At 36.9% G+C, this 47,552-nt stretch carries 48 protein-coding genes and 1 riboswitch; of the genes, 16 read left to right on the forward strand and 32 right to left on the reverse strand.

All coding sequences use genetic code 11. The annotated features are described in order from the left end of the window. Positions 1 to 105 precede the first annotated feature (105 nt). Complete coding sequence (locus AC1UFB_RS04745; RefSeq protein ID WP_062686910.1) at positions 106 to 1,347, forward strand: erythromycin esterase family protein; 1,242 nt, start codon at positions 106 to 108, stop codon at positions 1,345 to 1,347. A 156-nt stretch (positions 1,348 to 1,503) separates the two neighbouring features. Here AC1UFB_RS04745 and AC1UFB_RS04750 read toward each other — a convergent pair whose 3' ends face one another. From AC1UFB_RS04750 to AC1UFB_RS04775, 6 genes are all read right to left on the reverse strand, one after another. After that, positions 1,504 to 3,909 (reverse strand): heavy metal translocating P-type ATPase, encoded by a 2,406-nt coding sequence (locus tag AC1UFB_RS04750; RefSeq protein WP_482588641.1) that lies wholly within the window; start codon positions 3,907 to 3,909, stop codon positions 1,504 to 1,506. Between the two features lie 76 nt (positions 3,910 to 3,985). Continuing rightward, positions 3,986 to 4,192 (reverse strand): copper chaperone CopZ, encoded by a 207-nt coding sequence (gene copZ / locus AC1UFB_RS04755; RefSeq protein WP_025910863.1) that lies wholly within the window; start codon positions 4,190 to 4,192, stop codon positions 3,986 to 3,988. 17 nt (positions 4,193 to 4,209) lie between these two features. Continuing rightward, positions 4,210 to 4,539, reverse strand: coding sequence for a metal-sensitive transcriptional regulator (locus AC1UFB_RS04760; protein WP_061785821.1), 330 nt, complete (start codon positions 4,537 to 4,539; stop codon positions 4,210 to 4,212). Between the two features lie 291 nt (positions 4,540 to 4,830). After that, positions 4,831 to 6,126, reverse strand: a complete 1,296-nt coding sequence (locus AC1UFB_RS04765) for an ABC transporter substrate-binding protein (RefSeq protein ID WP_025910861.1) — start codon at positions 6,124 to 6,126, stop codon at positions 4,831 to 4,833. A 68-nt stretch (positions 6,127 to 6,194) separates the two neighbouring features. Further along, positions 6,195 to 7,022 (reverse strand): carbohydrate ABC transporter permease, encoded by an 828-nt coding sequence (locus AC1UFB_RS04770; protein WP_061785822.1) that lies wholly within the window; start codon positions 7,020 to 7,022, stop codon positions 6,195 to 6,197. Next, a complete protein-coding gene (locus tag AC1UFB_RS04775) occupies positions 7,022 to 7,984 on the reverse strand; it encodes a carbohydrate ABC transporter permease (protein ID WP_062686912.1) in 963 nt (320 codons plus the stop codon). Before AC1UFB_RS04775 ends, AC1UFB_RS04770 begins: the two co-directional genes overlap by 1 nt. Before the next feature lie 248 nt (positions 7,985 to 8,232). On the opposite strand from AC1UFB_RS04775, the gene AC1UFB_RS04780 reads away from it, so the two are divergent. Then, positions 8,233 to 8,421, forward strand: coding sequence for a hypothetical protein (locus AC1UFB_RS04780; protein ID WP_025910858.1), 189 nt, complete (start codon positions 8,233 to 8,235; stop codon positions 8,419 to 8,421). Positions 8,422 to 8,482: 61 nt separating this feature from the next. On the opposite strand, the gene AC1UFB_RS04785 is transcribed toward AC1UFB_RS04780, so the two are convergent. Continuing rightward, positions 8,483 to 10,111: a family 14 glycosylhydrolase gene (locus tag AC1UFB_RS04785; protein WP_328101528.1), complete on the reverse strand. Its 1,629-nt coding sequence runs from the start codon at positions 10,109 to 10,111 to the stop codon at positions 8,483 to 8,485. 251 nt (positions 10,112 to 10,362) lie between these two features. On the opposite strand from AC1UFB_RS04785, the gene AC1UFB_RS04790 reads away from it, so the two are divergent. The 6 genes from AC1UFB_RS04790 (at position 10,363) to AC1UFB_RS04815 (ending at position 16,804) form a co-directional block, all read left to right on the forward strand. Continuing rightward, positions 10,363 to 11,103 carry a Cof-type HAD-IIB family hydrolase gene (locus AC1UFB_RS04790; protein ID WP_100347097.1) on the forward strand — a complete coding sequence of 247 codons (741 nt, stop codon included), beginning with the start codon at positions 10,363 to 10,365 and terminating at the stop codon, positions 11,101 to 11,103. 139 nt (positions 11,104 to 11,242) lie between these two features. Then, positions 11,243 to 11,413 (forward strand): hypothetical protein, encoded by a 171-nt coding sequence (locus AC1UFB_RS04795; protein ID WP_482588645.1) that lies wholly within the window; start codon positions 11,243 to 11,245, stop codon positions 11,411 to 11,413. Positions 11,414 to 11,545: 132 nt separating this feature from the next. Beyond that, entirely contained in the window at positions 11,546 to 12,643 is a 1,098-nt protein-coding gene (locus AC1UFB_RS04800; protein WP_198511873.1) for a GerAB/ArcD/ProY family transporter, read from the forward strand. A gap of 81 nt (positions 12,644 to 12,724) precedes the next feature. After that, positions 12,725 to 13,285 carry a maltose O-acetyltransferase gene (gene maa, locus AC1UFB_RS04805; protein WP_198511872.1) on the forward strand — a complete coding sequence of 187 codons (561 nt, stop codon included), beginning with the start codon at positions 12,725 to 12,727 and terminating at the stop codon, positions 13,283 to 13,285. A gap of 299 nt (positions 13,286 to 13,584) precedes the next feature. After that, entirely contained in the window at positions 13,585 to 14,754 is a 1,170-nt protein-coding gene (locus AC1UFB_RS04810; protein ID WP_100347096.1) for a S8 family peptidase, read from the forward strand. 241 nt (positions 14,755 to 14,995) lie between these two features. Continuing rightward, positions 14,996 to 16,804, forward strand: coding sequence for an acyltransferase family protein (locus AC1UFB_RS04815; protein ID WP_482588647.1), 1,809 nt, complete (start codon positions 14,996 to 14,998; stop codon positions 16,802 to 16,804). A gap of 70 nt (positions 16,805 to 16,874) precedes the next feature. Here AC1UFB_RS04815 and AC1UFB_RS04820 read toward each other — a convergent pair whose 3' ends face one another. Continuing rightward, the gene (locus AC1UFB_RS04820; protein ID WP_076512781.1) at positions 16,875 to 17,582 is read right to left on the reverse strand and encodes a TerC family protein; all 708 of its coding nucleotides are present in this window, start codon (positions 17,580 to 17,582) and stop codon (positions 16,875 to 16,877) included. Between the two features lie 153 nt (positions 17,583 to 17,735). Continuing rightward, positions 17,736 to 18,287 (reverse strand): hypothetical protein, encoded by a 552-nt coding sequence (locus tag AC1UFB_RS04825; protein WP_062687133.1) that lies wholly within the window; start codon positions 18,285 to 18,287, stop codon positions 17,736 to 17,738. Positions 18,288 to 18,406: 119 nt separating this feature from the next. Here AC1UFB_RS04825 and AC1UFB_RS04830 point away from each other — a divergent pair, with 119 nt between their 5' ends. After that, a complete protein-coding gene (locus AC1UFB_RS04830) occupies positions 18,407 to 19,006 on the forward strand; it encodes a TetR/AcrR family transcriptional regulator (protein WP_482588650.1) in 600 nt (199 codons plus the stop codon). Here the strand turns inward: AC1UFB_RS04830 and AC1UFB_RS04835 are convergent. Then, positions 19,003 to 19,608 carry a poly-gamma-glutamate hydrolase family protein gene (locus tag AC1UFB_RS04835; protein ID WP_025910845.1) on the reverse strand — a complete coding sequence of 202 codons (606 nt, stop codon included), beginning with the start codon at positions 19,606 to 19,608 and terminating at the stop codon, positions 19,003 to 19,005. The genes AC1UFB_RS04830 and AC1UFB_RS04835 overlap by 4 nt on opposite strands. 195 nt (positions 19,609 to 19,803) lie before the next feature. Between AC1UFB_RS04835 and AC1UFB_RS04840 the strand changes: the two genes are divergently transcribed. Together AC1UFB_RS04840 and AC1UFB_RS04845 are read left to right on the forward strand one after the other, a co-directional pair. Beyond that, positions 19,804 to 20,433 (forward strand): TVP38/TMEM64 family protein, encoded by a 630-nt coding sequence (locus tag AC1UFB_RS04840; protein ID WP_062687128.1) that lies wholly within the window; start codon positions 19,804 to 19,806, stop codon positions 20,431 to 20,433. A gap of 113 nt (positions 20,434 to 20,546) precedes the next feature. Further along, the gene (locus tag AC1UFB_RS04845) at positions 20,547 to 21,992 is read left to right on the forward strand and encodes an MDR family MFS transporter (protein ID WP_025910843.1); all 1,446 of its coding nucleotides are present in this window, start codon (positions 20,547 to 20,549) and stop codon (positions 21,990 to 21,992) included. Between the two features lie 143 nt (positions 21,993 to 22,135). On the opposite strand, the gene AC1UFB_RS04850 is transcribed toward AC1UFB_RS04845, so the two are convergent. The 4 genes from AC1UFB_RS04850 to AC1UFB_RS04865 form a co-directional block, all read right to left on the reverse strand. After that, positions 22,136 to 22,708 (reverse strand): GNAT family N-acetyltransferase, encoded by a 573-nt coding sequence (locus AC1UFB_RS04850; protein WP_482588652.1) that lies wholly within the window; start codon positions 22,706 to 22,708, stop codon positions 22,136 to 22,138. Between the two features lie 288 nt (positions 22,709 to 22,996). After that, the gene (locus tag AC1UFB_RS04855; RefSeq protein WP_328101785.1) at positions 22,997 to 23,302 is read right to left on the reverse strand and encodes an antibiotic biosynthesis monooxygenase family protein; all 306 of its coding nucleotides are present in this window, start codon (positions 23,300 to 23,302) and stop codon (positions 22,997 to 22,999) included. A 148-nt stretch (positions 23,303 to 23,450) separates the two neighbouring features. Continuing rightward, positions 23,451 to 23,870 (reverse strand): organic hydroperoxide resistance protein, encoded by a 420-nt coding sequence (locus AC1UFB_RS04860; RefSeq protein ID WP_328101786.1) that lies wholly within the window; start codon positions 23,868 to 23,870, stop codon positions 23,451 to 23,453. Between the two features lie 181 nt (positions 23,871 to 24,051). Continuing rightward, on the reverse strand, positions 24,052 to 25,527 hold the full coding sequence (locus tag AC1UFB_RS04865; RefSeq protein ID WP_100347090.1) for a glycoside hydrolase family 32 protein: 1,476 nt from the start codon (positions 25,525 to 25,527) through the stop codon (positions 24,052 to 24,054). A 334-nt stretch (positions 25,528 to 25,861) separates the two neighbouring features. Between AC1UFB_RS04865 and AC1UFB_RS04870 the strand changes: the two genes are divergently transcribed. Next, a complete protein-coding gene (locus AC1UFB_RS04870; RefSeq protein ID WP_025910835.1) occupies positions 25,862 to 26,326 on the forward strand; it encodes a YtxH domain-containing protein in 465 nt (154 codons plus the stop codon). Between the two features lie 38 nt (positions 26,327 to 26,364). Here the strand turns inward: AC1UFB_RS04870 and AC1UFB_RS04875 are convergent, their stop codons facing one another. The 11 genes from AC1UFB_RS04875 to AC1UFB_RS04925 all read right to left on the reverse strand — a co-directional run bounded on the left by AC1UFB_RS04875 (position 26,365) and on the right by AC1UFB_RS04925 (position 34,078). Continuing rightward, positions 26,365 to 26,547, reverse strand: a complete 183-nt coding sequence (locus AC1UFB_RS04875) for a hypothetical protein (protein ID WP_025910834.1) — start codon at positions 26,545 to 26,547, stop codon at positions 26,365 to 26,367. Between the two features lie 120 nt (positions 26,548 to 26,667). Further along, positions 26,668 to 27,198 carry a PCYCGC domain-containing protein gene (locus AC1UFB_RS04880; protein WP_225002302.1) on the reverse strand — a complete coding sequence of 177 codons (531 nt, stop codon included), beginning with the start codon at positions 27,196 to 27,198 and terminating at the stop codon, positions 26,668 to 26,670. Positions 27,199 to 27,340: 142 nt separating this feature from the next. Beyond that, positions 27,341 to 27,493 carry a hypothetical protein gene (locus AC1UFB_RS04885; RefSeq protein WP_482588656.1) on the reverse strand — a complete coding sequence of 51 codons (153 nt, stop codon included), beginning with the start codon at positions 27,491 to 27,493 and terminating at the stop codon, positions 27,341 to 27,343. Positions 27,494 to 27,624: 131 nt separating this feature from the next. Further along, the gene (locus AC1UFB_RS04890; protein WP_257788897.1) at positions 27,625 to 27,753 is read right to left on the reverse strand and encodes a hypothetical protein; all 129 of its coding nucleotides are present in this window, start codon (positions 27,751 to 27,753) and stop codon (positions 27,625 to 27,627) included. A 218-nt stretch (positions 27,754 to 27,971) separates the two neighbouring features. Continuing rightward, a complete protein-coding gene (locus AC1UFB_RS04895) occupies positions 27,972 to 28,364 on the reverse strand; it encodes a DoxX family protein (RefSeq protein ID WP_025910831.1) in 393 nt (130 codons plus the stop codon). 139 nt (positions 28,365 to 28,503) lie between these two features. Beyond that, positions 28,504 to 29,931, reverse strand: coding sequence for a glycosyltransferase (locus AC1UFB_RS04900; RefSeq protein ID WP_482588658.1), 1,428 nt, complete (start codon positions 29,929 to 29,931; stop codon positions 28,504 to 28,506). A gap of 15 nt (positions 29,932 to 29,946) precedes the next feature. Next, on the reverse strand, positions 29,947 to 31,176 hold the full coding sequence (locus AC1UFB_RS04905; protein WP_198511871.1) for a nucleotide sugar dehydrogenase: 1,230 nt from the start codon (positions 31,174 to 31,176) through the stop codon (positions 29,947 to 29,949). Beyond that, positions 31,163 to 32,692, reverse strand: coding sequence for a glycosyltransferase family 2 protein (locus tag AC1UFB_RS04910; protein WP_328101339.1), 1,530 nt, complete (start codon positions 32,690 to 32,692; stop codon positions 31,163 to 31,165). Before AC1UFB_RS04910 ends, AC1UFB_RS04905 begins: the two co-directional genes overlap by 14 nt. 1 nt (position 32,693) lies before the next feature. After that, the gene (locus tag AC1UFB_RS04915) at positions 32,694 to 32,894 is read right to left on the reverse strand and encodes a hypothetical protein (protein WP_100347084.1); all 201 of its coding nucleotides are present in this window, start codon (positions 32,892 to 32,894) and stop codon (positions 32,694 to 32,696) included. A 17-nt stretch (positions 32,895 to 32,911) separates the two neighbouring features. Further along, complete coding sequence (locus AC1UFB_RS04920) at positions 32,912 to 33,259, reverse strand: DUF2642 domain-containing protein (RefSeq protein ID WP_076512772.1); 348 nt, start codon at positions 33,257 to 33,259, stop codon at positions 32,912 to 32,914. Positions 33,260 to 33,673: 414 nt separating this feature from the next. After that, on the reverse strand, positions 33,674 to 34,078 hold the full coding sequence (locus AC1UFB_RS04925) for an NlpC/P60 family protein (RefSeq protein ID WP_100347083.1): 405 nt from the start codon (positions 34,076 to 34,078) through the stop codon (positions 33,674 to 33,676). Positions 34,079 to 34,328: 250 nt separating this feature from the next. Here AC1UFB_RS04925 and AC1UFB_RS04930 point away from each other — a divergent pair, with 250 nt between their 5' ends. Then, complete coding sequence (locus AC1UFB_RS04930) at positions 34,329 to 35,618, forward strand: globin-coupled sensor protein (protein WP_100347082.1); 1,290 nt, start codon at positions 34,329 to 34,331, stop codon at positions 35,616 to 35,618. A gap of 39 nt (positions 35,619 to 35,657) precedes the next feature. On the opposite strand, the gene AC1UFB_RS04935 is transcribed toward AC1UFB_RS04930, so the two are convergent. The 3 genes from AC1UFB_RS04935 to AC1UFB_RS04945 form a co-directional block, all read right to left on the reverse strand. Then, a complete protein-coding gene (locus AC1UFB_RS04935; RefSeq protein ID WP_025910817.1) occupies positions 35,658 to 36,779 on the reverse strand; it encodes a S8 family peptidase in 1,122 nt (373 codons plus the stop codon). Between the two features lie 937 nt (positions 36,780 to 37,716). Then, complete coding sequence (locus AC1UFB_RS04940) at positions 37,717 to 39,042, reverse strand: TrkH family potassium uptake protein (protein ID WP_025910813.1); 1,326 nt, start codon at positions 39,040 to 39,042, stop codon at positions 37,717 to 37,719. A gap of 3 nt (positions 39,043 to 39,045) precedes the next feature. Further along, entirely contained in the window at positions 39,046 to 39,705 is a 660-nt protein-coding gene (locus tag AC1UFB_RS04945; RefSeq protein WP_025910811.1) for a potassium channel family protein, read from the reverse strand. A gap of 131 nt (positions 39,706 to 39,836) precedes the next feature. Beyond that, positions 39,837 to 39,976: riboswitch (cyclic di-AMP (ydaO/yuaA leader) on the reverse strand. 191 nt (positions 39,977 to 40,167) lie between these two features. On the opposite strand from AC1UFB_RS04945, the gene AC1UFB_RS04950 reads away from it, so the two are divergent. After that, positions 40,168 to 40,623 (forward strand): Lrp/AsnC family transcriptional regulator, encoded by a 456-nt coding sequence (locus AC1UFB_RS04950; RefSeq protein ID WP_025910809.1) that lies wholly within the window; start codon positions 40,168 to 40,170, stop codon positions 40,621 to 40,623. A gap of 48 nt (positions 40,624 to 40,671) precedes the next feature. Here the strand turns inward: AC1UFB_RS04950 and AC1UFB_RS04955 are convergent, their stop codons facing one another. The 3 genes from AC1UFB_RS04955 to AC1UFB_RS04965 all read right to left on the reverse strand — a co-directional run bounded on the left by AC1UFB_RS04955 (position 40,672) and on the right by AC1UFB_RS04965 (position 42,912). Next, positions 40,672 to 40,896: a hypothetical protein gene (locus AC1UFB_RS04955; RefSeq protein WP_326046565.1), complete on the reverse strand. Its 225-nt coding sequence runs from the start codon at positions 40,894 to 40,896 to the stop codon at positions 40,672 to 40,674. Positions 40,897 to 41,386: 490 nt separating this feature from the next. Beyond that, complete coding sequence (locus AC1UFB_RS04960) at positions 41,387 to 41,695, reverse strand: hypothetical protein (protein WP_061786032.1); 309 nt, start codon at positions 41,693 to 41,695, stop codon at positions 41,387 to 41,389. Then, positions 41,692 to 42,912, reverse strand: coding sequence for a S1C family serine protease (locus tag AC1UFB_RS04965; protein ID WP_076512817.1), 1,221 nt, complete (start codon positions 42,910 to 42,912; stop codon positions 41,692 to 41,694). The genes AC1UFB_RS04960 and AC1UFB_RS04965 overlap by 4 nt, the downstream gene beginning before the upstream one ends. 272 nt (positions 42,913 to 43,184) lie before the next feature. Between AC1UFB_RS04965 and AC1UFB_RS04970 the strand changes: the two genes are divergently transcribed. Beyond that, positions 43,185 to 43,856: a response regulator transcription factor gene (locus AC1UFB_RS04970; protein WP_100347080.1), complete on the forward strand. Its 672-nt coding sequence runs from the start codon at positions 43,185 to 43,187 to the stop codon at positions 43,854 to 43,856. Then, the gene (locus AC1UFB_RS04975; protein ID WP_100347079.1) at positions 43,853 to 45,229 is read left to right on the forward strand and encodes a sensor histidine kinase; all 1,377 of its coding nucleotides are present in this window, start codon (positions 43,853 to 43,855) and stop codon (positions 45,227 to 45,229) included. The genes AC1UFB_RS04970 and AC1UFB_RS04975 overlap by 4 nt, the downstream gene beginning before the upstream one ends. Positions 45,230 to 45,252: 23 nt before the next feature. On the opposite strand, the gene AC1UFB_RS04980 is transcribed toward AC1UFB_RS04975, so the two are convergent. After that, positions 45,253 to 47,400, reverse strand: coding sequence for a SpoIID/LytB domain-containing protein (locus tag AC1UFB_RS04980; protein WP_100347078.1), 2,148 nt, complete (start codon positions 47,398 to 47,400; stop codon positions 45,253 to 45,255). Positions 47,401 to 47,552 lie beyond the last annotated feature (152 nt).

Raw genomic sequence — 47,552 nt, forward strand, 5'->3', positions numbered from 1 at the left:
TCGTTTTTCTTTATAAAAGGAAAAATAAGAAAACAGAAAATTCGGTTAAAATTTATGCGACGCTAGTGATACTAAATACGTAATTTATACAAAGGATGGTGTCTCATGTTTTTTAGTAAAGAGAGAGAAAAGGAAGTCATTAATTGGCTAGAAGCACATTCATATCGTCTAGCTGAGCCTATAGATTGTGCTTCTCAAGACTTTTCATTTTTAAAGTCAGTTATTCAAGATAAACGAATTGTCTGGCTTGGTGAAAATGGGCACTTCATTCGTGAACACACCATGTTAAAAGAAAAGATAATTTCATTCTTGCATAAAGAGATGGGTTTTAACGTATTGGCATTCGAAAGTGGCCTTGCTGAAGCATACGGAGCAAATGAATTGAAAGAAGCGTCAACACCAGAAGCTTTCATGAAAAATAGTATTTATTCTTTATGGGCAACAGAAGATACCGAGCCCCTTTTTCATCTATTAAAAAGACAAGATTTTCGTTTAGCTGGAATTGATATAAATCCTTCTTCAATCCCTGACACCTTTTTAAGATTTGTAGCAAAATTACAGCCATTCGTTACAGAAGAACAGCTACAAGCATTTGAATTTATTGAACGAGGTGCATATGAGTGGTACTACAAAATTGGTCAATATACAGCGGCACGAAAAAAAGTACCAAACGATGTGCTGCAGCTCTTTAAACATTTTAAAGAACAAGCAATCACAAAGGCTAACGATCTGATAAAATCAATTCAATTTCACCTTCTTAATGAACGAGAACAAGCTAAAGAAACTTATCTACACGTCATGCAGCGTTCGTTAGCTAACCGCTTATATTTTCTGAATCACCTGACAGAAGATCATCGCACTTATAAAAAAGTGCGTGAACAGCGACTTTGTGAAAATGTTGAATGGCTGTGCAATGAACTTTATCCAAATGAAAAAATCATCATTTGGGCTCATAACATGCATATTTTTAAAAATTTCCGTTCGTTCTTTTCAAAGTTTGAACCAATGGGCTCTAAGATATCAAAAACCCTTCAAAATGACTCTTACTATATGGGTCTGTTTATGTATGAAGGCGAAACTATAACAGATACGGGTCAAGCTTATAAACTAAGCAAGCCACCTAAAAAAAGTTTGGAAGACTACCTCTCTAAGGTGAATTCACCTACTACGTTTGTAGATTTTTCTCAACTACAAAAGCAACGGGAAAACGAATGGATATTCAAAAAAACAGTTTTCTTAGATAGCGGAACCATGCAAACATTAATTACGCCCCGCGAACAAATGGATGGAGCTCTTTTTGTGCAAAAAGTTTCACCTCCTCCATTCAAAAAAGAAGGTGAGAAATAACAAAACAAATGTTCAAAAAGACAAAATCTCTTTACGTTGTCTGAACTCGTTCCCAACATTGTTTTCACAATTAAAACAACCTGAACGATTAAAGTTCCTTCCTTTTAATCGTTCAGGTTTATCATTAGCTGAATTCCTTATGTTCCACCCTATCTTCTAAATCTTCATTTTCTGCAAACGCAGCGCATTTAACACAACGGATACAGAGCTGAACGCCATAGCTGCTCCGGCTAACCACGGTGCCAAAAATCCGATTGCGGCAATTGGAATTCCAATGGTATTGTAGCCGAATGCCCAAAAGAGATTTTGTTTAATGTTACGCATTGTTGCTTTACTCATTTGCAAAGCATGAACGATACTTGTAAGGTCACCTCTCATAAGCGTTAAGTCTGCTGCTTCAATCGCAACGTCCGTACCGGTTCCAATCGCCATTCCAACGTCAGCCACTGCTAGAGCCGGTGCATCATTTAAGCCGTCACCAACCATGGCCACTTTTGACCCTTGAGCCTGCAGCTTTTGAATTTCGGCTGCTTTTTCTTCTGGTAATACTTCAGCAAGCACATGATGAATTCCTACTTCATTAGCAATAGCATTTGCTGTTTGCTTATTATCACCTGTAATCATCACAACGTGAAGTCCCATTTCTTTTAGGTCCTTAATAGCTTTTGCTGACGTTTCTTTAACCGTATCAGCAACTGCTACAAACCCTGCATATTCACTGTTTAAAGCAACTAGCATAACCGTTTTCCCCTGAGACTCAATTTCTGAAATGAGTGATTCAACACCCGCAACTTCAATACCAGAATCAGACATAAGCTTTCTCGTACCAACTAAAATTTTCTCATCCTCTATAATCGCTTTTATACCATGCCCAGGTATTGCTTCAAAAGCTGAAATTTTTAGCAAACTAAGATTTTGTTCAAAAGCCTTTTTGACAATTGCGCGTGCTAATGGATGCTCAGACTGACTTTCAGCAGAGGCAACAAGCTGTAGAAGCTTTTCTTTATCTCCAGCATTTTCTGTCACAACATCCGTTACTTCTGGCTCACCTTTTGTCACGGTACCAGTTTTGTCTAACACGATGGTATCTACTTCATGAGCTGCTTCTAGATGCTCACCGCCTTTAAATAAAACACCTAGCTCGGCTGCTCGACCTGATCCTGCCATAATTGACGTTGGGGTAGCTAGACCTAATGCACAAGGGCAGGCAATTACAAGTACAGCAATCATTTTTTCAAGCGCTGAAGCAAAGTCACTAGGATCAAGCACCATATACCAAACAAAAAACGTAACGATTGCTATTGCTACAACAATGGGAACAAAAATACCTGAAATACGGTCAGCCACGCGTTGAATAGGGGCTTTAGAACCTTGTGCGCTTTCCACAACTCTTATAATTTGTGCAAGCGCTGTTTCTTTTCCCACTTTTGTTGCTTTTACTTTTAAAAAGCCATTTTTGTTCACTGTGGCTCCCGTCACATCATCACCAATCGATTTTTCAACCGGAATACTTTCTCCTGTTAGCATGGACTCATCAATTGCAGATTGTCCTTCTATTACCTCACCGTCTACTGGAATTTTTTCGCCTGGCTTCACATAAACAACGTCTCCATGCTTCACTTCTTCAATAGGGACTTCAACCTGTTGGCCTTTTCGCTCTACAACCGCTGTTTTTGCTTGTAAACTTAAAAGCGTTCGAATTGCCTCTGAAGAACGCCCTTTTGCTTTGGCTTCAAATAATTTCCCAAGTAAAATAAGCGTAATTAAGATTGCGCTTGTTTCATAATAAAGTTCAATCATATGGGCATTTGAACCAATGGACTGGATCGACAAATAAACGCTGTAAAAGTAAGCCGCACTCGTTCCTAAAGCCACAAGAACATCCATATTCGCACTTTTATTCCTTAGCGCTTTATAGGCTCCAACATAAAACTGTCCACCGATAAGAAATTGAACTGGCGTAGCAAGGGCCAGTTGAAACCATGGATTTAAAAACATTGGCGGTACAGGAATAAAGGCCGTAAAGGAAAAGTGACTAACCATCGCCCAAAGCAGCGGTATGCTTAATATTGCTGCAATTAAAAATTTGAGTTCTTGCTGATTGGTTACTTTTTCACGGATATTTTCGTTTTTTTCAGCCTTTAAAGACGCACCGTATCCTAATTTTTCAATTCTATTAATGATGGTAGATAGATCAATTTGTTCTTCATTATATTTTAGAGTTGCCGTTTCTAATGCAAGATTCACGTTTACGTGAGCAATTCCCTGTTGCTTTCCTAATACCTTTTCGATTCTGCTTGAACAAGCTGCACAGGTCATCCCGGTTATGTCTAGTTCTTCTGTTTCATAAATGACATCATATCCTAGATTCTGCACTTTTTCTTCAAAAACGCGTGGCTGAACTACTTCAGGTGTATAGCGAATTGTTGCTTTTTCTAATGCAAGGTTAACAGCTGCATCTTCAACTCCATCTATTTTCTTTAAACTTTTTTCAATTCGGCTTGCACAGGCTGAGCACGTCATACCCTCTATACGTAACGTAATGTCTTTTTGGCTTTTCATAGAACCCCTCCTCATATACCCTGTGTAGGTATATTACTTTTTAAAAGAGAACGTGCGAAGTTATTCGCACGCGATTTTACGCTACGTCATAGCCTTGATCATCAATTGATTCTTTAATCGTTTCAAGGCTGACTTTACTTTCATCATATTCAACTTCAACCGTTGCTGATTCTAAATTAACCTTTACACTTTTTACACCACTTAACTCTGATAGTGCACCTTCAACTGCTTTTACACAATGCCCACATGACATACCTTGTACTGATAATACTGTTTGTTCCATCTTTTCCAGCTCCTTTTTTATTTCATTAATCTTTTAATTGTTGTTAGTAATTCATCTAGTACTTCATCGTCACCTTCCTGCACTCTTTCGACCACACAGTGCTTCAAATGACCTTCTAATAAAATTTTGCTTACGCCATTTAAAGCTGATTGAACAGCTGATATTTGCGTAATAACATCATCACAGTACGTATCCTTATCAATTAACCCTTTAATTCCCCGAATTTGTCCTTCAATTCGATTAAGGCGACTCGTTAAGTTTTTCTTAACTTTTGGAGAATGATGACTTCGTCGTACAGTACCAGAATGACACTCTACCTTCATTTCAGACTCATGGCTTTCTTCCATTCAAAAACCACCTTTCATATTTCATATTATAATGTACCCCCCTACCCTATGTAAAGTGTTATGCAAAATGAAAAGGAACTGAGACATAACTAAATGATTCATTTCGGGAGACGAATCATGACGTTTCTAACCTAGTTAGGTTGTCTGAACACGTTCGTTCCATTTCACTCTTTTTTTAAAAAATTTTTCCGAATCAACAAAAAACCCAAACTATGAGAAGAGATAACTCTCAATAGTTCGGGTTTATAATTAGCTGAAATACTTATGTCCCAGCCTCTTTTATAAATAAGCTTATTTTTTTAGTTTATCCCAAGTGCTTTCAAATGATTTAAACAGTTCTTCTTCCGTTACTTGACCGCCCACATACTCTTGAAGTGAGGCACCAAATTCTTCTTTCACACCATCTGGGAACTTCATAAACTGCCACGGCATTGTTTTTCCTTCTTCAGAGTACTTTAAGATTTCTGCACCTAATGGACCAATATCTTTTGCATCTGCTTCAATTGTCTTAAATGCAGGTACATATTTAAATTCTTCTACAAGTGCACGCTTACCTTCCTCAGAAGTTACCATCCAGTTTAAGAAATCTTTTGCTGCTTCTTTATCTGCTTCTGGTGCACCGTTATGAACGACCCAACTGCTTGGTACATCGACTGAAATTTTACCTTTCACACTTCCACCATCACCAAGAGGCATTGGCATAACGCCTAAATCTAAGTTTGGATTAATCTTATCAAGCATTGGCTGAATCCAGTTTCCCTGTTGAATAATTGCTGCTTCACCCGTTGCAAAGTTCGTTACCTGCGTATTGTAATCCGTTGTTAATGAGTTTTTATTTCCATACTTAATTGTTAAATCCAATAGTTTAACATATTCTTTAAACTGCTGGTTACCTGAAATTTTTCCAGTCCCCTCATTTAAGCTCTTAATAAACGCATCTGGGTCTTCTTGAGCTGAGAAAGGAATGTTTAAACCATGATTTCCTAATACCCACCATTCGCCGTATCCAATTGAAAACGGCGTGATTCCTGCTGCTTTTAGCTTCTTAGCTGCTGCTTCTAGTTCATCTAATGTTTGTGGTACTTCTTTAATACCCGCTTTCTTGAAAAGCTCTTTATTATACGCAAATCCATAGCCTTCCAGGTTCATTGGCTGACCATATACCTTACCGTCAATTGTCATTGGATCTAACGTGTTATCAAACGCATCCTTTATCCAAGGCTCACCAGATAAATCTTCAAGTTTATCTTTCCACGTAACAGCTTCTTGATAGCCACCATTTGAGAAGATATCAGGCTCATTTCCAGAAGCGAATTTCGCTTTTAGTGCTGCTGCACCATCTGCACCACCTCCAACCGTTTCAATGTTAAACGTTACGTTAGGATTTTCTTTTGTATATTGATCTGTTAATGCTTTTAGCTGATCTGCAATTTCAACTTTTCCTTGAAAAATATCAACAACAACTTGGTCACCTTTTGCGCCACCGCTTGCATTATCGCCAGATGAACTATCGCTGGAGCATGCTGCTGTAAATAAAAGAGATGCTGATAGTACACCTGCTGCTAAAGGAAATTTTTTTAGTTTCATGCTTGGTTCCTCCTATGATATGTTTGGCTCCTATGCTCACTCATCATGAGCATAGGCTTCCAAATTCATTATTTAATAGACCCACTTGTAATTCCTTTGATAATATGCTTTTGCATTGAGAAGAAAAAGATTAATAATGGAATGATACTTAACATTAATGCTGCTAGTGCTAAATCCCACTGCTTTGTATATTGTCCAAAGAAGAAGAACGTTGCTAATGGAATTGTACGCAATGACGGATCTTGCAGAACAAGTAACGGTAATAAGAAGTCATTCCAAATCCATAAGCTGTTTAAAATAATAATGGTCACCGTGATTGGCTTTAACAACGGGAATACAATTCTCCAAAACACTCCAAATGTAGAGCATCCATCAATAATTGCTGCTTCTTCTAACTCTACTGGAATCCCTTTAATAAACCCGTGATATAAGAAGATTGCTAATCCAGAACCAAATCCTAGATACATCACAACTAATCCCCAGATACTGTTCATTAATCCAAACGAACTTGCCGCTTTTACTAATGGAATCATGATAGATTGGAACGGAATAACCATCGCTGCTACAAAGAGTAAAAAGATAAAGTTACTGAACTTTGTTTTTGTACGTACAAGCATATAAGCACCCATTGAACAAAAGACTACAATCACTAGATTACTTGCTACTGTAATCATTAATGAGTTTTTAAATACTCGTAAGTAATCCATTCTTTCAAAAGCTGTTACGTAGTTTTGCCATTGAAATGCTGATGGTAAAGCTGATGTATTCGTTAAGATTTCTGCAAACGGCTTTAATGAGTTAGCGATAACATAGTAAAACGGAACAAGGAAGATTAGACCTAGTATTATCGCTAAGATTTCAATAATAAACGTCTTTCCTGTATACTTATTGCGCATTAAGATTCAACCTCCTTCTTCTTTGTATACATAACTTGAAGCGTTGTAATACCTGCTACGATTAAGAAGAAGATCAGTGCTTTTGCTTCTCCAATACCATAACGGTTGTTAACGAAAGCCTCTGTATAGATGTTAAGCGCTAACATTTCTGTTGATTTAAACGGTCCACCGTTTGTTAATGATAAGTTTACATCAAATATTTTAAATGAAGATGAAATGGTTAAGAATAAACAAATTGTAACGGCTGGCGCTACCATTGGTAGTGTAATATGACGAAGTGTTTGCCAGCGGTTCGCTCCATCAATTTTTGCTGCTTCAAGAAGCTCTTGAGGAACGTTTTGTAAAGCTGCTACATAAATAATCATGATATAACCGGCACCTTGCCATACGCTGACAATAACTATGCCCCAAAAAGCTGTATTTGCATCTCCCAACCAAGGAAGCTCAAATAGTGACCATCCTGTTAATTGACCAATTGATGAAAATCCTCGAATAAAAATGAATTGCCATACAAATCCAAGTAATAATCCACCAATTAAGTTAGGTAAAAAGAAGACTGTTCGTAGAATGTTTCTTGTCTTAAGCATCTGTGTAACAAGTAATGCAAGACCAAACCCAACGACATTTGTTAATAAGATTGCAACAACGGTGTACTTCGCGGTTAGAATGAAGGAAGCATGAAATTGCTTATCTTCAAAAAGTAAGTACTTAAAGTTGTCTAATCCTACCCACTCAATATTTCCTGTTACACCATTCCAATTGGTAAAGGCATAATAAACACCTGATAAAAACGGGTATAAAACAATCATGATAAATGCTAAAAGGACTGGTCCTACAAACAAGGTAAATATTCCTGCTTTTTTCCACTTTTTACGATTGCTTGTGCGAATTGATGACTTCGTTTGTCTTGGCTTATTTACTGACACAACCTCTTTTTCTTGCAATTTGCTTTGGCTCTCCATGTAACCGCACCTCCTATATGCTCTCATTTTAGTGCAGCATAAACTTTTTTGAAACCGATTACATTGACAAGGAGGGTGGAAAATATTGAACTCTTCCCCTAAAAGCAACAAAAATCGATGATTTTTCACCCCCTACCTTTTAACTAGAGAGAAAAATCTCCTCCACTTTCTTCTACCTTTTGTACCTTGTGAGAGGAAGGTACAAAAATTATAATGGGAATGAATTTATAAAAAAGGATGGTATCAAAATGCCTCTTCGTTATGTTTGTCCACACTGCCAAGGAAGCGGAACGAAATTTGGATTTGCGCTGCTTTCATTTATAAAGTGCAAAGTATGCGGTGGAGATGGCCATGTCGTCATGTCAAACATGATGTCTCCTAATCATGATAAACAAAATCCAAAAGAACATGCTGACAATCAAGACCAAGCAAAGTAAAAACGAAACATCTATCATACAAAACAGCCGCTTATTCGTATAAGCGGCTGTTTCAATTTTATTACCAAGTTGCTACGTAATGTCCTTTTCCCGTTGCTGGTGTGTTATAGCTTTGATTTTCACCATCTTGCCAAATGATTTTCCCATTTTGATCTTTAATGTAGAACTTAAATTCATACTGACGATCAGCAGCTAAGTCAAATGTTCCCTCAAAGCTACCGTCTCGCTTTGGTTTTAACGTATAGTTATAGTTGCTTGCATTCCAACGACCTAGCTCTCCTCGATTACCTGTTACATGAAGCGTTTGACCTTTCTTTAGCTGTAAACCTTCCATTTTAAACGTAACTGGTAATGGCTTTAGCGCAAGCTTATCCTTCAACATCTTAAGTTCATTTGTCGGATGCCCAGCCTCGTCAAATAAATACGTCATACGAAGAAGCGTAAAACCATCAAAGTCATAGTTAAATACCATCTCAGATGCATTGTCAAATCCCCATTCATTATTAATAACAGGAAGCGCATTTTCTCCGTTTAACGAAAGATTACGCTCGTTTGCTAATGTAGCAATTTGAGTCACTAACGTTTTTGGAGCACTATAGTAAGGAGATGTTTGTGCATCTTGGTCTCCCATTTCTAAGCAAGTAAACGTTAACGCCATATTTGACTTTTTAAATTGGTCTAGAAGCTTAGCATAATTATAATATCCTGTGCTGTATTCAGCAGCATGTGGCATTTCAGGATCGTTCATCTTCCAGTGCACACCAGAAATTTTCGCACCAACTTCTACGCCAAACGTACGATCAAAGTATTTATGTGCTTGCTTTGAGATTGTCTGAAGATGATCTTCAAGAGCCCCTTGATACCACTTCATAAAATCTTTTCCATATATAGTTTTGTAAGCTTCACCGCTTGTAAAGAAAGTATCTCCGTCAGTTGGAGGTTCAATATCATTCCACTTCTTAAATGATGTTCCCCACGCCTTGTTAAGATTTTTAATATTTTTATATTGATTCTTCATTTCATCTCTAAAGTCTTCTTTTGCACCTTCTGTATATGCTTGTAGCTGACCGCGTTTTGGATAGTCCCATCCGTCTGCAAACTGATAGGATGGGTAGCGTAATTCTCCTGCTGGTCCGCCACTTAAATAAATTTTACTAATGATATCATCATAATTAGCAAAGTTTTTTGCAAACGAGCGATATAATTCCTCATACTGCTTTTCAATTCCGTTCCACCAAGGTGCTAATGCTTCTTTATTAACAAACCCAGTTTCACTTTTGAATGCCATGCTTTCTATGTCATCTTTTTCCCACAGCCAATTAGGTATTGGATAGTTACAATCATCTCCTACGTTACCACCACATTGATGTGTGGATAAAATAGGAACCCATTTCAGGCCTGAATTTTCAACAACGCTGGCATACTTTTTATAATAAGACCAATCAAATTGATTATCTCCCTTAGCTTCAACAATTCCCCACCAAATATCTGTTGTTAAGCCGTATACTCCATTCTTCTTCATTTGAACAAGCTGACGTTCAAACTGATCCCAATCCGTAACTTCTCCTAAAGGAGCCATAACGTACAGCTTGTAATCTGATTTGACTTCTGCGTGAGTACTTGTATAGCTTGTAAATATAATTGCTGTACTCATTATGAATGCTAACAGCACTTTAAAACTTTTCCCCATCTCTTTTCCCCCTTATTATTGTTAGAAGCCTTCATCTTTCTTTTTATGCAACCGCTTGCAATTTTCTATAAAAGATGAATTTCTTTTCTATAAAATTATAGAAAAGCCCTTTCGTATTCGTCAATTAACTTTTTCATTTTTTTGAAAAATGAGTCATTTGATCTATCCTTTACTCAGCACCTTTCTTTTTTAAAAGGTTTGTTCATGCTATGCTTAAAGTAGAAAAAACATTTTTGAAAGGGTGAAGCACTATGGATAAACCATCAATTAAGTTAATTGCTCTTGATATGGATGGCACACTATTAAATACAGAAGGTGAAATTTCACAAGGTAATCAAAAAGCTATAGCACAAGCAGAAGAAAAAGGAATACATGTGGTTTTAAGTACAGGACGGTCGCGCCCAACTAGTATTGAATTTGCTGAGTCGTTAAAGCTTTCCTCTTATATTATTAATGTAAATGGGAGTGAAATCTGGGACGGTGAAGGAAATTTAATTGAGCGCACGATTCTACAACCAGATTACATACAAGAAATGTGGGATTTAAAACAAAAGCATAAATTAACTTTTTGGGCTGTGACGAGTGAAAAGGTATGGAGGGACGAGTTTCCAACGGATATTACTAATCATGAATGGCTAAAGTTTGGCTATGATATTCATGATGATGATACGCGCAAATTAGTTTTAGATACATTAACTAAAAACAAAAATCTTGAAATTACAAATTCTAGCCCAACAAATCTTGAAATTAACGCTCTTGGCATCAATAAAGCAAAAGCACTTCGTACCGTTTGTGATCGCTTAAATCTGTCAATGAACGAAGTAATGGCTATGGGTGATAGCCTAAATGATATTGCAATGATTACAGAAGCTGGAGTAGGCGTAGCCATGGGTAACGCGCAAGATGTCGTAAAGGAAGCAGCTGACTGGATAACTAAAACCAATGACCAAGATGGTGTTGCTGAAGCTATTTATCACTGGGCTTTAAAGTAAGAGTTATATTTACACTTTCTCAAAGAGACTGAGACATAAGTAATTCAGCCTCTACTATACCTGAACGATTGAGAGTTCATAACTTTTAATCGTTCAGGTTTTTTGGTTGATTGTGAAAACAATGTTGGAAACAGGGGGAATGGAGCGTAGGACACTCGACTCCTGCGGGAAAGAGAGGGAAAACGGAGATCCCGCAGCGCAGCGAGGAAGCTCAGGTTCCTCCCCGCGGAAAGCGAGTGACCGTAGCGCAATGGAACGAACGTGTTCAGACAAATCAAAGAGATGGGAACAGCTAGTGTTCGTCTCTTAGAAGCAATCATTTTGTTATGTCCTAAACTCTTTACTTTTTTTCTCATTATTCATAAGCAACGTCGAATTAGGCATACTAACGAGCATATAAGGCTTGAAAAACAATATGCCTTGTATAGGAGGTCTTTCCAGCGTGCTAAAACATGTCAAAATCTCTGAAAAACAATTCATCGTGCTACTTAGCCTTTATATAATTGGGAGTGCTATTTTAGTTATCCCATCTATCATTGTTTCAATTGCAAAACAAGATGCTTGGATTACAAGTATTTTAACGCTAATCATCGCTCTGGGTATTATGCCTTTATACATAGCACTAGGAAGACGATATCCAACAATGCTATTTACTGAGTTCACCGAAGAAATTCTCGGCAAATGGATTGGCAAATTGTTTTCTATCATTTTTTTAACTTTCCCTTTAGTAGCAGGTTCTTTAACACTTTATAATATTGGTGACTTTATCATTACGCAAGTTATGCCTGAAACCCCAATTGTTCCAATTTATGTATTTGTATTAAGCGTATCGTTGTTTGGCGTTCGCTTAGGACTTGAGGTTTTGGCACGTTCTGGTGAAATTTTATTTCCATGGGTCATTGCTCTCTTTAGTTTACTCGTATTATTTCTTATTAAACAAATTAGCTTTGATCACTTTCAACCATTATTGACTACGGGTATCCGACCTATTTTCATTTCCACAGTGCATTTTTTGACATTTCCTTTTTTGGATACAGTTGTTTTTTTAATGATTTTTCCTTATGTTAAATGGACGAATAAAAAACGCACACCTGTTTATATTGGTACATTGATTGGCGGTATTTTTTTAATTATCATTATCTTTCTTTGCATTTTAGTTTTAGGAGTAGATCAAACTTCTACTCGTCTTTTTCCTACCTACCTATTGGCTCAAGAAATTAATGTGACAAATTTCATAACCCGCATTGAAGTAATTGTCGCTATAATTTGGTTTATTTCAATTTTCTTCAAGCTTAGCATTTTGTTGTTTGTATTAAACTTAGGATTAGCGCAGTTATTTAACTTAAGTTCATATCGTTTCTTAGCCCTACCTATCGGATTATTATTTTTAGCTTCTTCCAATATCTTTGTGCCAAGCGGTCCGTTTTTAGGAACTTACACGCTTACTACTTCTCCTTTTTATACAGGCACAATCGGCTTTGTTCTGCCTCTTTTCCTTTTTGTTATTGATCGAATAAAGAAAAAGCTAGTGGATTCTTAGCTACTTTACTTAACGAACGCCGAATTTTACGCTAAACTACGATATGAAAACGTTAAATAAAAAGGGTAGGGAGAATAAAAAATGAAAACAGAAAAAGAAAAAATGATTGCAGGAGAAATGTACATATCAGGAGATGCTGAATTGATCAAAGACCGCACTCATGCAAGAAAAGTAACCAGATTATTTAACCAAGCAGTTGAAACAGATGATACTTATCGCATGAGTTTAATAAAAGAGTTGTTTGGTTCCACTGGAGAAAATATCTATATTGAACCAATCTTCCGCTGTGACTATGGATACAACATTCATGTAGGCGAAAACTTTTATGCAAACTTTGATTGCTTAATTTTAGATATCTGTCCTGTAACTATCGGTGATAACTGTATGCTCGCACCAGGCGTTCATATTTATACAGCTACTCACCCGCTTGATCCTGTTGAACGTAACAGCGGTAGAGAATACGGAAAGCCTGTGGTCATTGGAAATAACGTTTGGATTGGGGGCCGCGCTATCATCAATCCAGGCGTTACTATTGGTGATAATGCAGTCATTGCATCAGGAGCCGTTGTAACGAAAGACGTTCCTCCAAACACAGTTGTTGGTGGAAACCCTGCACGAGTTATTAAAGAAATTAATAGATAACCGGGACAATGAAAGCTGGAACATAAGTATTTCAGCTAAGCAAATATCCGAACTTTTGTGAATTACCTTGCAATGGTTCGGATATTTTTTCTTTGCTCCGAAAATGCATGGAATGAATCGTAATGAACAACGAACATGTTCTTATAACCTAAATCCGTTAGAAACGTCATAATTCGCCTTTAAGAAGAACTCTTTTCTTTGTGTTTCAGCCTCTTTTTTGAAATCAGGTAGTTTGTCCAATCCCTTTTTGTAGCAGCGCATATGATATAAGGTGTTACAAAATTAGGAGGATTGGTATTATGCTAACATGGATTGCATTAACTACAGGTTCACTTGGTGTAATTACACTTTTGTTTTTTGTAGTTAAAAAATTGGTACAAGCTTTAAAGGTTAAACAACCAGCATTTGCCCAAGATCAATTTATTGTTAAATTTAATGATAACGTTGATGAAGATACAATTGCTTCAATTCATAAAAAATATAAATGTGAAGCTTCATGTTGTAATGAAACATTAGGTTTTCAAGTGGTTACTACAGCTAAAAATATTAATAAGATGATGAAAATATACTCAGAGCTCGATGAAGTTGAATACGCAGAACCAAACTACGTTTTTGAAGCTTCCTATATTCCAAACGATCCGTTCTATTCCTTTCAATACGGCCCTCAAAAAGTAAGTGCTCCTTCTGCATGGGATGTTACTCAAAGCAATGCTGGCATTAGAATTGCCATACTTGATACAGGCGTCCAGACAAACCACCCTGACCTTGCATCAAAGTTAGTTCCTGGCTATAACTTTATTAATAATAATACTGACACAAATGACTTTAATGGTCACGGCACTCATGTAGCTGGCATTGCTGCAGCAACAACCAATAATGGAGCTGGCATTGCTGGTATGGCTCCTTTAGCATCAATTCAGCCAGTAAAAGTGCTTTCAAACAGTGGTAGCGGATTACTAAGTCAAGTTGCCGATGGCATTATTTATGCGGTCAACCAAGGAGTACAAGTTATTAATTTGAGTTTAGGCTCTCCTCAAGACACCATTACGCTTGAAGGGGCTGTTAACTACGCGGCTAGCCAAGGGGTTGTTGTTATTGGAGCAGCCGGCAACAATGGTAGCAATGCCCTCACTTACCCTGCAGCTTACGCAAACGTAATTGCAGTTGCTTCCACAACTTCCTCTGATCAACGCTCTGTTTTTTCAAACTTTGGAACTTGGGTACAAGTTGCAGCATCAGGCTCTAGCATTCTATCCACTTACCCTACAAGCACTTACTCTTATTTAAGCGGTACGTCTATGGCAGCTCCACACGTAGCTGGGTTAGCAGCATTATTAGCAGCTCAAGGACGTAGCGCGTCTCAAATTCGTACAGTCATTCAAAATACTTGTGACCCAATAATAGGTACAGGAACAAACTGGGTTTATGGTAGAATAAATGCAGACAGAGCCGTGCGCTCTCCTCTATAAAATTTAAAAGTACGAACCGGATTTACCAAAGGTACGTCCGGTTCTTTTACGTCAAAAAATATTTTCTTGCTAAAAGTGTTAAATTTTATGACGATATGGTAAAAAATACTTTACGGGTAAAATAATTCTTTGTACCATATATCTTGTGGTTTGTTCTGAAATTTTCAAAGGTTATCTTTCAGATTCATAAAAATATTATTTACATACACATGACAATTTAGATTGTAAAGGAGTCTTTAATATGGCTAACACTCAGCTACAGCATCGATACGTTCATGGGTTAGATGGACTTCGAGCGCTAGCTGTTTTATTTGTATTTGCATATCATTATGGCTTTAGTTGGGCAAGCGGTGGCTTCTTAGGCGTGTCCATTTTCTTTGTTTTATCAGGCTACTTAATTACATCTATTTTATTGAAACAATATGACGAGCACCAAAAACTGCTCCTTCCTTCGTTTTTTAAAAGCCGAATACGAAGGTTGTTTCCTGCAGCTTTTTTCATGGTTGTATGCGTAGTTGCTTGGACGGTTTTATTCAAACCATCTCTTTTATCTACTTTACAAGGGGATGCGATAGCAGGATTGCTCTATGTAAGTAACTGGTGGTTTATTTTTCAAGATGTTTCATATTTTGATAGCTTTCAATCACCTTCTCCCATAAAAAATTTATGGTCACTTGCAATCGAAGAGCAATTTTATATCATATGGCCACTTTTATTGCTAATTGGACTGCGGTTTACAAGGAAGAAAAAGACTGTTCTTTTCATTATAAGCTGCGGAGCCTTAGTGTCTGCACTATTAATGGGAGCTCTATATGAACCAGGTATGGACCCCAGTCGCGTTTATTACGGCACTGATACACGATCATTCGAATTGCTAATTGGATGTTGCTTAGCATTTGTTTGGCCACTCTATCGCTTATCTTCTAAAAATGTCCCAAGCACAGGAAAGTTCATTTTAAACGTTGCTGGCCTTACAAGCTTGCTGTTAGTGTTTTTATGCACTTCATTACTAAATGAATTTGCCCCATCAATGTATCGAGGAGGTATGCTTTTAGTTAGTTTAAATGCCGCTGTCCTCGTCGCAACGATTTCACACCCTAGTAGCATAATTGGTAAACTACTATCTTTTAAGCCGTTACGATGGATTGGTACACGATCGTATGGCATTTACTTATGGCACTACCCTATTATTACATTAACAACACCTACTACTGAATTTGGTGAGTTCAATTATGTACATATCAGCTTACAAGTTATAGCGACATGCTTCATCGCAGAAATCTCTTATCGATTTATTGAACAACCTATACGAAAAGAAGGCTTCAAAACCTTCTTTAGGCAAACACTGCCAACATTCAAACCGTCGGCTACATTTCGTTCTCATCTAAAATTTGCTGCGCCTATAGTATTTGTTATTTTTTTCTTATTGTTTACACTTGGCATTACGGGGATTTTAGAACCTAAAAAAACAGAAAGCAAACAGCCTGAAGCCGTTCATATTGAAACAACAGCAAAGCCAATATCACAGGATAACAATCTGAAAGAAAAAGAATCATCGGCAAAGGAACCTTCCTATACTCAAGTTCTATCAATTGGTGATTCAGTCATGCTTAACTTAGCTGACCTCCTGCAAGAAACTTATCCTAATATTGTAATTGATGGCAAAGTTGGTCGACAGCTATCAGAAGCGTTAAACGTCGCAAAGAACTATGCTCAGTTTAACGAACCTTCTAGTGCAGTTATTATTCAACTTGGTACGAATGGTTACTTTACAGAAGAACAGCTAGATGAACTACTTAAGCAGTTCTCAAAAGCAGATGTGTATCTCATCAATGCACGAGTTCCACGACAATGGGAAACAGAAGTAAATGAGAAGTTAGAAAAAGCAGCAAAAGAATCTAAAAACGTGATGCTTGTTGATTGGCATACTTTAGGAGCCAATCATCCAGAATACTTTACCAAGGATGGCGTTCATCTTCTTCCAGAAGGTGCCGAACAATTAACAAAGCTTATCTATAAAGCTATGCTAAAAAGTACGGACATCTCATAAGCCTATAATTCAACCCAAACAAAAAGAGGTGCGAAATGCACCTCTTTTTGTTTGGGTTATAAGCTCGGTTCTACTTAGAAAAAGATTGAGCTTTCTCAATAGTTTCTTCTACAGATTGCTTTTGTGCTTTCCTTTGTTTCATTTTCCCTGCTCCAATAACTACAGCAATGACTAACACTTCAAAACCATACTTAACGAAACCATTTTCAAAATAAGGCTTTAGAAACGGCTCGCCAACAATCATTTTAGAAGCGGTCCAAGCTAGTACTGCCGCTCCAATTGTAATAATAATCGGAAACCTTTCTACCCATTTTAAAATTAACGTGCTTCCCCACATCACAATAGGAACTGAAATTAACAACCCTAGTACTACTAATAAAAAGCTTCCATGTGCTGCACCGGCAACTGCCAATACGTTATCTAACCCCATTAATGCATCTGCAATAATGATTGTACGAATTGCAGCCCACATGCTATCTCCAGCTTTTACATCATGATCTTGATCTTCAACCAAGAGCTTATACGCAATGATCGTTAATAAAATTCCTCCAACTAAAAGTAAACCTGGAATCTCTAATAACCAAACAACTGCTAATGTTGCAAGCATACGAATAACAATTGCTCCAATTGTTCCCCAAATGATTACTTTTTTCTGCTGATGTTTGGGTAACTTTCTTGCTGCTAAACCGATTACAATTGCGTTGTCGCCAGCTAAAACTAAATCAATAATAATAATAGCAAGAAGCGCTGACAAAAACTCTGCACTTAAAATGTCCATTCTCTTTCTCCCTTATCTATCATTTCTCTAACGTTTTCTATTATAAAGGATATCAGTGTAAATAAGTTGAAAATTTTCAAATAACCGAAATATATCCTATTATCCTACTTTCATCAAAAAAGAATGCTCACCTACAAGTGAGCACTGGACAGCTTACTGTTTAATTGTTTCTTTCATCTTTTTTGGCCAGATAAAATAGCTAATGGTGATACACAAATCGATGGCTAAAACTAAAGACCATATTCGCAGTATACCGCTTAACGCTTCTGTTTGTTGTGAATCATTTAATAGATAAATAAGCGCACCTAAAAGACCAGCTCCTATTCCATACGCAACTAAATGTTGAAACCATCCCTTTAGCCCATGATTAGCGTGCTCTCTTCCAAAACGTTTGATTGGTTTTTGCCCCTGCTTCATCACATAATATAAGAAATGCTCATCTGCCCATTTAATCATGCTCTTACCAAATGCCAGCGATACTCCAATATAAATGGCTGCAATACCATGAACAGTCGTCGCTTTCGTACCATTATATAAATCAATTCCAGTAACAAGCAATAAGATCAAATCAATAACCGGCGTTAATGCTAAAAGGAAAAAACCCATCTTTTCTTTTTTAGCTATATATCGTGTTGTTAACCCTAACAAAATAACAATCCAAAAAGCAATTTCGCACCCTACAATCATCCAAGCAATAAAATTCAAGCCTCCACCCCTCTTTTTAATACAGTTGTATTATTTAAATCCATTTTAGCATTTCTTTTTTATTAATACAACTGTATTGTAAAATTGCAACTTGTCTTTTTTATTGCTACAATAAATTCATGCCAAAATTAGTTGATCATCAAAAACGAAAAGAACAAATTGCCAGAGCAACATGGCGAGTTATTTTAAAGCAAGGGATGGAAGGTACTACCGTTAGAAATATTGCGAAGGAAGCAAATTTATCACTTGGCTCCTTGCGTCACTACTTTTCTTCCCAAGATGACTTATTAGCTTATGCCATGGAACTAGTTAAAGAACAAGCTGAGCGACGAATTGTTTCAATTGCTTCACAGGACCTTCCTCCACAGGAAAAAGTATTAAAAATGCTGCTAGAGATCGTTCCAACTAATGATGAAAAAATGGCTGAAATGGAGGTTTGGCTTATTTTCACAGCTCATCATAAACATAAAAATCAAGGACCTATTGATGATGGAATTTTCTCCGGTATGAAAAAAATTATGCTTTACCTAGAAAATGAAAACGTATTAAAAGAAAAGATAAACACTGACCTGGAATCAGAAAAGCTTTATGCTTTAATTGATGGGCTAGCACTGCACGCAATGTTTGACAGAGATCGAGTAACTAGCGACAGAGTTGAAGCTGTTATTCGTGATTATTTACAAAGCATTTGCTCAGGCCAAGAAAACGGCACATCCTAGGGTGTGCCGTTTTCTACAAATGCCAATTGAACTGCTGCTACATAGCGATAAAAAGAATTCGTATACTGGTTTTTTGTTAGAAAAAAGCTGTCTCTTTCTTGATAGCTAATTTCAAGTTGGACGCCTTTTTCTCGCTTTCCTTTATTCACAACATTATGCTTGTGCGTACCTGATAACAAGTGGTCTTGACCAACAATTTCAGCACTAAACGACGCATCTCTCAACGCCTTGTATACCCACTTCTTTCTCTCTTCATCTAACCCACCGATTAGCGTATGCTTCTTCTTTGTCTCCTTATATCCATGAATGCTAAGAACATATTCTGCTTCTTTCAACATAGATAATAAAGTAGGCTCATCAAAATGAGAAGATGAAATATGCAGTTTACGATTTTGAGCACTTTTCATCCCTTCAAACAGATAATAGCTATTTTGTTTCTCTGCAATAGCAATAGCCATTTCCGATGTTCCTTGCTCAATTCTCCCACCGTGAATGGCTAGCACTAGCAGTTCAGATGAGGTTGCTTGTGTTCTAATTCGATAATCCTTTTCAGCTCGTTCAAACTTTGATAATTCAGCAAAATCTTTATATGTGTCCTTCATACTTGTCTCCCGCTTATTTTATTAACCCTATCGTATCATACCTTTTCTCTACTTATTCATGTAAGTTTAGTTCCCTTCCATAGTAAATTAATGTTCATTTTCAGAGAGCTAAGATATAATAAAAGCCTATTTACTGTTTGTTAACTTAACAAATGAAAAAGGTGATTTCAAATTAAAACGTGGATAAAAGCAGGCTTGCTCTTTCTAGTCGCTATTGTATTAATCATTTGTATTACTAATACTGATTTATTTAATTCGATTCGCACTGGTGATATGGATAAGATAACAGCCTTTTTAAAAGAAAACTTACTAATAACACTGCTGTTCACGCTAGTTGCCATGCTTGTGCAAAATGCGTTTACCATGATTCCACTTGTATTAATCATTGCCATTAACATAAATCTATTAGGATTCGAACTAGGATTGATTTGGAGTTGGTTTACGAGTATGCTAGCAGCAGCTTGCGTCTTTTTAATGGTTCGCTATGTTTTCCAGGATGGATTATTAAAAAAAATAAAGCCTTCTTTACTTGAAAAAATTGAAGCAAACGGAACAAGCTACGTTTTTCAAGTACGAGTTTTTCCGTTCATTCCGACTAGTCTTATTAACTTCGTAGCCGCCGTTAGCTCTATTCGCTTTCAGCAGTTTTTATGGGGGACGGCATCGGGTAACCTCATTTACTTCACCATCTTATCTCTTTTATCAGCAGGATTATTATCAGATATGATTAATGAATACGTCATTGCAGGGGTTGTTCTTTTAACCGTTGCACTTTATTATATAGGCAAATTCATTTATAAGCGGAAACGATTTCTTGCAAAATAACCAAGCATACAATTCGAATGCTTGGTTATTTTTTAATAGCTTTATTGTTTAATAATATTAAATAAGATATACTGTAAAAGTTTGGAGTTATTTAAGAAAGGAAGGCTGCTTCTATGAAAAAACAAATTATGATTGCACTCATGCTCGTTACATCACTAGCAGCGATGGAAGGAACGATCGTCAGTACCGCTACGCCTAGAATTACAAGTGATCTATCAGGTATTGAACTAGTGAGCTGGGTCTATGCAATTTACATGTTAGCAACGGCTGTTTCAACGCCTATTTATGGAAAGCTTGCTGATTTATTCGGACGCAAACGCGTATTGTTAGTTGGTATTATTATCTTTTTAATTGGATCAATTCTATGTGGAATGGCAATGAATATGACACAGCTCATCATCTTTCGTGCTTTTCAAGGCTTGGGTGCAGGAGCAGTTATGCCAATTACAATGACCATCATTGGTGACTTAAATAAAGAAGCTCAAGCTCGTGTAAAAGCACAGGGGTGGATTAGCGCTGTGTGGGGTGTTTCTGGCGTCATTGGTCCATTATTAGGAGGATTTTTAGTTGATACGCTGTCATGGCGTTACATCTTCTTTTTAAACGTTCCATTCGGTCTTTTATCCTTGTTTATGATTGTGAAATATTATAAAGAACAAATTCAAAAAGAAAAACGACATATTGATTACCCAGGTGCTGTTACTTTCTCATTAGGAGTTATCGCTTTACTTTATGCACTTTTAACAGGCAGCCAAACACAGCAGTGGACAGATGATTTACTTATTGGTTTGTTTAGCAGCGCGTTTGTACTATTCATTCTTTTCATTTGGATTGAAAAAAGGTCTCCTGAACCGCTTGTACCGCTCAATCTTTTTTCGAATTCTACCATTACAACCGTTAACTTTTTAACACTATTTATGGGCGGTATTCTAATTAGCATTACAGTATACCTTCCTTTATTCACGCAAGGAATTCTCGGAAAAAGCGCCACAGCTGCTGGCTTTATGTTAATGCCAATGCCAGTTTGTTGGACAATTGCCTCTATTTTCTCAGGGCATCTGGTTGCAAAGCTAAGACCTACATATGTCATTACGCTTGGAACAATTTTTTTATTGATTGCAACGTCTTTTTTATTTTCATTAACACAGGAATCATCTGATTGGTCCATTTATGCTTCAATTGGAATTCTCGGCCTAGGTATGGGAATTATTACGCCCGTACTCATGCTAATTATTCAAGGCTCTGTACCACAACAAAAACGTGGAACAGCTATTTCTTTAAATACCTTTACGAATACATTTAGCCAGACTTTAGGAGCTGCCGTATTTGGTACTCTTTTTAACCTTCAAGTGAATGCAAACGGCGGTGATAGTTCAATGATTAATTCATCATTTGAGCACCAAAAGGTAGATCCTGATACGTTAGCTTCTGTTCAAGGGCATCTCTTTGTCGGTATTCATACGGTATTTGCTAGCATCATGATTCTTGCGTTTTTTGCTGTCATTATCGGATTTGTCTTAATCAAAAAAGTAGGACAAAAAGAGCTCTCTCAATCTTAATTTGTTAAAGGTACACCATTATTCTACTGTTACTTCTATATAGATAAAACAAGCCCTCTTCATTCTTTAATGCGGGCTTGTTTTGTATATAACCATATAAGTAGCTCCTAAAAATCAATGATTTACTATCAACATTATGAAGCTTATCTTAATGATAAAGCCATATGCTCTTCGTCCCAGTACTGTCCTTTATACTTTAGTGCATTTCGTTCAACCGCATAGGTCACAAACCCAAACGAGTCGTATAGCGCGATTGCTTCTTTATTCGTTGAAACAACGGTGAGCTGCAGCTGTTCAAGTCCTAATTGTTTTGCTTTATCCAACACAACTTGCACAAGCTCTTTTGCAACTCCCTTTCCTCGTGCGTCTTTTGCTACATACATTGCTAAAAGGTTACCTTTATGGCGAATTTTTAAAGGCTGTTCTGCTTGAAGTGTAATCATTCCTATAAGCTGTTCACCTCGAAATGAACCGAATGTGTAAAAATGCTCTTTCACTAGTTTCTCTCCCATCTCTTCTTCTAAGTGAGGAGTGCTAGCTTCTTCATCATAGGTTTTTAAAAAGGCAGCTGGGCTTTCCAAAAGCGATTCAAGCCTTAGCTTTACGTATTGTCTTGCATCATTTTTCGTCAGTAATCGAATCGTTTTTCTCCTCTCTTCGTAACACTTCATTCGCCGCTCGCAAATATAAGATGTACGATTTAGCTGGTTCGTCACTATCTCCAGCTAGTTCCAAAAGAACTTCTTCAATAAGGATAAAATTATCAATGATATGCTTCGTTTTCATGCCTCGACTCGTTAACAAACTATTTAACCATAAGGCGTAATCGCTAAACACAGCTTCATTTTGAAGCAGGTATGACGTATGTAACTATCTCATGTGGTAGTGATTGTCCTCGATTCACTTTTGCTTCCCTCGTTCACCAAATTTTTGTAAAAGCGTAGGCTCTTGCTCATAAATTTGTTCTGTTACCTTTTCTACAATTTTATTTACAGGAAGGTTTGTCATGTAGCCACAACCTTATATTGACGTATGCTCGGAATGACCGCTGCTAATTCTTGATCTGGATATCTCTTTTTAAGCTCATGAATTTCCTTGAATTCCTTGCTTCGCACCCATTTTAAATAAGACTCTTTCGTTTCAAATGTAAGCTGCACCGTCAGCTCTCCTGCACGCTTATCATTTTGTAACAGCTGAAAATCCACAAAACCAGGAGCTTGATCAACTTTCCTTGATCGCTTTTGATAAATGTTGATGACTTCTTCTGCCTTTTCATCAGGTACATCAAATGTTGAAAATACCGTATACATTATTTCCCCTCCAATGTCGCTAACTCTTACTTTTCAGTCTACCACAGCACGTTTTTAATGTATACGAATCGGTCGTCCTACATTTAATTTATGTCCCATTTGATATAAAAGAGCTCCCATGAAAATATCTTCATGGGAGCTCGCTTAATTAAACAACGTCAATTTTCACATCAACATTACCGCTAATTGCTTTTGAATACGGGCAATAGGAATGGGCCATTTCTACATATTTCTTCGTAATCTCTAAATCTAGTCCTTCCACATGAACCGTTAAATCCACTTCTAATTTAACTCCTTGATCTTTAGCATCTGTACCAAGACGTACAGTAGCGGTGACCTTACTGCTTTCAATCTCAACGCTGTGTCTTTTCAACATGAATTCTAAAGCACTATTAAAACATGTGCTGTAGCCAGCCGCAAATAATTGCTCTGGATTTGTTTCGGTTGTGGCATTACCTCCTAGTGATGATGGTGCAGCAACTTCTAAGTTAAAAATATTATCTGGCGAATGTACTTCACCACTTCTTCCACCTGTATTAATAACCGTTGTTTCATATAAAGTTTTCATTAATTCATTTCTCCTTTTGTATTTTCGTTGATTCAATTGTACACAATTTAATTTTAAAAAACAAGTATAAAGATAAAAAAGCTAAGAATTTGATTTCTTAGCTTTCCACAACATAATGTATCAAATTTGTTATATTCAAAATCAAAAGGCCAAGAACAAGTCTTGACCTTTCTTACCGCTTCTAGATTCCACGTGATAACCCATAGTAGGCAATTTGATAATTTGCTTCGCCTTTTGCAAATACCGTAACAGCTGACTTCGAATCTTTTTGTGGGAATATGCGTGAAGTAAATACTGTTTTTCCGCCGTTAATATATACTTCTAGAATACTTTTATCAACGAAAATACGAACATCAACACAAGAAGCTGATTCCCATTTTTCCGTTCTTACAACTCCGTAATCTGTAGCATATTGATGTTTGAAATGAGAACGATCTACTCGCACTTCTTCTTTTTCATGATCAAAAACAAGCGTTAGTGTTTCTTCCTTGCTGTTAAAAAGCTGAAAGCCTACTTGAGAAGCTTCAATATTCGTAAAGCTCATATCTATCTCATAGGCATTGTTAGTAGCTTCATCAATAATAACTTCTTCGTCTGTTAAACGCCCGCGAAAATGAACTGCATCATCGCGAAGCTTTGTTAGTTCAGAAACAGGCTTTTGCACTAATTCTGTTCCTTCTAATGACAGCTCACGCGGAAGAGTTAAAGCGTGAGCCCAACCATATTGATCAGATGGATACTCGACGTCTGGATTTCCAATCCAGGAAAACATTAAACGTCTTCCCTGTTCGTCTTCAAACGTTTGGGGAGCATAAAAATCAAAACCCTTATCGATTTCACGATAGTCTTCCATGTCAAACGTTAGATCATCTAGATTAAATGTGCCTACTGCATAAATAACATTATAGATATTATGAAAATTATGACCTTCTGCCTGAATGCCTTGCGGTGAAAACACAAAAACGTCTTTTCCATCTAATTTAAAGTAATCAGGACACTCCCACATATAGCCAAAATCCGGCAGCTTCGTTTTTACTTCACCTTTAAAACGCCAATCGAGCGCATCAGTTGATTCATATACAATTAACGTTCCCGTTTCGTTTTCGCGCTGTGCTCCTAGAAGCATGTAGTACATGTCGTTTTCTTTCCATACCTTTGGATCACGAACATGTCCGGTATAACCAACTGGCACGCCTTCTACTACAGGATTCTGACTGTACTTTTCTACGGTACCATCTTCATGTAAGATGGCCATGCATTGATTTGCTGTACGAGATCCATCTTCATACTTTACATTTCCCGTATAATAAAGGAGCCCTTTTCCATCTTTCACAATGGCACCTCCAGAATATGCCCCATGTGACTCATACTTTTCTGTCGGCGCAACCGCTACAGGAAGTCTCTCCCAGTTTACTAAATCTTTTGATTTCACATGTGCCCAATGCTTCATACCGTGAATTGCTCCGTAAGGATACCACTGATAGAAAACATGATATTCTCCATTAAGTTGGATTAAACCATTTGGGTCGTTCATTAAGCCATATTCAGGATAGATATGATAAATAGGTTGCCAGCTATCCTGCTTCGCTTTATTTTTTAGTTCTTCAAGTTCGCCGGGCTTCGCTTCAAAAATTGTTCGATATTTTGATGTAGACATATGTATAAATCCCTCCAACACATTCAACAAGCATTTTGTTTCACACTCTATCATATAAAACTTTCTTTTAAAAATCCAACGAATCCAAAACGGATCTTGTCGTTTTATTGTGTCGTATTTTAAAGATAAGTTTTTTTACAATTTTTATGTCAAAAAAGAAGGGTTCTTGGAAGGATGGTTGAATATTATATAACAATCAAAATTCATCAACCTGTACGAGCATCCGACGGCAAGCGGCAGATTTTTTTTACTAACGCAATATGTTTTGCAGGAAGTATTCAACAAAATGGTAGGTCCTTCATATGATTACATATTATAAGAGGAGGTATATGTCATGAAAGAAGAAAATGTAAAACAAGTTGTAAACAGAGGTAGTAAAGAGCTTTTAGTAGGTACCATTGTAGGAAGCGTTGTCGGGGTTGCAACTGCACTGCTAGTAGCTCCAAAGTCAGGAAAAGAGCTCCGCGCTAGCATTCAAGATCAAGCAAATCAAGCATTAGCAAAAACTGGTCAAGTCAAAGAAAGCGTCTATGCAAAAGGACAAGACTTAAAGCAACGCACTGCACGCATTTCACAAGTGGTATCAGAACAGTCTGTTCAAGTTGTAAACAAAGTAAAATCACTTCGTCCATCGACTGAAGAACTTGAAGCTGCCGCTACTACTGAACGCACAGAGGTTGAGGAAGAAACAATTGGAGAAGTGCCTACGCTAGAAGCAGAAAGCCAAATAAAACAAGAGCTTGAAAATATCGAAACTGAAGTTAATGAATTAGAACAATCAGTTGAAGAAGTAAAATAAAAAAACGCTGTGTGGATGCTCGCCTTCCATGCAGCGTTTTACGTTGTAAAGAAACTAAACACTCCCCATAATACAAAGAACACAAGTAATAATGAACTAATTAAAATTACTCTTCCTAACAGATTATAGGTTTTCTGTTCATCATACAACTTTTGATTTACCGCTTCTTCTATTAACATCGACTTATACTCTGGCCCTTCTAAACTTTCTGGGGTTTGCATTATTACCTCTCCTCTCCCACTCAAACTTTCTAACTATTCTAATTATAACACATTTTATTTTTATCAAAAAATAAAATGCCTGGAAGGAATTTTATACTTAACATTCCATTCCAGGCATTGCTATATCTTAGGAGTTGGAGTAGGTTTTCCGTATCCTTTTTTATACTTTTCATCAATATCATTTCGAATTTGCTTTATACTTTTACCTTGACTGTATTCAATTACCGACTGCGCAGCAATGTCTAAGCATATCCCACACCTTGTTGCATGATCATCCCATACAACAGCTCCACCTACTTTGTTTTCATAAATAAAACAATCATAGCTACTTGTATGCCCTACTGTATCACCACAGCCACAGTAGCATGGAATCTTTTCAAGAAGCTCTTTATGCTTACCAACTGAGCGATATACAACCTTCATATTCTCGTCTTTATCATTTAAAAACGTTGGTAAAATTTCATTGCTTTTTGTTTCTTCACGAATGTCCGCTGTCGTTTCAATTTCATGATGTGAATGAGATTCATGCTCACTGCTACTTTTCTCTTTTCCACATCCCGTAAGTACAATACTTGTACTAACTATCCCTAAAATCATCCACTTTCCACAGTTCATCACTTTCCCCCCTGTTGTACCTTGTACAATTTTCATGGAATTTTATCTACTAATAGTATACAGCATATGAACCGTTCATTTCCTCCTACTATATGTATTTACTTATTTTGCAATCAGAAGAGATAAAAAAAGAGTTTGGGACATAACAAAATGATTGCTTCTAAAAAACGAACACTAGCTATTCCCATCTCTTTGGTTTGTCTCCACACGTTCGTTCCATTGCGCTACGGTCACTCGCTTTCCGCGGGGAAGAACCTGAGCTTCTGCGCTGCGGGATCTCAGGTTTCCCTCTCTTTCCCGCAGGAGTCGAGTGTCCTACGCTCCATTCCACCCTGTTTCCAACATTGTTTTCACAATCAACCAAAAAAACCTGAACGATTAAAAGTTATGAATTCTCAATCGTTCAGGTATAGTAGAGGCTGAACTACTTATATCTCAGTCTCTTTCTCTTATAATTGAATGTTAGTTTTGTTTCCAAGATTGTACTAGGTCTACAACTGCTGACACAACTTCGATTCCTTGAAAAGCGAATAGACCTGCAGCGGCCATTGAGAAAAACCCCACTACAACATCTTTTAGAATGATTGGCATATGAACATCTCCTTTTCTACTTTGAAATATACGCTGTTCATCCCGGTTAAGCGCCTGCTTTTCTCTATACCCTTTTTTAAAAAGGATATTCCTACATTCTACTCTTTTTTCACGAATTTTCAATACCATTTAGTGATAAAAATATTACCATGTTAAATTGAAAACGATTAACGTTTTCTTATAGTAAAGAAGCACACCCTTGAACTGCGCCCCTTCTTTTACAAGTAGCTTTCATCTTTCCTCAAGAGCTGATCCAAAGATAATGCTCCACTTCCTGCAAAGACAAGATGTAAAGACATAGCTAGAAGTGCAATATCTAACTCATATCCTCCCACAAATGGCGCTCCCAGTTTTGCTGTAAAAATAGCTCCTAGCATAACAAAAACAAACAATGCTGCAACAATTCGTGTGCCTAGTCCAACAATAACAGCAACTCCACCAATTAGTTCTATAATTGCTACTACATAAGCCATGAAACCAGGGATACCAATGCTTTCAAAAAAACCTACAGTTCCGTCAATTCCGCCTTGAAATTTACTTAGGCCATGAATAAAAAATGTTAACCCTAATACAACACGTATAAAGAATGTACCAATTGTATAACTCTTCATGTTAGTTCCTCCTTTTATGTATCCTCTATCACTATTTTAGTAGCAATATATATATAATTACAAGTTATTTTTATATTATAATTATGTAACAAAAAATAAACCACTTACATTTTATTAGTAAGTAGGTTTATTTTTGCTATCAGCTTAAATAAAAAGCTCTCATATACTCTTTAATAATAAGCTCTGCCGTTGAGTTAATTACATTTGTTGGAAGATACTCATGAAATCGAAAACGATTCTGTTTATTTACGTTAACGTCATGAACAGAAGCTATGCTTAATTGATTTTGAAAGCACTTCAACATCGCCATAGGAGGACTAGAGAGAATGTGAGCACCAATCTTATTTATCGCTTGTTTGCTAATCGCATGCGGAACTGCAGTTAGCGAGCTCATCCATAAATCTCCTCTGTCGTTCATTTCATTTAATAGAAATTTCCAAGCCTGCACACTATGAGATAAGCTTTTTTCATCTTCACTTTTATTTAAAGCTACATCTAAGCCATCTGCTATTGCTCTTGCAAAGGGGTATAAATCATAAGCCTTAATACTAAAATCTCCATCTACAAATAAAATAATGTCTCCCTTTGCAACCTCGGCACCTATCGTTCGACCTACATCATGCCCTAACGCATTCTTATAAACAATTGTTTTCGCTCCCATATTTTTGGCAATTTGTTCTGACTCATCCGTAGAGCCGTTCACAATAACTATAACTTCAAGAGGCTCAAGCTTCCGAACCTCTTTGATCACTTCTTGTAGCGTTTTCACTTCATTTTTTACTGGTATGACAACTGATAGCTGCTTTCCTTTATAAAAAGAGGAAAGTTTTCCCCACCCTTTGCTAATGTTTTCATACGGCTGATAAGCATCCGTTCTGTTCATAGCTTTTGAAACAGCTTCTGTTTTAGCTATATAATTGTCCAAGAGCTCCTTATATCTTTCTTTATATTCAGCTCGTTTGTTTTCAAAAGCACCAGGAGCAAACTTCCCTTCTCCAAAAGTTGTAATGGAAAGGTGATGGCTTGTTCGGAAGGAGTTCGTTTGTAGTTCAACAAATAAAGCGAGAGGATTTGTACAAGCAGCAGAGGATAATTGACTATATACTTCCTTAGTAAATGCATATGGAGGAGAAAGATAAGCATTGGTATAATGAGGTTTATTACACATATCATGTAGAACCCTGCTCCACATGACTTCAAACCTTCCAAAATCATGCTGAAATGCTTCATCCCATTTGTTTAAAACCACATCACAATGACTAAATAAAAGTGGTTGAACAAATTGTTTTACTTGTTTCTCTGAGATCATATAATCGCTGTCTAAATATAAAAAGGCGTCTCCCTTACACATGCGAGTTATTTTCATTCGCAATTCATGTGCTGTTTCTTCACCATTCTCTATTTTCACAATACAGCCTTCTTCTTTTGCAATTAAAACCGATTCATCCATTGACTGCTTGGCTAAGACAATCACTTCATGAGGATTTAAACAGCGAGTACTGCGAATGACTTGCCTGATTGTCGCTTCATCATTTTGAACAATTAGAATGATTGAAAGCTTCTTCACATTACGCCCTCCTTTTTAACGCCTTAATACTCCCCTTGTATCCACTATTTTCGCGGCAGTTTTCACAAGTGACCAATCAATGTTTTGATGGTCGGTTAAGATTAAGACTACATTGGCTGTTTGCACCGCTTGTTTAGTAAGCTCTACAGACTGAATGTTGCAACCATTTAGCGTAAAAGTGTCGATATATGGATCATGATATGATAGATTATACCCTCTTGTAATTAGCTCGTTGCATATAGGCAATGCTGGTGACTCCCGTACATCGTTTACATCCCGTTTATACGCGATGCCAATGACCAAAACATTTTTCTCATTCTTATCAAGCTGCTTTTCAACGAGTGTCACAACATGTTCAGTCATTTGTTCATTTATTTCATGAGCTGCTTGAATGAGTTCACTTTTTAAACCAGCCTGTTTGAGCTTCCATACAAAGTAAAGTGGGTCAACAGGAATACAGTGCCCACCAATTCCAGGTCCGGGATAATAAGGAGTAAATCCAAATGGTTTCGTTGCTGCTGCTTCAAGTACTTCATAAAAATCAATGTTCAGCTGTTCACATAATACATTTGTTTCGTTCACAAGAGAAATATTAACTAACCGTTGAATATTTTCAAATAGTTTACACATTTCAGCCACGTTTGGTGACGAAACAGGAACTACTTTTTGAAAGATGCTACCATAAAATTCGCTAATTTTTTGTAAGCAGCTTTCCGTATATCCACTAATCACTTTAGGGATTTGCTCAATGTGATAGTGCGTATTTGCTGGGTCTACTCTTTCAGGAGAATAAGCGAGATAAAAGTCGCTTCCTACTTGTAGCTTTGATTTTAAAAGAATTGGTAAAACAATTTCTTCTAACGTACCTGGATAAGTTGAACTCTCATAGATTACTGTTTGTCCGGCAACCATTTCCTTTTGCAAAAACTCTGAAGCCTTAATCATTGCTGTTAAGTCTGGTTCGTGCTGATCGTTAATTGGTGTTGGAACCGTCACAATTACATATTCACACTGTTTAAACTCTTCAATTCCGTCTTGTAAACATTGAGCTTTAAATTTCTTTTCTCTTTTAATCTCCTCATTTGATACATCTGGAATATAGCTTTTCCTTTGATGAAGTAGGTTCACTTTGCTACGATCAACATCAAGACCTATCACATCAAAACCTTTTTTAGCAACCAATAATGCTAAGGGTAATCCCACGTATCCAAGTCCTAATACTGCTACTTTTTTAGTTTTCATCACGCATCACCTCAGACAAAATGTCATGTCTTCTTGTATCTTTTAAAAAGAGACCTCTTTCCGTTGTTTGATTGAGTAGATAAGCAATTGCTTCAATATGGTCTCCTAAAATCCTTTCCGTTGATTGAGGCAATCCTGTTGTCTTTAAGTGCTCTTTTCGAATGCGATTGGTGCGCGCTACGTCTACAAAATGAATCGCCTTAACCGTAAAACCTGCTAACAAACTTTTCAAATGAAATAAAGGAGGAATGATGAGCGATTCGTACCCGATTTTCTCTATTACTTCTCTTTTTATTGCGTGAGGAATTGCAGTTGTTGTGTTAATGGTTAAATCTGGACGCTTACTAATAGCATTTAAAAAATACTTTGCAGCACTAACAGAATGTAGAGGATGGACTTGATCTAATAAACACTCCAAATTATTGAGCGCAACATCAACTCCATTTTCAGCTGCACGGATGAAATGTTGAAGATTTTCAGCAGAAATAACGATATCACCGTCAATAAACAAGCAAATATCACCTGAACTATACATTGCTCCAATTGCTCTTGGAACATTATGTCCAAGCCTATTTGGATACACAAGCACCGTTGCGCCTGCTTCACGTGCTCTTGAAATCGTTATTTCATCTGACCCATTTGCTACCACAATAATTTCTTCAACACCTGCTTTTTGCACTTCTTGAATAACAAGATGAATCGTTTCTCTTTCTTCTCCAACTGGAATAATCGCACTTGTTTTACATCTCTCTTTTTTCAGGAGAGTGGGTGTATATTCTGATACAATCGTACGGTTACGATTTCCATCCGTAAGTCCTCCCCTTACTCCTTTCTGATGAATTAAGTGAGAAAAAGCTTTTAAATGATCAGCTAAAATTGATTCGGTTGAAAAGGGAAACGGAGAATTAGGAACAAGCGTCTTGTGGGTATTACGAATACGGTTGGTATAAATAACATCTGTGGAACAAGGATATACAACAGACATTCCTTTTAAAATAGCAAGTGTCTGCATTAATGGGGGATGCGCTAAATTCTCAAAGCCGATTTCTTCAGCTGCTGAGCGCTTTATAGCATGTGGAATTGCGGTAACTGCTTGAACTGTTAAATCTGGTCTTTTTAAGCTTAAATTAAGCATATACTTTGAGACAGCCACTACGTGAGGACGAATTTTTCGCTTCATTGTCCATTCCAAGTCATTCAATGCAAGGTCATGGCCATCTTTAATTGCTTGCACATACTGGTTTAGTTCTTCAAAGGGTACAACGATATCTCCGTCTAGAAATACAAGGATATCCCCCTTTGCTTTTTTTGCTCCAATTGCTCGACCAATGTTAATCCCAAGCTTCTCTTCGTACGTTAACACTTTACACCCTTCTTGTTTTGCAATTAAAGCTGTATTATCAGTGGCCCCATTTACAACAACAATGATTTCAAAAGGTGCTATCTTTTTTATTTCCTGAATCACACTTTGCAATGACTCTTCTTCATTACATGCTGGAATGATAACGGATACGTTCATTTTATTCATCTCCACTAATAATACGAATGTATGTGACAGATGCAAAAGATATTGTGACATCAGTAGGCTCTCCATATGAGCTTGATGTACGAACAACAATTGAAGCTTCAAATACTGCAATTAATGTACCGCTAATAATATCAATTGGGGTAATGATTTGTACAAATGAACCAATGCTTTCTCTTAATGCGTCTTGAAACATCTTTTCCTCTCCTCTCTTTAAACTTTTTGAATTGTAATGATGCTGGTAAATGGTAACAAAATGCTGGAAGTGGCACTTTCAGTTAGCCTTAAATAATCATCGCCTACTTCAGCAACCGTACCTTGCAAAGGACCCGCAACTGTTGAAACGACAACTTCTTCATTTAAATATTGAAGCGCAATTTCTTTAAAAGGCGAAACATCCGCTTCTCTTACAAGCTGAATAAAGTAGTCTCGAAATCGCTGAGAATAAATAACCTCTTCTACTGCTTTTTTTGTATTATTTTCAATGAAAGTACCAAACCTTCTTGAAAATAACAGTCTCTTAATTTTCTTTTTGAGACGGTAATAGCTATAACACCACATCTTTTTTCCTCCTTGTTAGTCATGGAATCATTTGAATTTCACTAGAACACTCAAACGATTACTTTACCAATATATACAAGCTGTCAGGAGGAAGTGATAGAACTTTTTTCACATTTTTTGATAAATATGCGCTTGTCTCGCATTCTTACAAAGAAAGAGTGCACAATGATTTAACTTTTTTCAAAACAAAAAAGAGTTTGGGACATAACAAAATGATGGCTTCTAAAAGACGAACACTAGCTGTTCCCATCTCTTTGGTTTGTCTCAACACGTTCGTTCCATTGCTCCATTCCATCCTGTTTCCAACATTGTTTTCACAATCAACAAAAAACCTGAACGATTAAAAGTTATGAACTCTCAATCGTTCAGGTATAGTAGAAGCTGAACTACTTATGTCTCAGTCTCTTTCTCAAATTACTTTACTTTTTTAGCACCTAGATAACGTTCACTCCAATAGTTCGAGTTTTTATCACTGATTGTTACACCTTTTGAGGTAGAAGTGTGAATAAACTGATTATCACCTAAATAAATCCCTGCATGAGAAGGGCCTTCTTTATATGTTTTGGTTCCAACAATTCCATCAGCTACTAGATTATGATCTTGCTGAAAAGCTTGAACTGCTACTTTTGTTTCGTAATTAAAGTATGTAGAAACCTTACCCTTTAAATATCCTTCTTGCTTTAAAGAATCTTTGACTTCATAGATGCTTTCGTTTTTCATTCCTTGTTTTAATAGCTCGTCGTTTGAAGCGGCTTGTCCAATGACGGGTGTAGACAATACGGCTCCTCCCATTAACATAGACGCAACCAATTTCCTCATTATACATACTCCTTCACCTATTTTTTCCCACTACTATCTATCAAAGTGGTCACTGTATCACCTTATCATGCACGCATCACAATCAGATAAATAGAACATAACAATCCCATGACAGCACATCACATTTTCATGACATTTTTGAAAATAACGCTCAAGCTTTTCAACAAGCAAACCGAAATATATAGTAAGGGTCCATGACCGTTATATACCCATATATGTGCTTACAACTTTAAGGATAATAGGTGATTTTATGAACTGGTTTAGGAAAAACACACATACCGAACAAGCAGTTGCTCTTGAAGAAATGACTGCAAGCATGCAAGTATCTAGTTTAGAAATTCAACAACAAATTAAAATGATTGGTCTAAACTTAGATGACCTTAAAAGAATCGTTAGGCTACAGCCTGCAGTTGAAGAAAATATTATTTCAATTGTAAACGAATTCTATCGAGCTATTGGAGAACAGCAACACTTAGTTACCATCATTGAGAAGCATAGCAGTATTGATCGCTTAAAAAACACGCTTAAAAAACATATATTAGAAATGTTTAACGGCAAAGTAGATGATGAGTTTGTACAAAAGCGTAAAATGATTTCAAAAATGCATGTAAAAATTGGTCTTGAACCGAATTGGTATTTATGCGCTTTTCAGAACTTACAAATTGCATTAATTGCCCTGTGCCATGAGGAGATAGACGAAAAAGAAGCCTGCATTCAAACTATTAAAAGTATTACAACGCTCATTAATTTAGAACAACAAATTGTGTTAACTGCCTATGAAGAAACGTTTGAAGAACAACGACAACTTTTATATCAAGAAAAAAAGCTTATTCAAGATGAGATTAGTCGTACCTCTTCTCTATTAGCTAACCTATCTGAGGAAACAGCACAGTTTGTTTCTCAAATAAGCAGCCAAACGGCGGATGTTGTGTCATTTGCGAATAAAAGCTCAAAGTTAGCTGAGATTGTTTCCAAAGATGCAATTGAAAGCCAAACCAAGCTCGAACAAGAGCAAGCAATGCTTGATGGCATCCAGCAAAATACTTCTCTCATTCAACAACGCATGAAAACGTTAGAAGATACATCAAAGCAAATTACACAAATTGTAGCGATTGTAACATCCATTGCTGAACAAACAAACTTACTTGCTTTAAACGCTTCAATCGAATCAGCTCGAGCAGGGGAACATGGAAAAGGATTTGCCGTGGTTGCTCAGGAGGTTCGTAAACTGGCGGAGGAAACAAAAAAATCAATCGCAAACATTTCAACTTTCATCAAAGATATTCAAAAACAAATAAAAAGCGTAGCTGAGATTGGAGATGAAGTGGCGGGGTTAACAAAAGACACAACGGTAAATATGAATAACATCACAACGTTTTTCACAAATGTTTTAACTGTCACAACAGAAAATAAACAGCAGAGCGTTCTAACAAAAAAAGAACTAGACAAAATATCTTCCATTATTTCAGAATTGACAAATCGTATTGATAAAATTGCTACATCATCCGATGAGCTTTATACACTATCTGAAAAGGTATAAACAAAGCAGAGCCAAGGCTCTGCTTTGTTCTTATCTAAATTAGAAAGTACCAGCTTGTGATAATCCGTATCCGAAGTGCGTGTCACGACCAGCTGGTCCTAAATCAATTGATTTGTTGATTAACAGTTGACGTAACTGTGCATTTGAATATGATGGGTATTTCTGTTTGTATAAGGCTAGGATACCAGCTGCATAAGGGCTAGCCATTGATGTACCGCTTAACGTTGAATATTGACCGTTTAAGTATGTGCTTAGAATAGCCGCACCAGGAGCTGCTATTTCAACAGTAGGGCCAGTTGATGAGAATGAAGCACGGCGATCATAACGATCCGTAGCTCCCACAGCAATAACTGAATCATATTTCGCTGGGTAATTTACCGTATCTCCTGTTCCAGCAGAGTTTCCAGAATTTCCAGCAGCAGCTACTACAACTGCTCCACTTTGATAAGCTCGATCAACTGCCGATTTTAATGCTGTAGATCCTACAGACGTTCCTAAGCTTAAGTTAATAATGTCCATGTCGTTTGCTACAGACCAGTCAATTCCAGCGATGATACTAGAAAGGCTTCCAGAACCGCTGCTTTCAAGTACTTTTACACCGTAAATATCTGCGTTATATGCAACACCAATCGTACCTGTACCGTTATTTTCAGCACCGATAATCCCCGCTACGTGCGTACCGTGTCCATTATCATCATTATAAGAAGATGTATATGATACAAATGAAGCTCCTCCAGCTACTTTTAAGTCTGGATGATTTGTTGCAACTCCAGTATCAACTACCGCCACTTTTACACCTTGTCCACTTAAACCAGTTGACCAACTTGTAGGAGCCTTCACTTTAGAGATTCCCCAGTCTTGCGTATCAGCTGCTACTGATATACGAATATCTTCTTCTACATAAGCTACATTTGGATCTTTTTCAAGCTTTTCAACCTCACTTGGAGTCATTTCTGCGACGGCAATCGGTAATTCTTTCATTTTCTTTTTCACTTTACCGTTTGCTTTTGTAATACTTTTTTCATTTACGCTACTTTTAAATCCTACAATCACTTGTTCTTTTTCTTCAGTTGCTGCATAAGCTCCTCCAGTAGATGGTATTAACACCCCTGCCGTAATTGCTAACGATGTTACAACCTTTAACCAACTATACTTTTTCATATCATTGCCCCTTTCGTATTTTCCACTGCTAGTTTTAGTAGTTTAGTAGCAGCAGAGACAATCCATTAACTTTGCCAGTGAAAGTTGGATTTACTACCTTTAATTATCTATTTTTACAACTTTTTGGCTATAGGTTAATAGGCTGTATAGAAAAGCTGACAAGAGCAAATCTAAGGGCATTTAAAAAGTATTTTTTTTACAATTAAAGAGTATATTTTACCAGGAAGTACAAAAAAATATCTTTAAAATATTCATATTATTATATCACTATCACAAAATAATATTATAATAATTTTCTAAACATTCTTTAATTTTAAAAACAATAGTAAAGACCTACCCTTCTTTAGTTCTTTATAATTATTATATATATGACTTTATTTCTTTTAATCTAACATGTAAAAAAAGACCATACAAATAGCATGGTCATATACCGATCGAACCAGACAGTTGGGGGAATTGTCATGCATCGGGTCTTTATTAGAGGGCGTTATGATGTGAAAGGAAATCATAATGACTTCCTATTTTACTATATTCACTACAAGAGTTTTTGCAATGGACAAACGTGGATTCTAATACCTTTTTTATTAAACAGTAACACGCCAATCTGCCTTATGACCGTATCTTTTTTCGATTCTAAAACTCAATATCTGCAAAAGCGTAATAAGTCTGGACAGGCTCTCGGTTTCATTAAAAATTTTTTAAAAAAATGAATCTAAATTGATTACCTATACGTTATATAGGTAGAAGGCACTTTAACATGACTATAATTGAAAAGGAGGGATTGATTGGATGCGCAATCAATCAAAATTACCAGGAATCTTAATGGTTACATTCTTTTTAATGATCGCCACAATTTTAGGCGCTACTATTATGTTTTAATTAAAACGAAGACCGTATCCTTTGTTTATCTGTGAAAACAAAGAATGCGGTCTCTTTATTATCCAATCAATACATCTTCATTTGGATAACGAATTTTTTCACGTTTTGGTTTAGCTAAAGAAAATGCTAAAGTTAACGGACCTATCTTACCTAAAAACATGATAAAAATAATAATAACACGTCCAACGTATGATAGCTCTGGCGTTACTCCCATGGATAAGCCAACTGTTCCAAATGCTGATACAACTTCAAACATCAGCTTTAAAAAAGGCGTGTTCGGTTCCGATATATTTATTGCAAACGTAGCGAAGAACACAAACATAATTGCGATCATAGAAATAGCCAGTGCTTTTACAACATATACAGTACTTAACCTGCGCTTTAATAAGACAATATCTTCACGTCCTCGAATAAATGAAAGGACGGCAAATGTTATCACAATAAACGTTGTTAACTTTATTCCTCCACCAGTAGATGCACTCCCTGCCCCAATAAACATTAAAATGATCATTAAAAAAGCTGTTGAATCCGTCAAGTTAGCTATGTCAATAGAGTTAAATCCAGCGGTCCTCGTACTAACCGCTTGAAAATACGATGTCCACATCTTGTCACCAAGACTTAAGCTTCCCAACGTTTTGGCGTTTCCATACTCTAAGAAAAAAATAAACAGCATCGCCACAGTATTAATGATAAATGTTCCAATAATCATTAATTTTGAATGTAGGCTAAGCTTTTTGTAAGACTTTTTCTCCCATAAATCCGCCAGTACCGTAAATCCGATTCCCCCAATAATAAATAATAATGAAATCGTAATATTAATGAGTGGATCTCCTGCATACTGCACTAAGCTATCAGATAAAAGGCCAAACCCAGCATTATTAAATGCTGATATTGAATGAAACAAGCTAAAAAATAACCCTTTTTCCCAGCCGAACTCTGGTACCCACCGAATGGCTAAAAAAATCAGTGCAATCAACTCAATGACAAAAGAGAAGATAAAAAGGCGCTTTACTAGAAGAATGACGCCACCAATATTAGTTTGGTTTAAAGCGTGCTGGACCATCATTCGTTCTTTAAAACCGATTTTTTTACCGAGCATAATAAAGATCAGCACGGCAAATGACATGATCCCTAATCCACCTACCTGTATCAGAAGCATAATAATCGTCTGACCAAATACCGTAAAGCGCGTTCCTGTATCTACAACGGCTAATCCCGTTACCGTCATAGCTGAAGTAGAGGTAAACAAGGCGTCTATCCAAGAGATTGGTTCCGTTGTAGAAAATGGAAGCATTAAAAGTAATGCGCCAATAATAATTCCCCCTCCAAAGATTGATGTTAATAATTGGGGGGGCGTTAGCTTAATACTTCTGGCTAAACTCATTGATTATACGCCTTCTTCCTCAAAGCGATTAATATCCCGATTATGTCCAATAACAATGAGCATGTCACCTTCATGGATAATTTCATGGGCTGTTGGTGAAATTACCATTTCACCATTTCCACGTTGAAAACCAATAATATTACACCCATACTTGGAACGGATGTTTAAATCAAATAATGTTTTATTATGAATCTTTTTTGAAGCCATTATTTCTACAATGCTATAGTCCTTTGAAAGTTCAATGTAATCAATAATCTTTTCAGAAACTACGTGATGCGCAATTCGTTTCGCCATATCTCGCTCAGGGTGAATGACCTTATCGGCTCCAATTTTTTCAAGTACTTTTTGATGGTATGAATTTACTGCTTTTACCCACACCTGCTTCACACCCATATCTTTCAGTAACATTGTTACCAATACACTCGCTTCAATATCGTCTCCAAATGATACGATTGCATGATCAACATTTCGAATTCCAAGGCTTTTAAGGCTTGCTTCATCCACACCGTTTACTTGCACTGCATAAGTGGCTGTATTTGTGTACTTATTGACAACTTCTTGATTGCGGTCAATCGCTAGAACATCCACATCTAGATTGATGAATTCTTCTACAAGGCTGCCGCCAAAACGCCCTAATCCTAACACCGCAAATTGCTTTTTCATTTCAAACTTTCCTTTCCTATTCCGGTTTCTCTCTTGTTTTATTGTGCTCTTTTTTTATGATCTTACTTATTGTAACGATTAATTTCCACACAAAAAAACACAGGAAGGCTCCTGTGTTTTTTACACATTCCATCTCCCCCTCAAAACGCTTGCGAAGTTAGCTGTCGGATTCGGGTTATGAGAGTAACCCTACCTATAAAGGATTCACCCCGAGCACAAAGTGTGCAAAAGTGGTTCCTCCGCTCCTATTAGGATTCAGCGATTTCATCTATTTGTGACTTACTTTAAATGGAAAAATAAGTTATTACTTAAAGTTTCACCTTATCTTACTCCCACATTTTTGGTATGTCAATACCTTTTTCAAATAATAAAATCCCCCTAAAAATAAGAAGGCAAAACGCAGAAATTTTTATCATTTTTCACTATAATAGAATATAAAAATGAAAGAGCTGATGAGAATAGATGAACATTGATCGTATTGATTTACATATTTTAAAGGAGTTAACTACTAACGCTCGACTTTCCATGAGAGAACTTTCAAAATTAGTCAATCTATCAGCCCCTTCGGTTGCTGAGCGGGTTCGAAATTTGGAACAAGTTGGTATTATTAGCGGATACTCTGTCACTATTAATTGTGAAAAATTAGGGCTTCCTATTTCTTGTTTTGTTGAGGCAACAATTAAAAACGGTGAATATCGTCGCTTTAAACAATTTATCGCTACTTATCCATACGCTTTATTTTGTGAACGAATAGCTGGAAAAGCCTGCTTTATTACAAAGTTACAGCTTCCAAACCTTAAGGAACTTGAAAATTTCATCGATGAAGTTACTCCTTTTGCACATACTGTATCTCATATCGGTATTTCTCAAGTCGAAATGAAACCCGGCTTTATCGATTATCTTTTAAAAGAAAAATAAGTTAGACTATGACTTACTTCAATTCTTTTCATAAGGCAACCTTACATATTAACATTTAATTGCAAAAAGAGTTTGGGACATAACAAAATGATTGCTTCTAAGAGACGAACAATAGCTGTTCCAATCTTTTTGGTTTGTCTGAACACGTTCGTTCCATTGCGCTACGGCCACTCGCTTTCCGCGGGGAGGAACCTGAGCTTCCTCGCTGCGCTGCGGGATCTCCGTTTTCCCTCTCTTTCCCGCAGGAGTCGAGTGACCTACGCTCCATTCCACCCTGTTTCCAACATTGTTTTCACAATCAACAAAAAACCTGAACGATTAAAAGTGAGAAACTCTCAATCGTTCAGGTTTATCATTGGCTGAATTACTTATGTCCCAGCCTCTGAGGAGTATGAATGGAGACTAGTCATTTTATTTTCTTTATCTTTATGTATGCGAATTAAACAAAAAAATGCCTTTCAACCAAAAGGTGAAAGGACAATGAATTTTCCGAATAATGAAAGATTTTACAACCCTATCTTATCACTTGCAAAAACATTTGTCTATTTCTATTTTTATTCATTTCATTTATATTGCTCTATCACGATAAAAGGGGGCTTCATCAATGAAAAGAACAAACAGAATGAGACTGGGACATAACGAAATGATTCTGTCTCAACAAAAGATATCTGAACGATCAAAAGTATTCAACTGTTGATCGTTCGGATAGATCATTAGCTGAAATGCTTATGTCCCAACCTCAGTAATCTATATAAAAGGTGAATCAAGAGACTTGAACGTACTTAACCTGTCTCTTTAATTCATCCTGAACATAGTTATTGATAGCTTTTTGTACAAGCTTTTGAAGGATTGGCTCTTTCGCTTCTTCAACTGTTTTAAATTCAGCGCTATATCCCGCTTTGTCAAAGTAGCCTTTTACATCTTCTTCGGATATTTTGTCTCGAAAGAACTGTTTCGATTGAAAATGAGCTTTAATGTGCTTCTTTACAACTTCTTCTGAAGCATTTACACACCCAGTAATCAACAAGACAGCGATTAAAAATAGAAATAGCTGCCGTGCTGTGTATATCATTCATCGTTGCCTTGCTGTTTCAACGTTAGTGAAAGGTTTATTTTTTTTCCGTTTCTGTAAACGTCAAGCTTTACTTTATCTCCAATTGCACGCTCCGTGTATAAATACTTGCGCAAGTCACTGGATGTTTTTACTTCTTTACCATCTATCCCTACAATGATGTCTTTTGATTGCAAGCCAGCTTCTGAAGCAGCTGAAAAAGGTTCAACTGTCGTAACCACAACACCGTCAGAAGTATCTTCTGTTAGGCCTAGCTCATTTTCTTTAATGGCAGTTGATAAACCTGCTACATCCTGTAGCCCCACTCCCATATATGGTCGATTAATTTTTCCATCTTTCATTAGCTTGTCAATAATAGGTTGAACATCTGCAGTTGGAATAGCAAAACCGATTCCTTCTACACCGTCTTCAGCAATCTTTAAACTATTAATACCAATTACTTGACCAGCAGCATTGATTAATGCTCCACCGCTGTTTCCTGGATTAATAGCTGCGTCTGTTTGAATAACATCCAAGTTCCATTCCCCAGCTGATGTTGTAATGTTTACCGTTCTCTCCGTACCGCTTACAATACCTTGTGTGACTGTTCTTGAGAACTGCTCACCAAGAGGGTTTCCAATTGCAAGTACCGGTTCTCCGGCAACAAGTGAAGTAGAATCACCAAATTCAGCTACTGCCTCTACGTTTTTAGCATCCATCTCTAAAACAGCTAAATCGGTTAGCGGATCCGCACCTACAATTTGGGCATCCTCTTTCTTCCCATTTGATAACGTAACTTCTACCTTACTTGATCCTTCTATTACGTGGTTGTTTGTTACAACATACGCTTTGTTATTATCTTTTTTAAAAATAACGCCTGAACCTGTTCCAGATTCTGCTGTTTGCGTATCTCCTGAAAAGGGATTTGTTCGCTCTTGGATATTGTTTACGCCTACTACGGCTGGTGAAACTTTATCTACAACGGATACCAGGTCTCCTTGACTTACATTGGTGCTAATAGTTTTTGTAGCAGCTGTAGTTGTAGCGCTTGTTGAAGTAGATGCGTTATTCGTTTGGCTTCCATCATTTGTGAACCCTAGGTGAGGTGCACTATATAATACAATTCCTCCACCTAACACAGCACCTGCAATGGACGATGCAAGAAATGGTAAAAACCTTCTTTTAGATTTTTCTTCTCTTACATGCTCAGACCGATAAGTTGGATATTCTTGTTTCATACCTGGTTCTTGTTGATATTCTGCATCGTATTGAGCTTTCATTTGGTCATTATTAGGTTGACTGTTATATTCACCATCATTGTTATTTTGATTAAAGTCTCTTGGTTCCATATAATTGGCTCCTTTACATTCAATTATGTTTTTCGTTATTTACACTATATAACAAAAGTTTGGGATAAGTATCAAAAGAATATGGGAAATTGTGAAAAAATTTTTTCTGCTACCAAACACATAGTATAATAGCTTTGAATAGAAAGAGGAGTGTGTATAAAGTGAGCTTTACAATTTACTTAGTCGAAGATGAACAAAACTTAAATGAAGTTTTAACTCTTTATTTACAAAAAGAAGGCTGGTCTGTTACTTCATTTTCAAATGGAACAGATGCCAAAGCAATGATTCATACCCCTCCTAGTCTTTGGGTTTTAGATATCATGCTTCCTGATATCGATGGTTATCATCTCATTCGTGAAATTAAGTCTGCTACCCCTGATATCCCTGTGATTTTCATTTCTGCTAGAGATGCAGATATTGATCGAGTGTTAGGGCTTGAAATGGGAAGCGATGACTACTTATCCAAGCCATTCTTGCCTCGTGAGCTCGTTATTCGTGTTCAAAAACTTTTAAACCTTGTGTATGGTCAAAAACAAAAACACGAATCAACAATTGCTATCGGTCCCTATAGGTTAGACCTTCTTACACGAACTGTATATGAAAACAATGAGCCTATTGATTTAACGTCAAAAGAATTTGATTTTCTTGTCACATTATCTAAAGACATAGGTCAAGCATTTTCACGCGAGCAGTTATTAAACTCTATTTGGGGTGAGGATTATTTCGGTTCAGACCGAGTTGTGGATGATTTAGTACGCAGAGTTCGGAAAAAGCTCCCACACGCTCGAATTGAAACAATTTATGGATATGGTTATCGGATGATGAGCACATGAAAAATCGATCTCTTGCTTTTCAAATTTGGCTTGTCATCTCAGGCATATTGCTAGTTATCTCACTTTTGTTAGCTACGTTGTTTCCAAGCGCACTTAGACAGTTCTTTACGGATGAAATTTATACAAGTATTGAAAATGAACAGCATATTTTAAAAGAATACGGGTTGCCTAGCCGGTCTGGTGAATATTATTTTAGCAATGACGAAAACGGGCCATCTTTACGAAACCGTACGGTAGACCACATTTTATTACCTGAAAATGTCGATATTTCCTACCTATCATCGCGTGTTCTACCTCAAGATTTTTTAAGACATGCACAGGAGCTAGCTCAAGATCAAGAATCAACTGTCGAAAGGTATGAAAAAGACCTGGGTAACCGAACGTTATTTTATGTAATTAGTAAAGTAATCATTAACGACCAGCCTGCATTTTTATTATCGTTTTCATGGGATACGTATCGAAATGCTTTAGCTTCCGCTTTATTTAAACAGCTATTAGTCGTAATGTCCATCGTTTTCCTTCTAAGCTGGATTCCTTCTATTTGGCTCGCAAAATATTTAAGTCGCCCTCTTGTATCACTTGAGAGACATGTTAAGCGAATTGCAGAGCAAGAATGGCACGAGCCTGTAGCGTTAGATCGTACGGATGAAATTGGAAAATTGGGTTCTTCTATAGAACAAATGCGACAACGACTCATTCGAAAAGAAGAAGCACAACAAACTCTTCTTCAAAATATCTCACATGATTTGAAAACGCCTGTAATGGTCATTAGAAGCTACGCTCAATCCATACAAGATGGTATTTATCCAAAAGGAGATTTATCCAATACCGTTCAAGTCATTGAAGATGAATCACTGAAATTGGAAAAGAAAATCCGTGACTTACTATATTTAACAAAGCTAGATTACTTATCTGCTCATCCTGTCAATCATGAGCCGTTTGCTTTGTCAGAACTTATCGGCGAGGTAGTTGATAGGCTGCGGTGGAGTCGTACTGAAATTCAATGGGATATTAGAGATGATAAAGTGACAATTGATGGTGATAAAGAGCAGTGGACCAAAGTTATTGAGAACATTTTAGAAAACCAGATTAGATACGCTGAATCATCTATTTCTATCTTTGTTCACAGAAAAATTCGTGAAGGGATAGATATTGTAGAGTGTCGAATTGCAAATGACGGACCTCCTATCGAAGAGAACGTACTATCTACAATTTTTGAACCGTTTGAAAAAGGTTCAAAAGGAGAATTTGGCATCGGGCTCAGTATTGTAAAGCGGATTGTTACTATGCATAATGCGACAATCTCAGTACAAAATTTAGATAAAGGTGTTTCTTTCACTATTCGCATTCCAGTTTTACAAGCAAAGCCGTGACGTTTTTGCCACGGCTTTGTTGTTTATTTATTTGCAATTTCTTCTAGCTCATTAACTACAGAATCGTTTACTACGCGAGTAGAACCTAGTACTGTAAAATCCTTATAGCCGCTTAAAATATCAGCTGTGCCCGCTGGCAACTTGTCTGCATCTGTTAGGATAACTGGCACACCACGTTTTCCAGCTAAAATTGAGCCAGCTAGTGCATCTGGAAAATTAGTTCCCGCTGCAACATAAGCTTGTTTTGTATTGCCAAGCAGGTTCGTCACAACTTTTTGATTTGTTGCATAGCGATGTTCTCCTGCATATCTTACTCGGTTAGCTGGAAGAGAATTGTAAACTGTTGCATTTACTACCTGTTCAGAACCAATAACAATAGCTTCTGCTTTTCCTTCAAGCACTTGTGCTGTAGCTGCAGGAATTGAAGTTGGCCTTGTTAGTATAATAGGAATTCCTTCTTTCGCTGCATATGGAGCTACTGATAGAGCATCTGGGAAGTTTTGTCCATTCACTACAATTACTTTCGAAGAATTTATTTGTTTAGCAATTGCCGCTGACGTCTCAAAGCGATCCGCTCCTCCTAAACGCTGGACTTCCTTAGCACCTAACTGCTTAATTTCATCTAATACTGAATCTCGAATAACTCTTGAACTTCCTAATACAATTACTTTTTCAGGCTGTAAACGCTGGAGCTCTGCTTTTACAGTTGGATGCAATTCATGACCTGTTGTTAGTAATAGTGGAGCATTTTCCTGAACTGCAAGAGGGGCTCCTGCTAGCGCATCTGGAAAATTCCCTCCCGCTGCAATGACAACTGTTCGAGCCGTAGTCCACCCTTCTCTTGCAATTTCTGCAGCTGTATCATATCGTTCTGGGCCTGCTAAACGCTTTGCTTCACGGTTGTATTGCTGCGTGCGCTCTGCATTCGGATAATAAAAACGTAAAATTTGATCATAGGTTTGACCAGCTTTGGCACGATAATAAGCTCCGTATTGACTCATTCCTACACCATGACCATATCCTAGACCTTTTAGTACCGTTTCTTTATCAGTAGCATTTTGTTCAGTCACATAGTAACTTTTGATAAGATTTACCCCAATAATTGGACGAATATCAGAAGACTTTACATTATTTAAGCTCAATGTTTTCACATTAAGTTTCCCCTCTGAATCAACATCGTCTTTTACAATAAACTTGACTTCTAAGCTTCCTTTATTATAACGATTACTAGTATTCTTTTCAGTGAATTCTAGCTTTGGAATTGAGACAACCTTAATTTCTTTCCCTTTATAATCTTTTTTCTGTAAATAGGCTTTAATGTTATCAGTAATTTCCTTATCATTTTCTTTAATGGCACTCCACCATTCTTTATAGCGAACTAAGTCTAAGTTTTCTATGTTTATTTGCTGCTTGTTCACCGTTAAATTCCAAGGGTGCTTTGGATCATATGAATCGGTTTGAATTGGTAAATAAGGAAGCGATGTTCCTGACCACGCATTAGCATTTGACTCCGTAACTCCACCATTACTAGATGAATACAGTGCGCTAATTAATTTACCATTATATGTAAGTGTCTGACCATATGATTTCTCAACAGCTGCATTCGTATTAGCATAGACTGTTTTCCCACCGTATACTTGATATTGAATGGTATCATTAATTGTTTTGTTCAAATGCCCCATTGCATATGTACGTGCTGCAATAGCTTGTGCAGTTAATGACTCTACAGGCCAACTTGGAATCATTTCGTTAGGAACGACTCCCTTTAAATACTCTTCCATTGATACATGATTAATTGGTAGTATATATTCGTTACCTTCAATCACAAAATCAAAACTCCCACTATACACTCTTCCTTCAATACGCGTTTCTGCTGTTTGATTAGTGTATAGCTTAAAGGTTGTATCTTCCTTTAATTTGGTCGTTCCTTTATATAAAGAAATTTTCCCTTGTTCTACCTTTAAGAGATAGGTCTGATTAGCTTCTAATCGAACTCCTTCATAAGATGTCGCTGCATCTTCTGATGTTTGAATTTGAATTTCCTTTTTGTTTTTCAAATAATTTTTAAGCTGGACGCTTACAGTTGGGTTTGTTTCAGCTTTTGCGTTTACCACGGAATAGCTTGAGCTAAGCATGAACATAACAACTAAAGCAGCAATTACTTTTTTCATACGTTCCTCCTTAAATAAATAAATCTATGAATATTTTAAACTATTTATCGGACAAAAGGAGAAATTTTTTAATTCTTTTTATTTGAATGAATTTCATAATCTGAACCCTATGTCTCGCAAGACTTTATAGACATCAAAAAAGGAGTACCTCC

The sequence above is a fragment of the Priestia sp. KCTC 13724 genome (assembly GCF_056820425.1).

Coding starts and splice junctions, on each gene's coding strand:
- AC1UFB_RS04745 (WP_062686910.1), top strand. CDS start 106: ATGTTTTTTAGTAAAGAGAGAGAAAAGGAAGTCATTAATTGGCTAGAA.
- AC1UFB_RS04750 (WP_482588641.1), bottom strand. CDS start 3,909: ATGAAAAGCCAAAAAGACATTACGTTACGTATAGAGGGTATGACGTGC.
- copZ (WP_025910863.1), bottom strand. CDS start 4,192: ATGGAACAAACAGTATTATCAGTACAAGGTATGTCATGTGGGCATTGT.
- AC1UFB_RS04760 (WP_061785821.1), bottom strand. CDS start 4,539: ATGGAAGAAAGCCATGAGTCTGAAATGAAGGTAGAGTGTCATTCTGGT.
- AC1UFB_RS04765 (WP_025910861.1), bottom strand. CDS start 6,126: ATGAAACTAAAAAAATTTCCTTTAGCAGCAGGTGTACTATCAGCATCT.
- AC1UFB_RS04770 (WP_061785822.1), bottom strand. CDS start 7,022: ATGCGCAATAAGTATACAGGAAAGACGTTTATTATTGAAATCTTAGCG.
- AC1UFB_RS04775 (WP_062686912.1), bottom strand. CDS start 7,984: ATGGAGAGCCAAAGCAAATTGCAAGAAAAAGAGGTTGTGTCAGTAAAT.
- AC1UFB_RS04780 (WP_025910858.1), top strand. CDS start 8,233: ATGCCTCTTCGTTATGTTTGTCCACACTGCCAAGGAAGCGGAACGAAA.
- AC1UFB_RS04785 (WP_328101528.1), bottom strand. CDS start 10,111: ATGGGGAAAAGTTTTAAAGTGCTGTTAGCATTCATAATGAGTACAGCA.
- AC1UFB_RS04790 (WP_100347097.1), top strand. CDS start 10,363: ATGGATAAACCATCAATTAAGTTAATTGCTCTTGATATGGATGGCACA.
- AC1UFB_RS04795 (WP_482588645.1), top strand. CDS start 11,243: ATGGAGCGTAGGACACTCGACTCCTGCGGGAAAGAGAGGGAAAACGGA.
- maa (WP_198511872.1), top strand. CDS start 12,725: ATGAAAACAGAAAAAGAAAAAATGATTGCAGGAGAAATGTACATATCA.
- AC1UFB_RS04810 (WP_100347096.1), top strand. CDS start 13,585: ATGCTAACATGGATTGCATTAACTACAGGTTCACTTGGTGTAATTACA.
- AC1UFB_RS04815 (WP_482588647.1), top strand. CDS start 14,996: ATGGCTAACACTCAGCTACAGCATCGATACGTTCATGGGTTAGATGGA.
- AC1UFB_RS04820 (WP_076512781.1), bottom strand. CDS start 17,582: ATGGACATTTTAAGTGCAGAGTTTTTGTCAGCGCTTCTTGCTATTATT.
- AC1UFB_RS04830 (WP_482588650.1), top strand. CDS start 18,407: ATGCCAAAATTAGTTGATCATCAAAAACGAAAAGAACAAATTGCCAGA.
- AC1UFB_RS04835 (WP_025910845.1), bottom strand. CDS start 19,608: ATGAAGGACACATATAAAGATTTTGCTGAATTATCAAAGTTTGAACGA.
- AC1UFB_RS04845 (WP_025910843.1), top strand. CDS start 20,547: ATGAAAAAACAAATTATGATTGCACTCATGCTCGTTACATCACTAGCA.
- AC1UFB_RS04855 (WP_328101785.1), bottom strand. CDS start 23,302: ATGTATACGGTATTTTCAACATTTGATGTACCTGATGAAAAGGCAGAA.
- AC1UFB_RS04860 (WP_328101786.1), bottom strand. CDS start 23,870: ATGAAAACTTTATATGAAACAACGGTTATTAATACAGGTGGAAGAAGT.
- AC1UFB_RS04865 (WP_100347090.1), bottom strand. CDS start 25,527: ATGTCTACATCAAAATATCGAACAATTTTTGAAGCGAAGCCCGGCGAA.
- AC1UFB_RS04870 (WP_025910835.1), top strand. CDS start 25,862: ATGAAAGAAGAAAATGTAAAACAAGTTGTAAACAGAGGTAGTAAAGAG.
- AC1UFB_RS04875 (WP_025910834.1), bottom strand. CDS start 26,547: ATGCAAACCCCAGAAAGTTTAGAAGGGCCAGAGTATAAGTCGATGTTA.
- AC1UFB_RS04880 (WP_225002302.1), bottom strand. CDS start 27,198: ATGAAAATTGTACAAGGTACAACAGGGGGGAAAGTGATGAACTGTGGA.
- AC1UFB_RS04890 (WP_257788897.1), bottom strand. CDS start 27,753: ATGCCAATCATTCTAAAAGATGTTGTAGTGGGGTTTTTCTCAATGGCC.
- AC1UFB_RS04895 (WP_025910831.1), bottom strand. CDS start 28,364: ATGAAGAGTTATACAATTGGTACATTCTTTATACGTGTTGTATTAGGG.
- AC1UFB_RS04910 (WP_328101339.1), bottom strand. CDS start 32,692: ATGAACGTATCCGTTATCATTCCAGCATGTAATGAAGAAGAGTCATTG.
- AC1UFB_RS04915 (WP_100347084.1), bottom strand. CDS start 32,894: ATGTTTCAAGACGCATTAAGAGAAAGCATTGGTTCATTTGTACAAATC.
- AC1UFB_RS04920 (WP_076512772.1), bottom strand. CDS start 33,259: ATGTGGTGTTATAGCTATTACCGTCTCAAAAAGAAAATTAAGAGACTG.
- AC1UFB_RS04925 (WP_100347083.1), bottom strand. CDS start 34,078: ATGAGGAAATTGGTTGCGTCTATGTTAATGGGAGGAGCCGTATTGTCT.
- AC1UFB_RS04930 (WP_100347082.1), top strand. CDS start 34,329: ATGAACTGGTTTAGGAAAAACACACATACCGAACAAGCAGTTGCTCTT.
- AC1UFB_RS04935 (WP_025910817.1), bottom strand. CDS start 36,779: ATGAAAAAGTATAGTTGGTTAAAGGTTGTAACATCGTTAGCAATTACG.
- AC1UFB_RS04940 (WP_025910813.1), bottom strand. CDS start 39,042: ATGAGTTTAGCCAGAAGTATTAAGCTAACGCCCCCCCAATTATTAACA.
- AC1UFB_RS04945 (WP_025910811.1), bottom strand. CDS start 39,705: ATGAAAAAGCAATTTGCGGTGTTAGGATTAGGGCGTTTTGGCGGCAGC.
- AC1UFB_RS04950 (WP_025910809.1), top strand. CDS start 40,168: ATGAACATTGATCGTATTGATTTACATATTTTAAAGGAGTTAACTACT.
- AC1UFB_RS04960 (WP_061786032.1), bottom strand. CDS start 41,695: ATGATATACACAGCACGGCAGCTATTTCTATTTTTAATCGCTGTCTTG.
- AC1UFB_RS04965 (WP_076512817.1), bottom strand. CDS start 42,912: ATGAAACAAGAATATCCAACTTATCGGTCTGAGCATGTAAGAGAAGAA.
- AC1UFB_RS04975 (WP_100347079.1), top strand. CDS start 43,853: ATGAAAAATCGATCTCTTGCTTTTCAAATTTGGCTTGTCATCTCAGGC.
- AC1UFB_RS04980 (WP_100347078.1), bottom strand. CDS start 47,400: ATGAAAAAAGTAATTGCTGCTTTAGTTGTTATGTTCATGCTTAGCTCA.